Below are 57671 nucleotides of genomic sequence, written 5' to 3'. Positions count from 1 at the left end.
CGCCATACTCGCGCAGCGGCGGCGGAATAATCCCCTTGCCCACCTGCAGCGCCGCATGTTCCAGCTCCACCAGCGGGCGGTTTTGAATGCGGATAAACAGCCAGGCGCCGCCGATCGCCAGCAGCATGATCGCCAGCGTATAGCGGAACAGCGGAGAGAAGTCGCCCTGGTGGATTTCCGTCAGCGGCACGCGCACCCAGATATCGGGCTGCAGCCAGGTTTTCAGCCACACCACCGGGGAGTTCTTGTTCACCTCCACCCGCACATCGGTCGGCCCGCCGAGCTGCTGCGCCATCTGCTGGCTGAGGAACTGGTAGTGCTGCGCCCAGCGCAGGCCGCTCTCCTCCGCCGCCGAGTTGGTGTAGAGAGAGATGCCCAGTTCGCGGTAGATCTCGCGGCGGAACGCCGGCGGCACTTCCAGCAGCGTGCCGTCCTCCAGCTGCAGCCGATCGGTCATCAGCATACGCACTTCGTAGGCCAATACCTTGTTGAACTGCTGCAGGCTGGGCAGGATGGCGAAGTTCAGCACCACCAGATAGGTCGTCACCAGGCTGACGAACAGCAGGGTGACGATCAACAACAGGGTTCGGGCAAACGAGCTACGCGGTGAAAAGCGCAATCGCCTCATGCCTTGCTGCCGTCCGGGACGAACACGTAGCCGAGACCCCAAACGGTCTGGATATAACGCGGATGCGCCGGATCTTCTTCCACCATGCGGCGCAGGCGAGAGATCTGCACGTCGATGGAGCGCTCCATGGCGCTGTATTCGCGGCCACGCGCCAGGTTCATCAGCTTATCGCGCGACAGCGGTTCACGCGGGTGGCTGACCAGCGCCTTCAGTACCGCGAACTCGCCGCTGGTCAACGGCATCGGTTCGTCTTCGCGGAACATCTCGCGGGTGCCGAGGTTCAGTTTGAATTTGCCGAACGCGATCACCGCTTCTTCCTGCGAAGGCGCGCCCGGCAGCTCGTTAGCCTGGCGGCGCAGCACTGCACGAATGCGAGCCAACAGCTCACGCGGGTTAAACGGTTTAGGAATGTAGTCGTCGGCGCCGATTTCCAGCCCGACGATGCGATCAACCTCTTCACCTTTGGCGGTGACCATAATGATCGGCATCGGGTTGCTCTGGCTGCGCAGGCGGCGGCAGATGGACAGGCCGTCTTCGCCCGGCAACATCAGATCGAGCACCATCAAATGGAAGGATTCACGGGTCAGCAAGCGATCCATTTGCTCAGCGTTGGCAACGCTGCGAACCTGGAAGCCCTGCTCGGTTAAATAACGTTCCAAAAGTGCGCGCAGGCGCATGTCATCATCGACAACCAGGATCTTATGATTCTCTTGCATGGTATTACTCCCAAAGGCTTTATTGCCTGACTCGAATATTGTTAGAAAACCTTGCCATTTGAGACAGCGTTTAATGGTATGTATTCTAGACGAAATTGTTACAAAGCTTATTCTTTTCCCCATTTATCAACAATTTTCAGTGAATGTCGACGGGGGTTCGTCAAAATATCGCCCTTTATCAGCGCAATGTGGGGCCGCGGCCCAATTTTACGCAATTTCGCCACCGGCAAACCGCACGGTGGCGTTTTGACGGCGAGTCAGGAAGTCTGCAGGAAACGCGCCAACTGCCGGCGCAGCTGCCGGTTCTCTTGCTGCAGCGCCTCAACCCGATCGAGCAACGTCAGCGCCATGGCGATCCCCGGCCAATCCAGATCCAGCTCGGCCCGCAGCCTGCGCGCACGCTGCAGATGGCTCAGCGCCGGGTAGTCGAACTCCCAGCTCGGCTGCGCCGGCTCCAGCGGCACGATCACGCCCAGGCCAACGATCTCGACCAGCTCATCCTCTGAAATCTCCACCCGTTGGCACAGTTCCACCACGGTGAAAGTGATCTCTTTCTTCATCATGTGCTTTACTCCCATTCCGCGCGCGGGTTGAACGCCGCCTGTTCAGCCAGTTCTCGCCACAGGGCGCTGGCCTTCTCGTTCGGCTTCGGCGGCATCACCACCTTGAGAATGACATACAGGTCACCGGGCTCTTTCTTGCCCGCCAGCCCCTTGCCCTTGACCCGCAGCCGTTTGCCGCTCTGGCTACCGGCCGGCACGGTCAACGCGATTTTTCCGGTCAGCGTCGGCACCTCAATGCTGGCGCCGAGCGCCGCCTCCCAAGGGGCGAGAGGTGCCACGATGCTCAGGTTGTGGCCGTCGATCTCAAACAGCGGGTGCGGCGCGAGGCGGATGACCAGATACAGATCGCCGTTCTGGCCGCCGCCCACGCCGGCCACGCCCTGCCCCTTGAGGCGAATGCGCTCGCCGTCGCCCACCCCGGCCGGGATTTTCACGTTCAGCGTTTTGCTGGCTTCGCTCACCTGCCGCCCCAGCTCGTCGTACACCGGCAGCTTGTAGGAGATCTCGCGGCTTTGGCCATGCAGCGTTTCCTCGAGGAACAGCGGCACCTCCATCTCCAGATCCTGGCCGCGGAAGCCATGCCCGCCGTGCGAGTGCGAAGCGGAGCGATGCCCGCCCGCCGCACGCCCGCCGAACATGCTTTCGAAGAAATCGGAGAAGTCTTGCGCGTCGGCACCGCCGCCGTGCCATGAAGCGCTCTGCTGATAGCCGCCGCGATCGCCGCGCGCCTGGCGGCCAAAGTTCGGATCGTTGCGGTGCAGCCGGATCTGATCGTACTCGGCGCGGCGCTCTTCGTCCTTCAGCACCTCATAGGCTTCGGCCAGCTCCTTGAATTTGCTCTCGGCGTCTTCTTCGGTGCTCACGTCAGGGTGATATTTACGCGCCAGCCGGCGGTAGGCCGTTTTGATGGTTTTCAGATCGGCGTTGGGCTCAACGCCCATCGTTGCGTAGTAATCTTTAAATTCCATGCGGTAATACCTTCAATGTGTTGGGTTGTGCGCCAAAATTCCTTGTCTCTCTCGCCAGATATCCTCCTTTCGTCACATTCCTTTTCCGCTATCGCTAAGCATACTCCCGATTGTTAAAAGCTGCGCAAACTGAATAACAACCGTGCGGCAACGCGCAGGCCCGCGCGCCATTTCTAAAGCCCCCCGCATTCACGTACACTGTGGCGGTGGCCCCATAAAGATAAATCACCATGAGAACTCAACTGATAACCCGTGAAGGGTATGACAAGCTCAAACAAGAGCTGGATTACCTCTGGCGCGAAGAACGCCCCGAGGTGACCAAGAAAGTGACTTGGGCCGCCAGCCTGGGCGACAGAAGCGAAAACGCCGACTACCAGTACAACAAGAAGCGGCTGCGCGAGATCGACCGCCGCGTCCGCTATCTGACCAAATGCCTGGAGCAATTGAAGATCGTCGATTACTCCCCGCAGCAGGAAGGCAAGGTGTTCTTCGGCGCCTGGGTGGAGGTGGAGAACGACGACGGCGAGACCAAACGCTTTCGCATCGTCGGTTACGACGAGATCTTCGGCCGCAAGGATTACATCTCCATCGACGCGCCGATGGCGCGCGCCCTGCTGAAAAAAGAGGTCGGCGACGTCGCCACCGTCAATACGCCGCTGGGCGAGGCGCAGTGGTACGTTAACGAGATAGACTACCCGAAGTAAGCTTTCAGCTTTTTCCGAACCGCCGCCAACGCCGCCGCCTGCGCAGTTCTCCACGTGGCGGCCGCGCGGCGGCGGCCCGCTCCACTGGCATTTTCCCCGATCAATCCGTATAACTGTCCCCTGTTTATTCACCGTTCTCAATACAGATACCAGACCTATGAATGACCCACTGAGCCGCATTATTGCAACAGAACTGCAGGCCCGGCCGGAGCAAGTCGACTCCGCCATCCGTCTGCTGGATGAAGGTAATACCGTGCCCTTTATTGCACGCTATCGTAAGGAAGTCACCGGGGGCCTGGACGACACCCAACTGCGCCAGCTGGAAACCCGCCTGGGTTATCTGCGTGAACTGGAAGATCGTCGTCAGACCATCCTGAAGTCGATCGATGAACAGGGCAAACTGACCGAACAACTGGCGGGGGCGATCAACGCCACGCTGAGCAAGACCGAACTCGAAGACCTCTATCTGCCGTACAAACCGAAGCGCCGCACCCGCGGCCAGATCGCCATCGAGGCCGGTCTGGAACCGCTGGCGGACGCACTGTGGCAGGATCCGCAACAGCAGCCGGAACAGCTGGCTGAACGCTACGTCGACGCCGACAAGGGCGTGGCGGACGTCAAAGCCGCCCTCGACGGCGCGCGCTATATCCTGATGGAGCGCTTCGCCGAAGATGCCTCGCTGCTGGCCAAGGTGCGCGACTACCTGTGGAAAAACGCCCATCTGGTGTCCAAAGTGGTCGAGGGCAAGGAAGAAGAAGGCGCCAAGTTCCGCGACTATTTCGATCACCACGAACCGATTTCCCAGGTGCCTTCGCACCGCGCGCTGGCGATGTTCCGCGGCCGCAACGAAGGTGTGCTGCAGCTGGCGCTGAACGCCGATCCGCAGTTTGAGGAAGCGCCGCGCGAAAGCCAGGCGGAGCTGATCATCATCAATCACCTCAACCTGCGCCTGAACAACGCCCCGGCCGACGCCTGGCGCAAGGCGGTGGTCAACTGGACCTGGCGCATCAAGGTGTTGCTGCACCTGGAAACCGAGCTGATGGGCACGGTGCGCGAGCGCGCGGAAGATGAAGCGATCAACGTTTTCGCCCGCAACATGCACGATCTGCTGATGGCCGCGCCGGCCGGCATGCGCGCCACCATGGGCCTCGATCCGGGCCTGCGCACCGGGGTGAAAGTCGCCGTGGTCGACGCGACTGGCAAGCTGGTCGCCACCGACACCGTCTACCCGCACACCGGGCAAGCGGCCAAAGCCGCCGCCATCGTCGCGGCGCTGTGCATCAAACATAACGTGGAGCTGGTGGCCATCGGCAACGGCACCGCTTCGCGTGAAACCGAGCGTTTCTATCTCGACCTGCAAAAGCAATTCGGCGAGGTCCGGGCGCAGAAAGTGATCGTCAGCGAAGCGGGCGCGTCGGTGTATTCCGCGTCAGAACTGGCGGCGCAGGAGTTCCCGGATCTCGACGTGTCGCTGCGCGGTGCGGTGTCCATCGCCCGTCGTCTGCAGGATCCGCTGGCGGAGCTGGTGAAAATCGACCCGAAATCCATCGGCGTCGGCCAGTATCAGCACGACGTCAGCCAGAGCCAGCTGGCGAAGAAGCTGGACTCGGTGGTGGAAGACTGCGTGAACGCCGTCGGCGTCGATCTGAACACCGCGTCGGTGCCGTTGCTGACCCGCGTGGCCGGCCTGACGCGCATGATGGCGCAGAACATCGTCAACTGGCGCGACGAGAACGGCCGCTTCAGCAACCGTGAACAGCTGCTGAAAGTCAGCCGCCTGGGGCCGAAGGCCTTCGAACAGTGCGCCGGCTTCCTGCGCATCAACCACGGCGACAACCCGCTGGATGCTTCCACCGTTCACCCGGAAGCCTACCCGGTGGTGCAGCGCATTCTGGCCGCCACCGAGCAGGCGCTGCAGGACCTGATGGGCAACGCCTCGGCGGTGCGCAGCCTGAAAGCGGTCGACTTCACCGACGACAAGTTCGGCGTGCCGACGGTCACCGACATCCTGAAAGAGCTGGAGAAGCCGGGCCGCGATCCACGTCCGGAGTTCAAAACCGCCACCTTCGCCGAAGGCGTGGAAACCCTCAACGATCTGCAGGTGGGCATGATCCTGGAAGGCTCGGTGACCAACGTCACCAACTTCGGCGCCTTCGTGGATATCGGCGTGCATCAGGATGGCCTGGTGCACATCTCCTCGCTGGCGGACAAGTTCGTTGAAGATCCGCACACCGTGGTGAAGGCCGGCGACATCGTCAAAGTGAAGGTGATGGAAGTCGATCTGCAGCGTAAACGCATCGCGCTGAGCATGCGCCTGGATGAGCAGCCGGGCGAAGGTTCACCGCGCCGCGGCGGCAACGCGCCTGCACAGACGCGCGACCACGCCAACCGTTCGGCGGGCGGCAACAAGGCCAAACCGCGCAACGCGGCGCCGGCCGGCAACAGCGCCATGGGCGACGCGCTGGCGGCGGCATTCGGCAAGAAACGCTAAGTCAGATCCAACAGGGGGCGGAGCCTGCTCCGCCCCTTTCTGATGAATAAAACTTGCGGCATTTCTTGACCCGCCTCAATAAACCGTCATCTTTTTATTTCCTGCGCCTGCGTGACCACCCTCCCATTATTCAGGCAACAACAATCCCTTCTGCAGCCATTTATTAACAACTTCGTTAACACGCATTTTTCATCTCGCGAATTGTGAGAGAAACACAAATGGTTACCGCTCGCATTACGGCGGAATAATGTTATTGAATTGCCTTTCGGTGGAAATAAATAAAGGGAAAAAACCATCTATATTTGCAAACAAGAAAACTCGGCTACAAATACGTAACTGATTTAACTCGCCATTCTCATTTGTTCCCCAGCGCAACCGGTGGTAAAACGTCGTTAATCAAGACAACGCCATCAAAAACTGTCGACGCCATAATAATTGGTTACAATACCCTTACTTTTTGTATTGAACGCGATAATGATAATTACTATTATTTGCGCTCACTTTATTGCATGACCTTATGGATGAATACCGCCGACGGCGTGGCATTTTCGCCGGCAACGTCCAATTATCATCAGCCCGATGCTCATCGGCACCCGGAAGGTTAATCACATGCAGCTCCAACCTAAACGCACGTATAAGATTGTCGGCTTTTCCGGTGAAATTGCGCCGGCCTACCGCCAGAAACTGTTATCGCTCGGCATGCTGCCCGGCTCTTCGTTCGACGTGGTGCGCGTCGCACCGCTGGGCGATCCGATAGAAATTAAAACTCGCCGCGTCAGCCTGGTGCTGCGCAGGAAGGATCTGGCGCTGCTGCAGCTCGACGGCCAGCCCTGAGCCGACGCGCTCTCCGTTTGCCGACGCGCCTTTGCGCCGGCGCTGTTCTCCTTGAAGACGACACGCTGAACTATGAAAAAACTCACCATCGGCTTAATCGGTAACCCGAACTCCGGCAAAACCACGCTGTTCAACCAGCTGACCGGCGCACGCCAACGGGTCGGCAACTGGGCGGGCGTGACGGTCGAACGCAAAGAAGGCCATTTCACCACCCCGCAGTCCGACGTACGGCTGGTCGATTTGCCCGGCACCTACTCCCTGACCACCATTTCAGAGCAAACCTCGCTCGACGAGCAGATCGCCTGCCACTACATTTTGAGCGGCGACGCCGATCTGCTGATCAACGTGGTCGACGCCTCCAACCTGGAGCGCAACCTCTACCTGACGCTGCAGCTGCTGGAGCTGGGCATTCCCTGCATCGTGGCGCTGAACATGCTCGACATCGCCAAAAGTCAGCATATCGATATCGACGTCGCCGCGCTGTCGGCGCGCCTCGGCTGCCCGGTAGTGCCGATGGTCTCCACCCGCGCCGACGGCATCGGCGTGCTGAAACAGATGATCGACAATCATCACATCAACGAACAGCAGGCGCTGGTGAACTACCCACCGCTGTTGCTGAAAGCGGTCGCCACGCTGAGCGACGCCATGCCGCAAACGCTGCCGGCGGTGCAGCGCCGCTGGCTGGCATTGCAAATGCTGGAAGGCGACATCTACAGTCACCGGCTGGCCGGCCCCGCCGTCGCGCTGTTGCCTGCGGCTGCCCAGGCGTTGCAACAGCAGCAGCAGGAAGACCCGGCGCTGGTGATCGCCGACGCGCGCTACCAGTCCATCGCCGCCCTGTGCGATGAGGTCAGCAACTCGCAGCAGGCGATGCCCAACCGCCTGACCGAGCTGCTGGATAAAGTGATCCTCAACCGCTGGCTGGGCGTGCCGATCTTCCTGCTGGTGATGTACCTGATGTTCCTGCTGGCGATCAACATCGGCGGCGCGCTGCAGCCGATCTTCGATATCGGCTCGGCGGCGATCTTCATTCAGGGCATTCAGTGGCTCGGCTACACCCTGCACTTCCCCGACTGGCTGACCGTTTTCCTGGCGCAGGGCGTCGGCGGCGGCATCAATACCGTGCTGCCGCTGGTGCCGCAGATCGGCATGATGTACCTGTTTCTGTCGTTCCTGGAGGATTCCGGCTACATGGCGCGCGCGGCGTTCGTGATGGATCGCCTGATGCAGGCGCTCGGGCTGCCGGGCAAATCCTTCGTGCCGCTGATCGTCGGCTTCGGCTGCAATGTGCCGTCCATCATGGGCGCCCGGACGCTGGATGCCCAGCGCGAGCGCCTGATCACCATCATGATGGCGCCGTTCATGTCCTGCGGCGCCCGTCTGGCGATCTTCGCGGTGTTCGCCGCCGCCTTCTTCGGCCAGGACGGCGCCGGGGTGGTGTTCTCGCTGTACATGCTCGGCATTGCGGTGGCGATCCTCACCGGCCTGGTGCTCAAATACACCCTCATGCGCGGCGAAGCCTCGCCGTTCGTGATGGAGCTGCCGGTCTACCATGTGCCGCACCTGAAAAGCCTGCTGCTGCAAACCTGGCAGCGGCTGAAAGGCTTCGTGCTGCGCGCCGGCAAGGTGATCGTGGTGGCCAGCATATTCATCGGCGGCCTGAACAGCTTCTCGTTCAGCGGCAAGACGGTCGACAACATCAACGACTCCGCGCTGGCCTCGGTCTCCAGGGTGCTGACGCCGCTGCTGCAGCCGATGGGCGTCCACAGCGATAACTGGCAGGCCACCGTCGGGCTGGTGACCGGCGCGATGGCGAAAGAAGTGGTGGTCGGCACGCTGAATACGCTGTACACCGCCGAGCGCATCAACAAAGAAGCGTTCGACGCCGCCAACTTCAACCTGCTCGATGAACTGGGCGGCGCGCTGCACGAAACCTGGGACGGCCTGAAAAATACCTTCAGCCTGAGCGTGCTCTCCAACCCGATCGAAGCCAGCAAGGGCGACGGCGAGATGGGCGTCGGCTCGATGGGCGTGATGAGCAGCAAATTCGGCTCCGGCATCTCCGCCTACAGCTATCTGATCTTCGTGCTGCTGTATGTGCCTTGCGTCTCGGTGATGGGCGCCATCGCCCGTGAATCGAGCCGCGGCTGGATGACCTTCTCTATTCTGTGGGGGCTGAACGTGGCCTACTCGCTGGCGACGCTGTTCTATCAGGCGGCCACCTTCAATCAACACCCGCAGTACAGCCTGACGGCGATCCTGGCGGTGGTGCTGGTGAATCTGCTGGTGCTGTTCGGCCTGCGCCGGGCGCGCAGCCGCGTCACGGTGCGCCTGGGCAACGCCACGCCGGCGGCCTGTTGCCAGAGCGCCAAAGGGAGCTGTCACTGATGGCCGGGCTGCTGCAGGTACGCGATGCGCTGGCGCTGCGCGGCAGCGCCCAGGCGCAGCAGCTCAGCCACTCGCTGGCGACGCCGCTGCCGCTGGTGCAAGCGATGCTGGACCGTTTGACGGCGATGGGGAAAGTGGAACGCATCGAACAGGATGACGGCGCCTGTCTGAGCGGCAGTTGCAAACGCTGCCCGCAGGGCCAGGGGTGCAGCACGGTGTTCTACCGGCTGAAGGCCTGACGATCAGGGGCGCCATGACGGGCGCCCCTTTGCCGTTCAAGGCTTATTGCTTGTCTTTGTAAACTTCGGCGATGGCGCTGAATTTACCGTGTTCACGGCCTGCCAGGATCACGTAGTATTGACCGCCCTTTTCGTCCGCCAGTTTGGACAGCTCTTCCTTGGCATCCATCGGTGACGTGGTTTCCGCCGTCGTGGTGACGGTGCCGATCTTCTCGTATTTACCCGGGTTCTTATCCAGATCTTCCTTGGTCAGCAGGGTTGCCGCCATGGAGCCGAAAGACACCGAACCCAGCACTGCCGCTGCAATAATCATCTTCAATGATTTCATGACACTAACCTCTCAATGGATAATTTATCTGTTATGAAAGCCGTCAAGAATCCATGCGTAGTACCGCAGGCTGCCGCGACATCCTCAGGCCTCGTTGCTTTCCCTGACGGGGCCTGTTTCCCAGAGACGAAACGCCAAAATGAAAAGCGCCGCACGCGGTCTTTTCATTTTGCAGCCAACGCATTGACTCACTAAGTATCGAACAGCTTTGTCTTTTATCCACCCGGCAGCGTTTTTTTTAGCGCCCTATCGTGCGATTTCCCACCGGATTCAATGTGCTGCAATAAACGCTTCGATCATCGTCACAAATTCATCGGGATGAGAGATAAACGGCGCATGGGCGGCTTTGGCCACGATCTGCGACGCAGAATGCGGCCAGGCGGCATCGAGCAGCTCGGCGACCTTGCGCGGCACCAGCCCGTCCAGATAGCCGTAGATCCGCAGCAGCGGCAGATTCAACTCCGCCAGCGGTACGCGCAGATCGGCGGTGCGCAGGATCTCCAGCCCGCCGTTCAACACCTCGACGCTCGGGGTCGGTTGGCTGAGCACCACCGCCTTCAGCTGGCGCGCATCCTGACGCGCGCTCTCGGTGCCCAGCGTCTGCAACGCCAGAAAACGCTCGACGGTGCGCTGGAAATCCAGGCTCAGCTGATGCTGGAAACCGCTCAGCACGTCCGGGCGGATCCCCGGCCACTCATCGCGGGCGGCAAAGCACGGCGAGGAGGCTACGGTGATCAGCCCCTTGACCCGCTCGGGCTGCATCAGCGCCGCCTGGCTGGCCACCAGTCCGCCGAGCGACCAGCCTAGCCACCAGGCCTGCGGCGGGGCGGCCGCCAGCACGATTTCCGTCATCTGCGCCAGCGACAACGCGCCGAACCCCTGGCTGCGGCCATAACCCGGCAGATCGACCAGGTGCAGGCGAAAATGCGGCACCAGTCGCGCCTGAATGCAACTCCACACTTCGGCGTTCAAGCCCCAGCCGTGCAGCAGCACAAGATCGCGTTCGCCCTCACCTATTGTTTGCCAGTACAGCGCTGTCATTGGTTATTGTCCTTTCATGCTTATCCGTCTCGGAGGCTCTATGCTATCAATCCGCAGCCGCTGTTGGCTATGCCGACAGCCGTTGAGCCTGATGCGTCATGGCATCTGCAGCTGCTGCCTGCGCCATCTGCCGGCCCACCCACCGTGTTGCCCGTGCTGCGGATTGCCCGCCGGGGAAACGCAAATGCCCTGCGGCCGCTGCCTGCAACGGCCGCCGCCCTGGCAGCGGCTGGTGTTCGTCGGCGACTACGTTGCGCCCCTCAGCCGACTGATAAAGAGGTTCAAGTTTCACCGCGCGCCCGAGCTGGCACCGACGCTGGCACGCCTGATGCTGTTGCGGTGGCAGCAGGCGCGCAGAGAGCAGAATCTGAACAGACCCGACCTGATTTTAGCGGTACCCTTGCATGCAACGCGCTGTTGGCACCGTGGTTATAACCAGAGCGATCTGCTGGCCCGGCCGCTGGCGCGCTGGCTGGGCTGTGCCTATCGGCCCGCCGCTTTGCGCCGGGTGCGCAAGACAGCCCTGCAACAGCGGCTGAGCGCCGGAGCGCGCAGGCGCAATTTGCAGCGCGCTTTCACCTGCACGGTGCCGGTCGCCGGCCGGCATATCGCCCTGGTGGATGACGTGGTGACCACCGGCAGCACCGTCGCGGAGATCGCGGCGCTGTTGCGGCGGCAAGGCGCCGCCTCGGTGCAGATATGGTGCGTTTGCCGCACGTTGTAGTGCCACGGCAATGGGCGTATTATAACCGACTATAGAAGTCAACTATTGAGCTAATGCTATGATCCGTATAACAGATGCTGCACAGGAACACTTTGCCAAACTGCTGGCAAATCAAGAAGAAGGCACCCAAATCCGCGTATTCGTGATCAACCCGGGCACGCCGACGGCCGAATGCGGTGTCTCTTATTGCCCGCCGGACGCGGTAGAAGCGACGGATACCGAACTGAAGTTCGACAAACTGTCCGCCTATGTCGATGAGCTGAGCGCGCCGTATCTGGAAGACGCCGAAATCGACTTCGTGACCGACCAGCTGGGTTCTCAACTGACGCTGAAAGCGCCAAACGCCAAGATGCGCAAGGTCGATGACGACGCGCCGCTGATGGAGCGCGTGGAATACGTGCTGCAGTCGCAGATCAACCCACAGCTGGCGGGCCACGGCGGCCGCGTGACGCTGATGGAGATCACCGACGACAACATGGCGATCCTGCAGTTCGGCGGCGGCTGTAACGGCTGTTCGATGGTCGACGTCACGCTGAAAGAAGGCATCGAGAAAGAGCTGCTGCAGAAATTCCCGGAGCTGAAAGGCGTGCGCGATTTGACCGAGCACCAGCGCGGCGAGCACTCCTATTACTGATCCCCGGCGCTCGCGCCGCGGTGGATAACACAATGCCGGAAGGGGGGAACCCGTTCCGGCATTGTTGTTTTCAGCCCACCGACACCTTGCGCCGCCGTTTGTCCAAATCCTTCAGCAACCGGTTTATCCGCGGATCGGCGAACATCTCCTCCAGCGTTTCGGTCAGCTTGCGCCGCCAGTTAGGGTATTGATCGCTGGTGCCGGGAATATTGACCGGATCGGCCATGTCCAGCCAGTCTTCCGGCTGCAGGCCGAGCAGGGCGCTGGCGCTGTCGGCGACATAGCGCTGCAGGCCGCGGTTAAGCAGCGGGCTCATGCCGAGCAGCGCCGCCTTCTTGCCCACCTTCTGCGGCACGCAGCCATAGCGATGCAACCCGTCCAGCAGCCCCTGCTTGGCGCGTTCCCGATCGGCGAACAGCGCCCGCAGGATCTCCGCATCCGGGTAAAGGCCCAGCCGGTTGCCGAGCGTGAGATCGTCGCTTTGCCAGTAGCCGCGCAGCGTCGGCAGATCGTGGGTGGTGATGGTCGCCATCGCCTGCACCGGATAGGCCTGCGGCGCGCGGAAATGGTGTTCGCCGTCGCTTTCGAAATACAGCACTTTGTAGGAATAGACGCCGCTGTCGCGCAGCTTGCCGACGATCTCCACCGGCACCGTGCCGAGATCCTCGCCGATCACCATGCAGCGGTGGCGCTGGCTTTCCAGCGCCAGCACCGCCAGCAGATCGTCCACCGGGTATTTGACGTAGGCGCCGCGATCGGCGGTTTCGCCATACGGGATCCACCACAGCCGCAGCAGCGCCATGACGTGATCGATGCGCAGCGCGCCGCAGCTGGTCATGTTGGCGCGCAAAAGATCGATGAACGGCTGATAACCGCGCGCCGCCATCACGTGCGGATCCATCGGCGGCAACCCCCAGTTTTGCCCCAGCGGCCCCAGGATGTCCGGCGGCGCGCCGACCGACGCTTTCAGGCAGTACAGTTCGCGGTCACACCAGGTTTCCGCCCCGCCTTCCGCCACCCCGACCGCCAGATCGCGATACAGGCCAATCGGCATCTGCTGCTGCCGGCTCTGTTCGAAACACTGCGCGAACTGCGTGGCCGCCAGCCACTGCAGCCACAGGTAAAAGCGGACCGCGTCCTGATGCTCATCGCAGAACTGCCGCACCGCTTCGCTCTGCCCACGCCGATAGCGCTCGGGCCAGGCCGGCCACCCCCACTGGCTGGCGTCTTTGGCCGCCAGGTGGGCATGCAGCGCATCGAACGCCGCCTGCTGATACAGGCTTTCGCCGCCCTCAGTCACGAACCGTTCGAACGCCTGACGCTGCGCGTCGTTCGGCTTGCGCGCCTGAAACAGCGGGAACGCCAGCTTCAGCGCCGCCAGCTTCAGCTGCATCACGGCGGTGTAATCCACCCACTCCGCGGCGCGCGCCTTGGCCAGCTGCTTCTGCGTCGCCGGCTTCTGCCACCAGCGCTGAGCCGCGTCGCTGCGTTGGAAATCCTCCACCGCGTTGACGTCGATATACGCCAGATTCAGCCAGCGGCGCGACGAGGGGCTGTAGGGGCTGGCGCTCTCCGGGTTGGCCGGATACAGCGCATGGATCGGATTGAGGCCGACGAAAGCGCCGCCGCGTTCCCCCACCTGCTCCACCATCAGGCGCAGATCGCCGAAATCGCCGATGCCCCAGTTGCGATCGGAACGCAGCGTATACAGCTGAACGCAGGCGCCCCACAGCTTCTTGCCGGTCAGCAAGGCGTTCGGCTCGAAGCAGCGCCTCGGCGCGACGATCACTCGGCATGACCACTGCCGCGTGCCCTGGCTCAGCGTCAATTGGTGATAGCCCGCCGGCAGATCGCCCGGCAGCGTCAGGGTCTTGCGCGCGCCGACGCGCCCCTGCAGGCATTCGCCGTCTTCACGCTGCAGCGCCCACAGGTACTCGCCTTCGCCCGCCGGGGTCAACGCCAACGGCGCGCCCTGATAGAACACCTTGACCGCCGGTAACGGCGACGCCGCCCCTTCCTGCGCGGCTTCGGCCCGATTCATGGCCGCCAGCAGCTTGCGCTTGGTCTCCGGTTCAATCGCCTGCCGCTTGCCGTGGGCATTGATGAAATCGGCGGCGATCCCCGCCTGTGCCGCCGCCTGATCGATACGCTTGCGATCCATTCGTTCTCCTTAACGTTTGGCTTGCCAGATGCGCTGCTGGTAATCGCGGATCGAACGATCCGAGCTGAACATGCCGACGCGCGCGGTGTTAAGGATAGTCCGCCGCGTCCATTCGTCCCGATCGCGGTACAGTTCATCGACCCGGCTTTGCGCCTGGCAATACGAGGCGAAGTCCGCCAACACCAGATAGGGATCGCCGCCCTCCAGCAGGCTGTGCAGCATCATGTCGAACGCGTGCTTGTCGCCGTGGCTGAACGCGCCGCTCGCCAGCTCGTCCAAAATCGCCTTCAGGTGCTTGTCTTTCTTGCGGTAGCTGAGCGGATCGTAGCCCTTCGCCAGTATCGCCTTCACCTGCTCCACGGTATTGCCGAAGATAAAGATATTGTCTTCGCCCACCTGCTCGGCGATTTCGACGTTGGCGCCGTCCAGCGTGCCGACCGTCAGCGCGCCGTTCAGCGCCAGCTTCATATTGCCGGTGCCGGAGGCCTCTTTGCCGGCGGTGGAGATCTGCTCGGAGATATCCGCCGCCGGGATCATCAGTTCGGCCACCGACACGCGGTAGTCGGGAATGAACGCCACTTTCAGGCGATCTTTCACCAGCGGATCGTTATTGATCTTCTCGGCCGCCTGGTTGATCGCGTAAATGATGTTCTTCGCCAGGTAGTAGCCCGGCGCCGCCTTGGCGCCGAACAGGAAGACGCGCGGCACGATGTCCAGATTCGGGTTGTCGCGCAGCTGGCGATACAGCGACAGGATGTGCAGCAGGTTCAGGTGCTGGCGTTTGTACTCGTGCAGACGCTTGATCTGCACGTCGAAAATCGCGTCCGGGTCGAGCGTCAACCCCATCACACCGTGCACGTAATGGGCCAGCGCCACCTTGTTGTCGCGTTTGATCTGCTGATAACGCTGGCGGAACGCCGCGTCGTCGGCGAATTTTTCCAGCCCGCGCAACGCGTCGAGATCGTTCGCCCATTCCACCTTCAGCGTCTCGTCGATCAGGCCCGACAGCGCCGGGTTGCACTGTTTCAGCCAGCGGCGCGGCGTGATGCCGTTGGTGACGTTATGGAATTTGTTCGGCCACAGCTGGTGATATTCCGGGAACAGATCCTTCACCACCAGATCCGAGTGCAGCTGCGCCACGCCGTTGACCGCAAAGCCGCTGACCACGCACAGGTTGGCCATGCGCACCTGCTTGTTGTGGTGAACCGCCAGTTTGGCCCACACCGCCTCGTCGCCCGGCCAGTGCTTATCCACCAGCTTTTTGAACCTGACGTTGATCTGTTTGATGATGGAGAAATGGCGCGGCAGCAGGCTGCGCACCAGTTTTTCATCCCAGCACTCCAGCGCTTCCGGCATCAGGGTGTGGTTGGTATAGGCGAAAGTGTTGCTGGTGATCGCCCAGGCCGCCTCCCACTCCAGCTGGTGTTCGTCCAGCAGAATGCGCAGCATTTCCGGAATGGCGATGGTCGGGTGGGTGTCGTTCAGCTGGATCACTTCGTACTTCGGCAGCTCTTCAATCTTGCGGCCGGCCTGATGGTGCTTGCGCAAAATGTCCGCCACCGAGCAGGCGCACTGGAAATACTGCTGCATCAGGCGCAGGCGCTTGCCGGCCTGATGGTTGTCGTTCGGGTAGAGCACCTTGGTCAGCTTGTCGGCTTCTACGCCCTGCTTCTCCGCCTGCAGGAATTTGCCGTCGTTGAAATCGCTCAGGTTGAACGGATGCTGATGGGTCGCCTGCCACAGGCGCAGCGGCTGCGCCACGCCGTTGCGATACCCCAGCACCGGCAGATCCCAGGCTTCGCCGCGCAGGGTGAAGGCCGGGCGCCACAGTTCGCGGCCGTCGGCCTGCTTTTCCAGCTTGCCGCCGATGCCCACGTCCACCGCCAGCGCGGCGTTGTGGCGGAACCACGGGTAGCTCTCGCGCTGCCAGTTATCCGGCGCCTCTTGCTGCTGCCCCCCCTGGAACGACTGGCGGAACAGCCCGTACTGGTAGTTCAGCCCATACCCGGTGGCCGGTTGCTCCACCGTCGCCATCGAGTCAAGGAAACAGGCCGCCAGCCGCCCCAGCCCGCCGTTGCCCAGCGCCGGATCGGTTTCCTGCTCCAGCAGATCCGCCAGCTTGACGTTCTGCTCCGCCAGCGCCTGCTCGACGGTGTCGTACCAGCCCAGGTTGATCAGGTTGTTCGCCGTCAGCCGGCCGATCAGAAACTCCATCGAGATGTAGTTCACGTGGCGCAGCGGTTTGGCGCTTTTGCGCGGCGCCGGCTGTGCGGCCAACTGCTCGGCCAGCGCCGCACTGACGGCTTCCCACCATTGATGTTGCGTCATCTGCTGTGCGGAACTGAGGCCGAACCGTTGCCACTGACGGGCAAGCGCCGCCAGAAAAGCATCCTTCTTGAGCGTAGGCTGTGACATAAGGAAAACTCTCTATCCAGTAAGTGGGTCAAATTGCCGCTATCGTGCCGGTGAGAAAGCCTGACGGCATCATCCCGCCTGGGGATTAGCTGGGGAGGAGGATTGGGGCGTAGCTGGAATTGTGATCTCAGGCACTGTTTGACTCCCTTGCAACGATGCAAAAAAGCCCGCCAACGCGTGCGGCGAGCACTGAGAACGTTAGCCATGACGTTAGCACAAGTATTCGCACTGCTGAAGTTTTGTGCATGGCCGGAAATGCGATCTGCAACCGCATCGCCGCGCGCCGACGCCAAACGTAAAAAAGTGTGATCGATAGCAACTTAACTCCAAGCCGATGCGGAAGCTTGTTGCAATACGTTTAGGGTTGGCAGAAGTTAGGGGGAGCTATTAATTACGAACCATAAAATAATTAGCGCCACTCCAATCCCGGCGGGAACCGCGATTTATACCCTGGAATACTATGCTGATCCCATCAAAACTGAGCCGCCCGGTACGGCTGCAAAATACCGTGATCCGCGATCGCCTGCTGGCCAAACTGGCCAGCGCGGGCAACTATCGCCTGACACTGGTCAATTGCCCGGCGGGATACGGAAAAACCACGCTGATCGCCCAATGGGCGGCCGGCAAGGCCGATCTGGGCTGGTATTCGCTGGACGAGAGCGACAACCAACCGGAGCGCTTCGCCAGCTACCTGATCGCCGCGCTGCAGCAGGCCAGCGGCGGCCGCTGCGTCAAGAGCGAGGCGCTGAGCCAGAAACACCAGTACGCCAGCCTGTCGGCGCTGTTCGCCCAGCTGTTTATCGAGCTGGCCGACTGGCACCAGCCGCTGTACCTGGTGATCGACGACTACCATCTGATCACCAACGACGCCATTCACGAAGCCATGCGCTTCTTCCTGCGCCATCAGCCGGAAAACCTGACGCTGATCCTGCTCTCGCGCACCCTGCCGCCGCTCGGCATCGCCAATCTGCGGGTGCGCGATCAGCTGCTGGAAATGGGCACGCAGCAGCTAGCGTTTACCCATCAGGAAGCCAAACAATTCTTCGACTGCCGCCTGGCGGCGCCGATGGAACAGCAGGACAGCAGCCGCCTGTGCGACGAAGTCGAAGGCTGGGCCACCGCGCTGCAGCTGATCGCGCTGTCGGCCCGCCAGTCTGCCTCGTCGGCTCAGCTGTCGGCCAAGCGGCTGGCGGGGCTGAACGCCAGCCACCTGTCCGACTATCTGGTGGACGAAGTGCTGGATCACGTCGATGCCGAGGCGCGCGCCTTCCTGCTGCGCTGTTCGGTGCTGCGCTCGATGAACGACGCGCTGATCGTGCGGCTGACCGGCGAAGACAACGGCCAGCAGCGGCTGGAGGAGCTGGAGCGCCAGGGGCTGTTTATCCATCGCATGGACGACACCGGCGAATGGTTCAACTTCCATCCGCTGTTCGCTTCTTTCCTGCGCCAGCGTTGCCAGTGGGAGCTGGCGCTGGAGCTGCCGGGGTTGCACCGCGCCGCCGCCGAGGGCTGGCTGGCGCTGGGGTATCCGGCGGAGGCCATTCACCATGCGCTGGCGGCCAGCGACGTCAGCATGCTGCGCGATATCCTGCTGCAACACGCCTGGTCGCTGTTCCACCACAGCGAACTGGCCTTGCTGGAGGAGTGCCTCAACGCGCTGCCTTATGAGCGCCTGATCCAAAATCCCAAGCTGGCGCTGCTGCAGGCCTGGCTGGCGCAGAGCCAGCACCGCTACGGCGAGGTCAACACCCTGCTGGAGCGCGCCGAGCGCAACATGCGCGAGCAGAAAATCGAGATAGACCAAACGCTGCACGCCGAGTTCGACGCCTTGCGCGCCCAGGTGGCGATCAACGCCGGTAAACCGGAAGAGGCCGAGCGGCTGGCGACCGAAGCGTTGAAATTCCTGCCGCTGTCCAGCTATTACAGCCGCATCGTCGCCACCTCGGTGACCGGCGAAGTGCACCACTGCAAGGGCGAACTGGCGCGCGCGCTGCCGATGATGCAGCAAACCGAGCAGATGGCGCGTCGTCATCAGGCCAACCATTACGCGCTCTGGGCGCTGCTGCAGCAGAGCGAAATCCTCATCGCCCAGGGCTTCCTGCAGGCCGCTTACGAAACCCAGGACAAGGCGTTCGAACTGATCCGCGAGCAACACCTGGAACAGCTGCCGATGCACGAGTTCCTGCTGCGTATTCGCGCGCAGATCCTGTGGTCGTGGTCGCGGCTGGACGAGGCGGAAGACGCGGCGCGCACCGGGCTGAAAATCCTGGCGAACTACCAGCCGCAGCAACAGTTGCAGTGCATCGCCATGCTGGCCAAATGCTCGCTGGCGCGCGGCGATCTGGACAACGCCAATACCCATCTGCAGCGCTGCGAAACCCTGCTGCACGGCGCCCACTACCATCGCGACTGGCTGACCAACACCGACAAGTCGCGGGTGATCCACTGGCAGATGACCGGCGACACCGCCGCCGCGGCCCAATGGCTGCGCCACACCGAAAAGCCCGGCATGGCGGACAACCACTTCACGCAGGGCCAGTGGCGCAACATCGCGCGGGTGCAGATCCTGCTCGGCCAGTATGAAGAGGCCGGCGTGGTGCTGGATGAGCTGAACGAAAACGCCCGCCGCCTGCGGCTGGTGAGCGATCTCAACCGCAACCTGCTGCTCAGCAACCAGCTCTACTGGCTGCAAGAGCGCAAGGGCGAAGCGCAGCAGGCGCTGATCGAAGCGCTGTCGCTGGCCAACCGCACCGGCTTTATCAGCCACTTCGTCATCGAGGGCGAAGCGATGGCGCAGCAGCTGCGCCAGCTGATCCAGCTCAACACGCTGCCGGAGCTGGAACAGCATCGCGCCCAGCGCATCCTGCGCGACATCAACCAGCATCATCGGCACAAGTTCGCGCATTTTGACGAGAACTTCGTCGATAAGCTGCTGACCCATCCGCAGGTGCCGGAGCTGATCCGCACCAGCCCGCTCACCCAGCGCGAATGGCAGGTGCTGGGGCTGATCTATTCCGGCTACAGCAACGACCAGATCGCCGGCGAGTTGGACGTGGCGGCCACCACCATCAAGACGCACATCCGCAACCTGTATCAGAAACTGGGCGTGGCCCATCGCCAGGAAGCGGTGCAGCAAGCGCAGCAGCTGTTGAAGATGATGGGGTACGGCGCCTGAGAGTCAGCGCTGGCCGTAATAGGCGCCGGCGCCATGTTTGCGGCTGAAATGCTTTTCCAGCAGATAGTCATCGATCCGTTTCAGGCCGGGGTTAATATCCCGGCTGATCCACGCCATTTTCGCCACCTCCTCCAACACCACGGCGTTATGCACCGCCTCATCCGGCGTCCTTCCCCAACTGAACGGGCCATGCTGATACGCCAGGATGCCGGGAATGTGCAGCGGTTCACGCCCTTTCAGGGTTTCGATAATCACCCGACCGGTGTTCAGCTCATATTCCCGCGCCACCTCTTCCGCCGTCAGCCCACGGGTACAAGGAATGTCGCCGGAAAAATAGTCGGCGTGGGTGGTGCCGAGCGCCGGTATCGCTTCACCCGCCTGCGCCCAGGCGGTGGCATGGGTAGAGTGCGTATGCACCACACCGCCGAGTTGGGGGAACGCCCGATACAGCGCCAAATGTGTCGGCGTATCGGACGAAGGCCGCAGTTGCCCCTCGACAACCTCACCTCGCGCATTCACCACCACCATATCCTCAGCCCGCATCGTTTCATAAGGTACGCCGCTGGGTTTGATCACCACCAGCCCACTGGCCCGATCGATGCCGCTGACATTGCCCCAGGTATAGGTCACCAGCCCGTGCTCAGGCAACGCCATATTGGCTCGGTACACCTGACTTTTCAGTTGATCCAGCATGCTCCCCCCTTATTTCCAACCCGGCCTCGACCATGCGTTCAACCACCCAGGCTCGCGCCTCCCGCACCGCCCGCAGCGGATCGTCCGCTTTCTCGCTCCACATCTCGAGCAGATAGGGGCCGCGATAGCCGCTCTGCAACAGCGTTTCGAAACAGCGCACGAAATCGACCACGCCCTCGCCGAACGGCACATTCTTAAACTCCCCCGGCCGCGTATCCTTAACGTGTACCGCCACGATATGTCCGCGCCCGGCCATGAGCTCCATCGGCACATCGTTGTCCCAGGCAGACAAGTTGCCGATGTCCGGGTACAGCTGAAACCACGGGTTATTCAGGTAGTGGGCATAGCCCAGCGCCTTGCTGATCGAGTTCATCAGCGGATAGTCCATGATTTCCATCGCCAGCATGACCTGCGCACGGCTGGCCATCTCCACCGCCTGCGCCAATCCGGCACGGAACCGGGCGCGGGTCTGTGCAGTTGACTGCTGGTAATAAACGTCATACCCGGCCAGTTGGATCACCCGGATGCCGGTATCCTGCGCCAGCCGAATAGCTTTTCGCACGATCTCCAGTCCCCGGTCGCGCGTGGTGTCGTCTGCACTGCCCAACGGAAAACGCCGGTGGGCGCTGAGGCATAAAGAAGGGACGCGCACACCGCTCGCCGCAACGGCGCTAACCAAGGCGAGCCGCTGTTCAGTGCTCCAGTCCAATCGCGCCAGGCGGCCGTCACTTTCATCGATCGACATTTCAACGAAATCGAATCCCAACTCACCCGCCAGTTGCAGGCGCGTCAGCCAGTCCTCGCCCGGCGGCAACGCTTTCTCATAGATGCCCAACGGCACGGATTTGTGCAACATAACCGCTCCTCAGCCCCACAGCTGGGCAATGACGGATTTAAATTCCCGCGCCGCCGCGACCGGATCGGCGGCATCGCGAATGCTGCGTCCGGCGATAAAGACATGGATGGGAATGCCCTGGAACAGAGGCAAATCCTCCAGCGCCAGTCCGCCGGTGACCGTCACCTTAAAACCCATCTCGCTCAGGCGACGCACCGCGCGGATATCGTCTTCGCTCCATGCGACCCCTGCGGCCTGCGCATCGCGGCTGCGGTGGTACACCACCTGACCCATTCCCGCTTCACGCCACGCCTGCGCCTGTTCCCAGGTCCAGAACCCCGTCAGTTCGATCTGCACGTCGCCACCGAACTCATGCGCTACCTGCAGGGCGCCCTTGACCGTATTGATGTCGGCACAGCAGATCACCGTGATCCAATCGGCATGCGCCTCGAAGCACATTCGCGCCAAAATCTGACCCGCATCGGCGATTTTTGCGTCCGCCAACACGATGCGATCCGGATACAGCGCTTTCAGATCGCGTACGGCGCGCACGCCTTCCGCCACGCACAAAATAGTGCCGACTTCGATGATGTCGACTTCGGCCGCGATCAGGCGAGTCGTATCGTAAGCCGCGGCCATGGACAGGTTATCCAGCGCCACCTGCAACATCGGTAACTGCGTGTTCATTGTTTGTCTCCTTCAATCAATTCGCCGCCGTAGACGTTTTGTCGATCAACGCCAATACCTCGCTCGCGTGGCGACAGGCCCGCAAGCGATCGAAGTTCGCCTCATCTTCAAACAGATTCACCACTTGCATGATCCCCACCTCCTGATGCGTTTTGGCGTCCACCGCCGCCAGGGTGATCAAGATGTCTATCGGATCGTTGTCCTCATCGCCGAAACACACCGGCGTTTTCAAGGTGACCAAGGCGAAGCCGGTTTTCAGCACCCCTTCCTCCGGCCGGCCGTGCGGCATCGCCAGGCCCGGCGCCAGCACGAAGTAAGGGCCGTGCCGGTCGACGCCGGCCAAAATGGCGTCGAAATAGCGCGGTTCCACCACCCCGGCAGCCACCAGCAAATCGACGCCCAACCGCACCGCCTGCCGCCAGTCAGCAGCCTCCGCCTGCAGTTGGATGGCGTTGTTTTGCGCCAACGAATCGCTCAGCTTCATCACTCGCTCCTTACTGCTTCAAATCTTGCGGAAAATGCGTGCCGATAACTTCCATCAGCTTCGGGCCGAAGTCCGCCGCCGAGAGCATATTGCGCACCCCAACCACATATTTGTTGCCGCTCACGACGATTTCGTCGGCGACATGGGTGGAAGCAATGATGATGTCGGCCCCGTTCAACTCGGATTTGTATTCCCCCACCGCACAGCTGTTGACCGAATGATTCACACCTTGCTGCGTTAAAAATTGGTCGACTTTCATTTTCATGATCATGGAACTGCCTTGCCCGCAACCGCATACCGCCAGGATTCGTACCGTCATAATCTGCACTCCTATTAACGTGACGCTGGTTCAACCGATTGTTTTTCAGCATCTTCTTCCGCACGCAGGGTGCGTCCGGCGAAGAACATGTACAGCAGGGCGATAACGATCACCACACCCATAAACCACAGGCCCAGACTCAGCCCCTGCATCAGCGGCGGCGCCAGAATCGACCAGTCCGCCATGCCCATCCAGGCGCTTAGCCCGGTCAGTTTGATGGCCCACACGCAGCCGAAGATCTCTATCATTCCCATCACCAGACAGATCTTCATCGCCGCGCGCCAGCCGCCGAAGTGGTTAGCGAATACGCCGATGGTGGCGTTAGAAAAGAACATGGGAATGAAACCGGGAATGATCATGATGGAAGAGCCGAGCGCCAACAGTATGCCGACGGCGATCAGTTGGCCGATGGTGCCCCACATAAAACCCCACACCACGGCGTTGGGCGCGAAGCTATAAATGGCGGCGCAGTCGATGGCCAGTACCGCGCCGGGGATCAGACGTTGGGATATGCCGTTAAAGGCCTCGGTCAATTCGGCGACGAACATGCGCACGCCCTGCACGATGATGAAAATCGCCACCGCGAACATCAGCCCGGTTTGCAGGATATAAATGCTCCAGTGGGTTTTACCGGCCATCGCCTGCAGAGTGTCCAAGCCGAACGAGCACAGAATGATGCCGAAAAACAGCGTCATCACGATGGCGGTGGACACGATGTTGTCATGGAAAATGTTCAGCCACCCGGGCAGCTTCAGATCTTCCACGCTGTCCTCTTTTTTACCGAGATACGGTGCGGCCTTGTAGGCCAGCCACGAAGCGAACTGCTGTTGATGCCCGATCGAGAAACCGCTGTTTTCCGTTACCGCCTGCGTCGGTTTGAACATCATGTTGGAGGTGATGCCCCAGTACAGTGAAGCCAATAGCGCGCTGCACAATACCGTCGTCCACATGCCGTAACCCAGAATATAGAAAAATACCGCGATCAGCCCGACCTGCTGAAACATGATGTGGCCGGTGAGCATGATGGTACGAATCCCGGTAATACGCCGCAGCAGTACGTAGAGAATGTTCAGCGCCAATGCCAGCAATACCGCGTAGCCGACCCAGCTGTAGGCATCCCCCATACGTTCGATGGTGGCCATCATCGAAGCATAGGTGTCCGAAATCGCCCCGTTGATGCCGTATACCTCGGACAACTTCGCCACGACCGGTTTGAACGTGCCGGTCAGAATGCCGGAACCGGCCTGCAATAACATGAAACCGATAATGGTCTTGATGGTGCCTTTGATGATGACCGCCGCGCTTTTGCGCAGCAACGTGTAACCCAGCAGTGTAACCAGCCCCAGCAGCAGCGGCGCATTGGTCATCACCTGGTTAAAAAAGACGGTGAAGATGGTGTAAAGGGTTTCCATACGGCTCTCCCGGAAAGGTTGGCGTGCAGGTAACGCTTTCACCATATCAATCACCAACAATCACAAAAAGATCATAAATGATTATTTGTGAACAACCTCGCAAGATAAAAATCAATTCCACTAACATTCAATGAATTAGGCAACACTCATTTTATTAACCATTGAATTTAATAGCAGTAACCAGGAGAAACATAAGCGCCATGGGCAGTGTCGCACGCGAATAAGGCGGCGTTAACGGGAGTTAAGATCGTTGTCAGGTGAAAAAAACGATGCTAGATTCAATCAAAACAAGTCACATAAAATCCTAATGTGATTACTTATGATTTTATCATCACCGACAATGAGGAAAAACCCATGAGTAAAGTCAACGACATCACCCGCGAGTCCTGGATATTGAACACCTTTCCCGAATGGGGCACTTGGCTGAACGAAGAGATAGAGCAGGAGAAAGTCGCGCCCGGCACCTTCGCCATGTGGTGGCTGGGCTGCACCGGCATCTGGCTCAAGTCTGAAGAAGGCGCCAACCTGTGCGTCGATTTTTGGTGCGGCACCGGCAAGCAGAGCCACGCCAACCCGCTGATGAAAACCGGCCACCAAATGCAGCGCATGGCCGGGGTGCGGAAACTGCAGCCGAACCTGCGCACCACCCCATTCGTACTCGACCCGTTCGCCATCACCCAGCTCGACGCCGTGCTGGCCACGCACGATCACAACGACCATATCGATGTGAACGTCGCGGCGGCCGTGTTGCAGAACTGTCCCGAATCCGTCCCGTTTATCGGGCCGAAAAGCTGCGTGGATATCTGGATCGGCTGGGGCGTGCCGCCGGCGCGCTGCATCACCGTCAAACCTGGCGACGTGATAAAAATCAAAGACGTCGAAATTCATGCGCTGGATGCTTTCGATCGCACGGCGCTGATCACATTACCGGTGGAACAAAAGGCCGCGGGCGTACTGCCGGACGGCATGGATCTGCGTGCGGTCAACTACCTGTTCAAAACGCCGGGCGGCAACCTTTATCACAGCGGCGATTCTCACTACTCCAACTATTACGCCAAGCACGGCAACGATCACCACATTGATGTCGCCCTCGGCTCCTATGGCGAGAACCCACGCGGCATTACCGACAAGATGACCAGCGCCGACATCTTGCGCATGGCGGAATCGTTGAACGCCAAGGTCGTGATCCCCTTCCACCACGATATTTGGTCGAATTTCCAGGCAGACCCGCAGGAGATCCGCGTGTTGTGGGACATGAAAAAAGATCGGCTCAAGTACGGTTTCAAACCCTTTATCTGGCAGGTTGGCGGCAAGTTCATCTGGCCGCAGGACAAAGACAATCTGGAATATCACTATCCGCGCGGGTTCGATGATTGTTTCACCCAGGAACCCGACCTGCCCTTCAAGTCTTTCTTGTAATCAACCGGTGTTGCATACTGATGCGCGCTTTTGAACGGCAATGATTCAAATCGTCAAACGGCGCGCATATAATCGAAGGCAACGACGTTCTTCTCACCCTGATGGAGCCCGCATGACAGAGTCCCAACGCCACAATGCCATTCTCGATCTCTTGCATCGCAAGGGGCAAATCTCCGTGGCGGACGTGATCGCGGCGTTTGACATCTCTCCGGCCACCGCGCGCCGGGACATCAACAAACTGAATGAAATTGGCAAATTGCGCAAAGTGCGCAACGGCGCCGAAGCCACGCAAACCCCGCGCCCGGCCTGGACGCCGCTCAACATCCACCAAACCCAGCATCTCGACGAAAAAATGCGCATCGCGGCAGCAGCGGCGCAACTCTGTCAGCCGGGCGAAAGCGTGGTGATCAACTGCGGTTCCACCGCATTTCTGCTGGGGCGTGAAATTTGCGGCAAGCCGGTTCAGGTGATTACCAACTACCTGCCGCTGGCCAACTACCTGATCGAACAGGACCATGACAGCGTGGTAATCATGGGTGGCCAGTACAACAAGACTCAGTCGATTACCCTGGCGCCTCAGGACGGCGACGCGACGCTGTACGCCGGGCACTGGATGTTCACCAGCGGTATCGGCCTTACCGCCGAGGGTTTGTATAAAACGGATATGCTGACCGCCATGGCGGAGCAAAAGATGCTCAACTACGTCGGTAAACTGGTGGTGCTGGTCGACAGCAGCAAAGTCGGCCAACGCGCCGGCATGCTGTTCAGCCGCACCGAGCAAATCGCCATGGTGATCACCGGCCGCGCCGCCAATCCGGCGATCGTTGAACAACTGCGTCAACAGGGCGTTGAAGTGCTGCTGGTGTGACAAAACCACACCCTTGCTCTGGTCTTAAACGCCGCAGAGTTGGTTACAATAGCGGCGTCCCCCAATTACGAGGCAGTCAGCAGTATGGAACAGTTCGAAGCGATCAACGTTGAGCAAGCGTACGCCCGCTGGAAAGAGGGCAGCGCCGCCCTGGTCGACATCCGCGATCCGCAAAGTTTTGAAGCCGGGCATACGCCGGGCGCCTTTCACCTCACCAACGCCACCCTGTCGGCCTTTATGCAGCAAAACGACTTCGAGCGGCCGGTAATGGTGATGTGCTACCACGGCAACAGCAGCCGCAGCGCGGCGCAGTATCTGCTGCACCAGGGGTTCGACGCGGTCTACAGCATCGACGGCGGCTTCGAGGCCTGGGCCCGCCAGTATCCGCAAGACGTGGAAACCTCTGCCTGATCCCCGCCGCCCGCCGTGCGTCGGCGGGCTTCCCCTTCGATTTTGTGCGCGTTTTCGCGGGTTTTTCGCAGATCCGTTTGCCAGCGCTCAGGATTTCGACGTTATAATCGGCCGTCAGGGTCGCCGGCGGGCAAGCCGCGGCCAAAATCATTCACTTACGACGGAAGAGCAATGGTTAGAGTAATCGCCGTATCCAACCCGCGCCTGGCGCTGGCCTTTGTCGACTATATGGCGACCCAGGGCATCCGGCTTGAGCTGCGCAACAGCGGCGAGGCGGCGGAAATCTGGCTGGCCGACGACGTTCACCTCGAGCAGGTGCAACACGAGCTGCAGCAGTTTCTGACCGATCCGCTCAACCGCCGTTATCAGGCCGCCAGTTGGCAGACCGGCCATACCGACGCCGGCCTGCACTATCAGAGCGAATCCTATCTGCACACCCTGCGCAGCAAGGCCGGGCCGCTGACGCTCGGCGTGATGGTGCTGTGCATCGCGGTCTATATTCTGATGCAGGCGCTGGGCGACGACACCGTGATGTACTGGCTCTCCTGGCCGCAAAACAGCAGCCAATACACGCAGCTGTGGCGCTGGGTCAGCCATGCGTTCCTGCACTTCTCCCTGCTGCATATTCTGTTTAACCTGATGTGGTGGTGGTATCTCGGCGGCCAGATGGAAAAACGCCTCGGCGCCGGCAAGCTTTTCGTGCTGGCGGTGGTGTCGGCCTTCTTCAGCGGCTGGGCGCAATCGCTGTTCAGCGGCGCGCTGTTCGGCGGGCTGTCGGGCGTGGTTTATGCGCTGATGGGCTATGTGTGGCTAACGGGTGAACGGGCGCCGGAGCGCGGCCTGATGCTGCCGCGCGGCCTGATGGCGTTCTCGGTGCTGTGGCTGGTGGCCGGATATTTCGATATTTTAGGAATGTCGATCGCCAACGCGGCACACGTAGCCGGTTTAGTGTTAGGGTTATTGATGGCATTTTGGGATACGCGCCATCGCGCACACAACGAACAATAACAGCCGGGAGCTGTGCCCAGCGGGCATAGCGGGCGTTTTAGGGGATTATCGTGAAGCAAACACAGCGTCATGACGCAATTATCGAGCTGGTGCGCCTGCAGGGTTACGTCAGCACGGAAGAGCTGGTGGAACATTTTGACGTCAGCCCGCAAACGATTCGCCGCGATTTGAATGACCTGGCCGACCAGAACAAGATCCAGCGTCACCACGGCGGCGCGGCGCTGCCTTCCAGCTCGGTCAACGCTGCCTATAACGATCGCAAGGTGATGTGGTCGGAAGAGAAGGCCCGCATCGCGCAGCGCGTCGCCAGCCAGATCCCGGACGGCGCCACGCTGTTCATCGATATCGGCACCACGCCGGAAGCGGTGGCCCATGCGCTGATGAACCACAAGAACCTGCGCGTGGTCACCAACAACCTCAACGTCGCCACCCTGCTGACCGCCAAGGAAGACTTCCGTCTGATCCTGGCCGGCGGCGAAGTGCGCACCCGCGACGGCGGCATCATGGGCGAAGCCACCCTGGACTTTATCTCCCAATTCCGCCTCGATTACGGCATTCTCGGCATCAGCGGCATCGATATGGACGGTTCGCTGCTCGAATTCGACTATCACGAAGTGCGCACCAAACGCGCGATTATCGAAAATTCCCGCTGCGTGATGCTGGTCACCGACCACTCCAAATTCGGCCGCAACGCCATGGTCAACCTGGGCAACATGAATCTGATCGACTACCTGTTTACCGACCAGCTGCCGCCGCCGAGCGTGATGAAAATCATCGAGCAGTACGACGTGCAGCTGGAGCTGTGCTGATCCGCCGTTAACCCGCGGGGCGCGCCGCCGCCCCATTTCCCCCCCGACGCCCCCTTTTCGACAGCCGTTTGCCCGCCCGATCCATATCCTTATCATTTATGCGCCTATCATCACCAAACTGTTACCTTTATCACGCCTAAATGTTTTTGTTTGGTTAAGTCTTGGCTTGCTTGTTGGTTTTTGATTACAATCATGAGCGAAAACGAACATGAAAGAGCTATTTCGAACATCTGGAGGAAGATGACGTGGAAACCAAAGACTTGATCGTTATCGGTGGCGGCATCAACGGTGCCGGCATCGCGGCGGATGCTGCCGGGCGCGGGCTGTCGGTACTGCTACTGGAAGCGCAAGACTTGGCCTGTGCTACGTCTTCCGCCAGTTCCAAACTGATCCACGGTGGCCTGCGCTACCTGGAACACTACGAATTCCGTTTGGTGAGCGAAGCGCTGGCCGAACGTGAAGTGCTGCTGAAGCTGGCGCCGCACATCGCGTTCCCAATGCGTTTCCGCCTGCCGCACCAGCCGCACCTGCGCCCGGCCTGGATGATCCGTATCGGCCTGTTCCTGTACGATCACCTGGGCAAACGCACCAGCCTGCCGGGCAGCAAGGGCTTGCGCTTTGGACCAGAGTCGGTGCTGAAGCCTGAATTGAAGCGCGGTTTCGAATATTCCGACTGCTGGGTCGACGATGCTCGCCTGGTGGTGCTGAACGCGCAGGAAGTGGAAAAACGCGGCGGCGAAGTGCGCACCCGCACCAAAGTGACCCGCGCATGGCGTGAAAACGGCATGTGGATGGTGGAAGCGGTCGATATCGACAGCGGCAAAACCTTCACCTGGCGCGCCAAAGGCCTGGTGAACGCCACCGGCCCGTGGGTGAAAAACTTCTTCGACGACGGCCTGAAGCTGAAATCGCCTTACGGCATCCGCCTGATCAAAGGCAGCCACATCGTGGTGCCGCGCGTGCACGATCAGCCGCAGTCTTACATTCTGCAGAACGAAGACCACCGCATCGTGTTCGTGATCCCGTGGAATGACGAGTTCTCCATCATCGGCACCACCGACGTGGAGTACAAAGGCGATCCGAAGGACGTGAAGATCGACGAGAACGAAATCGCTTATCTGCTGAAAGTGTACAACGATCACTTCAAGAAGCAGCTGGGCCGCGACGACATCGTCTGGACATACTCCGGCGTGCGTCCGCTGTGCGACGACGAATCCGATTCGCCGCAGGCGATCACCCGCGATTACACGCTGGACGTGCACGACGAGCAAGGCAAGGCGCCGCTGCTGTCGGTCTTCGGCGGCAAGTTGACCACCTACCGCAAGCTGGCCGAGCACGCGATGGAAAAACTGGCCCACTACTACCCAGGCTGCGGCCCGGCGTGGACCAAAAACGCCACGCTGCCGGGCGGTGACATCGGCGGCGATCGCGACGGCTACGCGGCCAAACTGCGCCGTGCACACGGCTGGCTGCCGGAAGCGCTGGCGCGCCGCTATGCCCGCACCTACGGCAGCCAGAGCGAGCTGATCCTGGCCGGCGCCAACGGCCTCGCCGATCTGGGCGAAGATTTCGGCCACGGTCTGTATGAAGCCGAACTGCGCTACCTGACCGAGAAAGAGTGGGTCGTAGAGCTGGACGACGCCATCTGGCGCCGCACCAAGCTGGGCATGTGGCTGGACGAAGCGCAGCAGGCGCGAGTGAAAGCCTGGCTGGCGGAACACGCGAAAACGAAAGCGCTGTCGCTGGCTTCCTGAGCCGCAGCGTAACGAAGAAAGGGCCGGTTATCCGGCCCTTTTCTTTGCTCTTCCTCGCACGCTTTACAGCTTCACCGGCTGAATGTGCCAGATTTCATCCGCATATTCCTGAATGGTGCGATCGGAGGAGAAGTAGCCCATGTTGGCGATATTCAGCACCGCGCGCCGCGTCCACTCGTCCTGATTGAGATACACCTCGTCCACCTTGTCCTGCGTATCCACGTAGCTGCGGTAATCCGCCAGCAGCTGATAGTGATCGCCGAGGTTGACCAGCGAGTCGAACAAATTGCCATAGCGTTTCGGCTCTTCCGGGCTGAACACGCCGGTGGCGATCTGCGTCAGCGCCTGATGCAGCTCCGGGTCTTGCTCATAGTACTGCCGCGGGTTGTAACCGTTGCGGCGCAGTTCCTCGACCTGCTCGGCGGTATTGCCGAAGATAAAGATATTCTCCTCCCCCACGTGCTCGCGCATCTCGACGTTGGCACCGTCCAGCGTACCGATGGTCAGCGCGCCGTTCAGCGCGAATTTCATGTTGCTGGTGCCCGAGGCCTCGGTGCCCGCCAGCGAGATCTGTTCGGACAGATCCGCCGCCGGGATAATGATCTGCGCCAGGCTGACGCCGTAGTTCGGAATGAACACCACCTTCAGCTGGGTATGCACGCGCGGATCGTTATTGATCACTTTGGCCACGTCGTTGATCAAGCGGATGATCTGTTTGGCGGCATAGTAGGCCGAGGCCGCCTTGCCGGCGAAGATCACCACCCGCGGCACGCGATCGATCTCCGGATCGTCCAGCAGACGGTTATACAGCGTGATGACGTGCAGCACGTTGAGCAGCTGCCGTTTGTACTCGTGGATGCGCTTGATCTGCACGTCGAACAGCGCATCCGGGTTGACCACCACGTTGAGCGTTTTGGCGATGTACAGCGCCAGCCGCTCCTTGTTCTGCCGCTTGGCGCGCTGCACCGCCTGCAGGAAACTCGGGTAATCGACGTTGGCTTTGATCTCGCTCAGCTGGCTGAGATCGGTGCGCCAGGTTTGGCCGATGCAGTCGTCCAACACCGCCGCCAGCGGCGGGTTGGCCAGCGCCAGCCAACGGCGCGGCGTCACCCCGTTGGTTTTGTTGCAGAAACGATTGGGGAACAGCCGGGCGAAGTCGGCGAACAGCGACTGCACCATCAGTTCGGAATGCAGGGCGGAAACGCCGTTGACCTTGTGGCTGGCCACCACCGCCAGCCACGCCATGCGCACCCGGCGGCCGTTGGTTTCGTCGATGATCGAGACCCGCGCCAGCAGGTCGTTGTCGCCCGGCGCCACTTCCTGCACCATCTTGAGGAAGTGATCGTTGATTTCGAAAATCAGCTGCAGATGGCGCGGCAAGATGCGGCCAATCATGTCCAGCGGCCAGGTCTCCAGCGCCTCGCTCATCAGCGTGTGGTTGGTGTAAGAAAACACCTGCTCCACCACTTCCCAGGCGTCGAGCCACTTGAATTTGTGCTCGTCGATCAGCCGGTGCATCAGCTCGGGAATCGACAAGACCGGGTGAGTGTCATTGAGGTGAATGGCGATCTTGTCCGCCAGGTTGTCGAAGGTTTTGTGCATCAGCCAATGGCGGTTGAGGATGTCCTGCACCGTCGCCGACACCAGGAAATACTCCTGTCGCAGCCGCAGCTCGCGCCCGGAGGAGGTCGAGTCGTCCGGATACAGCACGCGCGACACGTTCTCCGAGTGGTTTTTATCCTCCACCGCGGCGAAATAATCGCCCTGGTTGAACTTGCCGAGGTTGATCTCGTTACTGGCCTGCGCGCCCCACAGCCGCAGGGTGTTGGTGGCATCGGTGTCGAAACCGGGGATCACCTGATCGTAGGCGATGGCCACGACCTCTTCGGTCTCCAGCCAGCGCGCCTTGGCGCCCTCCTGCTGCACGCGGCCGCCGAAGCGCACCTTGTAGCGGGTGTTGTGGCGCGGAAACTCCCACGGATTACCGTACTCCAGCCAGTAGTCCGGCGACTCCATCTGTTGGCCGTTGACGATGTTCTGCTTGAACATGCCGTACTCGTAGCGAATGCCGTAGCCGCGCCCCGGCAGCGCCAGCGTCGCCAGCGAATCGAGGAAGCAGGCCGCCAGGCGGCCCAGACCGCCGTTGCCGAGGCCAGGGTCGTTCTCTTCTTCCAGCAGTTCACCCAGGCTCAACCCCATTTCGTTCAGCGCGTTGTCGATATCCTGATAGATGCCCATCGACAGCAGCGCGTTCGACAGGGTGCGGCCGATCAGAAACTCCATCGACAGGTAATACACCTGCCGCACGTCTTGAGACAGCTGGGCGCGGTTGGAACGCAGCCAGCGTTCAACCATGCGATCGCGCACCGCGAACAGCACGGCGTTCAGCCAGTCGTGCCGGTTGGCGATGGCCGGATCCTTGCCGACGATAAACATCAGCTTATAGGCGATGGAGTGTTTCAGCGCTTCCACACTGACCGTAGGTGAGGTGTAACTAAACGGTGAAGTCATGGCTTTTTAATCCCTTGTAGGGAGCCCAGCCATTCGCCGCGGAATAGCGGGCTCCGCTGAACATGGACGCGGCACGCCGCGCCCCGACAATCAACCCAAACGGCTGCCCGCCGCGCGTCAACCCGAGACGCGAAACGCGGGCTACAAACGTTGATAAAGCGATAAATACTCTTTCGCCGCCACCGGCCAGCCGAAGTCCACGCTCATGGCGTGGCGCTGAACGTGGCGCCAGTGTTTCGGCCGGCTCCACAACACCATGGCGCGGCGGATGGCGTTGCCCAGCGCGACGGCGTCGCAATCGTCGAACACGAAGCCGCTGGCGGTGCCGTCGGCCAGGTTCTCCAGCGCGCAGTCCACCACCGTGTCCGCCAGCCCGCCGGTGCGGCGCACCAGCGGCAGCGTGCCGTATTTCAGGCCGTAGAGCTGCGTCAGGCCGCAGGGCTCGAAGCGGCTCGGCACCAGAATCACGTCGGCGCCGCCGATGATGCGGTGGGAGAAGGATTCGTGATAGCCGATCTGCACCCCAACCTGCTCGGGATAATCGGCGGCGGCGGCCAGAAACGCCTGTTGCAGCACCGCATCGCCGGCGCCCAGCAGCGCCAGCTGCCCGCCCTGCGCCAGCAGCTCAGGCAGTGCCTGCAGCACCAGATCCAGGCCTTTTTGGCTGGTCAATCGGCTCACCACCGCGAACACCGGCAGCGATTCATCCACCTTCAGCCCCATGGCCTTTTGCAGATGCAGCTTGTTTTTGACCTTGCTTTTCAGATCGTCGGCGTCGTAGCGGGCGCTCAGCCGCGGGTCGCGGGCCGGATCCCAAATGTTGTCGTCCACCCCGTTGAGGATGCCGCTCAGCCTGCCCTGCCGCTGCCGCTCCTGCAGCAGCCCCTCCATGCCGTAGCCGAACTCCGGCCGGGTGATCTCGCGCGCATAGGTCGGGCTGACGGCGGTCACATGGTCGGCATAAAACAGCCCGGCCTTGAGGAACGACATCTGGCCGTAGAACTCCAGGCCATAAACATCGTAAAACGACGTCGGCAGCCACAGCTCGGTCACGTGATGGGCGGAGAACAGCCCTTGATAGGCCAGGTTGTGCACCGTAAACACCGAGCGCGCCGGGTGGCCGTTGGCGGCCAGATAGGCGCAGCTCAGGCCGGCGTGCCAGTCGTGGGCATGCACCAGCTGCGGCCGCCAGTAGCGATCCAGCCCCTTGGCCAGCTCGCAGGCCATCCAGCCCAGCAGCGCAAAGCGGCGGTGGTTGTCGGGATAGGCGTACATGGACTGATCGTGGTACGGGCTACCCGGCCGGTCATACAGCCAGGGCGCATCGATGAGATAGATGCCCACGCCATGGTAAGTGCCGTAACGCAGGCCGACCCGGCCGGCGAACGAGTCGATTTCCGCCACCAGCGAGGTGTCGGGGATGCCGTTGCGTACGTCAGGGAAAGCGGGCAATAGCACCCGAACATCGGCGCCTTCGGCGATTTGCGCCGCCGGCAGCGCGCCAACCACGTCTGCGAGTCCGCCCGTTTTCAGCAGGGGGAACATTTCAGAACATACGTGTAAGACCTGCATTATCACTCCTGAAAGTCGGCCGAAGGCCTCTGGATAAGAAATAAAGCAGGCTTGCCGCTGTTATGCGTGCCGCGTTGCGCAAGCCATCGAACCGTTCATCAGGCGGCAGGCTATCGTTCTGCCGCCCACGTTAACTCACAATTTTGACAACATTTCGCGCGTCACCAGCACGATGCCACCTTCCGAGCGATAAAAACGCTTGCTGTCCTCATCGGCGTTTTCCCCGATCACCATGCCTTCCGGAATGTGGCAGGCGCGGTCGATGATGCAGCGCCGCAGGCGGCAGGAACGGCCGACGTTCACGTCCGGCAACAATACGGTAGAGTCGATGGTGCAGAACGAGTTCACTCGCACGCGCGGGAACAGCACCGAATGCACCACCACCGAGCCCGAGACGATACAGCCGCCGGACACCAGCGAGTTCATGGTCATGCCGTGGCTGCCGGAGCGATCCTGCACGAACTTGGCCGGCGGCAGCGGTTCCATGTGGGTGCGGATCGGCCAGGCGCGGTCGTACATGTCCAGCTCCGGCGTCACCGACGCCAGATCGAGGTTGGCGCGCCAGTAGGCGTCCAGCGTGCCCACGTCGCGCCAGTACGGCGGCAGATCGGGGTTGGAGGTCACGCAGGACAAGGTAAACGGATGCGCCCACGCCGCCTGCTGCGCGGTGATTTTCGGGATCAGATCCTTGCCGAAATCGTGGCTGGAGCCGGGGGTCGACATATCCTCTTCCAGCAGCTGAAACAGGTAGGCGGCATTAAAAATATAGATGCCCATGCTGGCCAGCGACATATCCGGGTTGCCCGGCATCGCCGGCGGATCGGCGGGCTTTTCCAGAAACTCGATGATGCGGTCGCTTTCATCCACCTTCATCACGCCGAATTCGCCGGCTTCGCTGCGCGGCACCGGCAGGCAGGCCACGGTGCACTGGGCGCCCTTCTCGACGTGGTCTATCAGCATGCGCGAGTAATCCATCTTGTAGATGTGGTCGCCCGCCAGGATCACCACGTATTCGGCCTCATAGCGGCGGATGATGTCCAGGTTCTGATACACCGCGTCGGCGGTGCCTTTGTACCAATGCTCGGTGCTGAGGCGCTGCTGGGCCGGCAGCAGATCGACGAACTCGTTCATTTCCTCGTTGAGAAACGACCAGCCGCGCTGAATGTGCTGCACCAGCGTGTGCGACTGGTATTGGGTGATCACGCCGATGCGGCGAATGCCGGAGTTCAGGCAGTTCGACAGGGCGAAATCGATGATGCGGAACTTGCCGCCAAAGTGGACGGCGGGCTTGGCGCGGGTGGAGGTCAAATCTTTCAGGCGCGAGCCGCGGCCGCCGGCCAGGATCAGCGCTACGGATTTAATCGGCAGCTGGCGCGCCAACATCAGGGGGTCTTTATTTTCAAACCTAACCATAGCGGACTCCTTTTATTATTTCCGTACCAGAACGCAAAGCGAGCGCGCGGCCTGGTGCCAGGCGGGTAACACCGCCCGTGAGTCTTCCTGAGTGAACGGGGCGACAACCTGCCAATCGCCTTCCGGCAACCTCATCTCCACCGTTTGCGGCGTGGCGTTGACCAGCAGCAGCCAGCGCTGCGACAGCAGGATCTGCATGAGCAGATCGCCCTGCTCCCACTGCTGCGCGTCGAGCGGCTGCCCTTGCGCGTTCAGCCACTGCACGCTGCCGTCGTCCTGCTGCCACCAGCGGTCCTGTTGCAACGCGGGGATCTGGCGGCGCAGCGCGATCAGCGCCGCGACGTAATCGGTCAGCGCGTCATCCGCCGTGGCCCAATCGAGCCAGGTGGTGGCGTTGTCCTGACAATAGGCGTTGTTGTTCCCCTGCTGGCTGTGTCCCTGTTCATCGCCGGCCAGCAGCATCGGCGTTCCCTGGGACAGCAACAGCGTGGCGAGCATCGCCCGCTGGCTGGCCCTGCGGCGTTGCACAATGGCGTCGTCGGCGACCAGGCCTTCCACGCCGTGGTTGTTGCTGAAATTGCGATCGCTGCCGTCACGGTTGCCTTCGCCGTTCGGCTGGTTGTGTTTCTCGTTGAAGCTGACCACGTCCTGCAGGGTAAAACCGTCATGGGCGGTCAGCATGTTGACGGTGGCGTAAGGCGCCCGCCCGCGCTGGTTGTACAGATCGCTGGAGGCGGCGAAACGCCGGGCGAACTGGCCGAGCGACACGCCACTCTGCAGCCAGAAACGGCGCATGTCGTCGCGGTAATGGTCGTTCCATTCGGCGAAGCGGCCGGGGAACGCCCCCACCTGATAGCCGCCGGGGCCAACGTCCCAGGGTTCGGCGATCAGCTTGCAGCGCGACAGCACATCGTCCGCCAACATCGCCTGGAACAGCGGCGCATCGCGATCGAACCCCGGCGTGCGGCCGAGCACGCTGCCCAGATCGAAGCGGAAACCGTCGACGTGGCACTCCCGTACCCAAAAACGCAGGCAATCCATCACCCAGGCCACGCCCTGCGGCTGATCCAATCGCAGGGTATTGCCGCAGCCGGTGTCGTTAACGTAGTCACCCTCCGGCGTCAGCCAGTAGTAGCTCTGGTTGTCGATGCCGCTCAGCGACAGCATCGGCCCGTCCCTGTCCAGCTCGGCGCTGTGGTTGAACACCACGTCGAGGATCACCTCGATGCCGGCTTGGTGCAGCGCCTTGACCGCATCGCGAAATTCGTTCAACGGCGTGCCGTCGGTGCTCAGGCTGGCGTAGCGGTTGTCCGGCGCATAGGGCGCCAGCACGTTATAGCCCCAGTAGTTGATCAGCCCCAGCCGCTGCAGGCGCGGTTCGGAGGTATGTTGCTGCACCGGCAACAGTTCCAGCGCGGTGATGCCGAGGCGTTTGAAGTGGGCGATCATCACCGGGTGCCCCAGCGCGGCGAAACTGCCGCGCAGCGCCGGCGGGATCTTCGGGTGCAGCAGCGTCAGGCCGCGCACGTGCGCTTCGTAAATCACCGTCTGCCCCCAGGGCGTGGCGGGCGGGCGATCGTCCTGCCAGTCGTACTGTTCGTCCACCACCACGCATTTCGGCATCAGCTCGGCGCTGTCGTGCGGATCAGGCTGTTCGTAACCGCCGTGCAGGTGCGGGTGATCCGCCACCGGCCCCTCCACCGCGCGCGCGGCCGGATCGAGCGCCAGCTTGTTGGGGTTGAAACGCTGCCCGTTCGCCGGGTCGAACGGGCCGTAGACCCGGTAACCGTAACGTTGCCCCGGCCTGCCGCCCGGCAAATAGCCATGCCAGATATCGCCGCTGCGCGCCGGCAGCGGCAGGCGCACTTCGCGTTGCTGGCCGTCGAACAGGCACAGCTCCACCCGCTCGGCGTGCGCCGAGTACAGGGTAAAGTTGATGCCCTCGCCGTCGTAATGCGCGCCCAGCGGCGCGGCGAGGCCGGCCGTCAGCTCCGTCATGGCGCCTCCCGCAGCAGATAAATGGTCGCCAGCGGCGGCAGCGTCACGCAGATGGAAAAGTCGCGGCCGTGGCTGCCGACCGCTTCGGAAGAGACCCGCCCCTGATTGCCGGCGTTGCTGCCGTGATAGTGGTGCGAATCGGTATTGAGGATCTCGCGATAGTCGCCGGCGCGTGAGAGGCCGATGCGGTAGCGGTAGCGCGGCACCGGGGTAAAGTTGCTGATGGCGATCAGCTCATTGCCCTGCGAATCGTAGCGCGCGAACGCGAACACCGAGTTGTCGTGATCGTCGACCACCAGCCACTCGAAGCCGTCCGGGCGGTAGTCACGCTCGTACAGCGGCGCCTGCTGCCGGTAGCAGTGGTTCAGATCGCGCACCAGCCGCTGCACGCCGTTGTGCCAGTTATCCAGCCCTTCCAGCAAATGCCAATCGAGGCTGGTATCGAAATTCCACTCGCGCCCCTGCGCGAACTCGCAGCCCATAAACAGCAGCTTTTTGCCCGGATGCGCCCACATAAACCCATAGTAGGCGCGCAGGTTGGCGAACTTTTGCCAGGCGTCGCCCGGCATGCGGTCGAGGATCGATTTTTTGCCGTGCACCACTTCATCGTGCGAGATAGGCAACACGAAGTTCTCGGTGTAGGCGTACAGCATGCCGAAGGTCATCTGGTTGTGGTGATACTTGCGGTGCACCGGATCGCACTTCATGTAATTGAGCGTGTCGTGCATCCAGCCGAGGTTCCACTTGTAGTGGAATCCCAGGCCGTTGGCGTCCGGCGGCAGGGTGACGCCGGGATAGTCGGTGGACTCCTCCGCCAATGTCACCGCGCCCGGCTGCGCCTGGCCGATAGTCTGGTTGGTATAACGCAGGAAGGCGATCGCCTCCAGGTTCTCGTTGCCGCCGTAGTAATTCGGCACCCACTCGCCGTCGGCGCGGCTGTAGTCGCGATAGATCATCGACGCCACCGCATCGACCCGCAGCGCGTCGATACCGAAACGCTCCAGCCAATACAGCGCGTTGCCCGCCAGGTAGTTGCGCACCTCGTGGCGACCGTAGTTGTAGATCAGCGTATTCCAGTCCTGGTGGTAGCCTTCGCGCGGATCGGCGTATTCATACAGCGCGGTGCCGTCAAAATTCGCCAGGCCGTAGGCGTCGCTCGGGAAATGCCCCGGCACCCAGTCGAGGATCACGTTGATGCCCGCCTCATGCGCCGCCGCCACGAACGCCCGGAAATCGGCCGGCGTGCCGAAGCGCCGGGTCGGCGCATACAGCCCCAGCGGCTGGTAGCCCCAGCTGCCGTCGAACGGGTGCTCGTTGATCGGCAGCAGCTCGATATGGGTAAATCCCATGTCCTTCACATAGTCGATAAGCTGCACCGCCAGCTCGCCGTAGCTGAGCCAGAAATGGTTGTCGGTGTGGCGGCGCCATGAGCCGAGATGCACCTCGTAGATGGCGATCGGCTGGTCAAAATCGTTGGCGCGGCGGCGCGCCTGCGTCGACGGCACCACCTCCGGCAGCGGTGCCACCAGCGAGGCGGTGTCCGGGCGCATCTGCGCCTCGAAGGCGTAAGGATCGGCTTTCAACTGGGTATTGCCGTAGCAATCGACGATTTCATATTTATACAGCTGGCCGGCCCGCACGCCGGGCAGGAACAGCTCCCAGATGCCGTTTTCACGCCGCAGACGCATCGGATGGCGGCGGCCGTCCCAGAAGTTGAACTCCCCCACCACCGAGACGCGCTGGGCGTTGGGCGCCCAAACGGCAAAGCTGACGCCGTCGACGTCATCCAGCGTGGCGAGGTGAGCCCCCAGGCGTTCATAGGGGCGCAGGTGCGTGCCCTCGGCCAGCAGCCAGCTGTCGATGTCCTGCAGCAGCGGGCCGAACCGGTAAGGATCGTCGATGGTCTGTTGATGATCGCGCCAGCTGACCTGCAGCTGATAGCGGAAAGGATTTTTGCGCCGCGGCACCACGGCGCTGAAGAAGCCGCGCGGATCGTCGCAGTTCAACTGCACCAGCCGCCGGCCGGTTTGCTGCTCAATCAGCCAAACTTCGGTGGTGTCCGGCAGCAGCGCACGCACCTGCAGACCGTTATCGGTCGCATGCATGCCAAGCAGAGCAAAGGGGTCGGCGTAATGGCCGGAGATGATCTGATCAATCACGTCACGATCGGGAAGTACAGGCATAGTCTTCTTCCTTAGATTAACAGCATGATCTAAGCACGGCTTGTTGGTTATTCCTTGGCCGTTTTGGTCATCATGCAATGCATTCGGTATCCAAAGCGTGATTGCGGTCGGTTATTGACCAATCTTTACTCTGCCGACCTGAATTTCGCTCTTTATGCTTATTTTTAGAAATATTTCAGTCATGGTGAAAAATTGTTCGCCCATGCGTTAAGCATAGCCAATGTCTGTTAAAAACTGCTCAGCATTGCTCAGGAAAATTCTTCATTAAGAAAACTGCCAGCCTGGCGGCGCCGGCATGCGGCGGCCGACGAGGAGATATGCGGGGTACAGCTCATTGAAGCAGGGCTTGCGATGACGTTGCCCGACGCGGACGCGGCGAACAAAAAAGCGGAAAATAAGGCTTTAGGGGGCTGAAAGCAGCCAGCCCCCAGGAAGTGCGGGTTTACAGCAGAATACGCAGCATGCGGCGCAGCGGCTCGGCCGCGCCCCACAGCAGCTGGTCGCCCACGGTGAACGCCGACAGGTACTCCGGCCCCATATTCAGCTTGCGCAGACGGCCGACCGGCGTATTCAGCGTGCCGGTCACCGCCGCCGGCGTCAGTTCGCGCATGGTCAGCTCACGGTCGTTCGGGATCACGCGCACCCAGTCGTTGTGCGTCGCCAGCATCTGCTCGATTTCCGGCAGCGACACGTCTTTTTTCAGCTTCAGGGTGAACGCCTGGCTGTGGCAGCGCAGCGCGCCGACGCGCACGCACAGGCCATCGACCGGGATCACGCTGCCGGTGTTCAGAATCTTGTTGGTTTCCGCCTGGCCTTTCCACTCTTCGCGGCTCTGGCCGTTGTCGAGCTGCTTGTCGATCCACGGGATCAGGCTGCCGGCCAGCGGCACGCCGAAGTTATCGGTCGGCAGTTTGCCGCTGCGGGTGGCCTCGGTCACCTTGCGCTCGATATCCAGAATGGCGGAAGCCGGATCCTGCAGCTCTTTCGCCACGTCGGCATGCAGCATGCCCATCTGGGTCAGCAGTTCGCGCATGTGGCGCGCGCCGCCGCCGGAGGCCGCCTGGTAGGTGGCGACCGACGCCCACTCCACCAGATCGTTGGCGAACAGGCCGCCGAGCGACATCAGCATCAGGCTGACGGTGCAGTTGCCGCCGACGAAGGTTTTGATGCCGTTATCCAGGCCCTGCTGAATCACCGCGTGGTTGACCGGATCCAGGATGATGATGGCGTCGTCCTGCATGCGCAGCGAAGAGGCCGCGTCGATCCAGTACCCCTGCCAACCGCTGGCGCGCAGCTTAGGATAAACTTCGTTGGTATAATCGCCGCCCTGACAGGTAATAATGATATCGAGCGCGCTCAGCGCGTCGATGTCATACGCATCCTGCAGCGTGCCCTGCTGGCCGCCGAAGGCCGGCGCGGCGGAACCGTGCTGCGAGGTGGAGAAAAAGACCGGGCGAATGGCGTCGAAATCGCGCTCTTCCGTCATGCGTTGCATGAGAACCGAGCCGACCATTCCGCGCCAACCGATGAAACCAACGTTTTTCATAATATCTGTGTCCCGCCCGGATAAGGGCTTATGTAGGTGATAACGAGTTGTGTGCAATATCTCCTCACCTTACAAAATGTCGGCGCGGGCGCAAAGTGAATTTATTCGATGGCTGGGGATTTCTCAGCAATCCTTCTTATAGGCAAGGACGCGGCCGGAAAGGCCGAGGCGTTTTCCCGATCACGAGGTCACCATGACAGAGATGATTTCCGCTACGGTATTGCTGTTTTTAATTATGGATCCGCTGGGCAACCTGCCGATTTTCATGTCGGTGCTCAAGCATCTGGAACCGCGCCGCCGCCGGGTAGTGCTGATCCGCGAGCTGCTGATCGCCCTGCTGCTGATGCTGATCTTCCTGTTCGCCGGCGAGAAAATTCTGGCGTTCCTCAACCTGCGCACCGAAACCGTCTCCATTTCCGGCGGCATCATTCTGTTTCTGATCGCCATCAAGATGATTTTCCCCACGCAGGAGGGCAACAGCTCCGGGCTGTCCGCCGGCGAAGAGCCGTTCCTGGTGCCGCTGGCGATCCCGCTGGTGGCCGGGCCGTCGATTCTGGCGGCGCTGATGCTGCTGTCGCACCAGTATCCGCATCAGCTGCCCCATCTGGTGGCGGCGCTGTTGATCGCCTGGGGCCTCTCTGCGGCCATTTTGCTGATGTCGAACCTGTTCCTGCGCCTGCTGGGCAGCAAAGGCGTCAGCGCGCTGGAACGGTTGATGGGGCTGATTCTGGTGATGCTGTCGACCCAGATGTTCCTGGACGGCGTGAGGGCTTACATGAAGCTGTAGGCGCCTGGCGACGCCGACGACAACCCGCGCTCAGCGGGCGGTGATGCGATTGATGCAGGCGAGCGTGTCGGCGACCACGCCGTCCAGCGGCTGGTTGATGTCGATCGCCTGCACATCCGGCTCCTGCTCGCCCGGCTCTTCCAGCGTGGCGAACTGCGAAACCAGCATCTGCGGTTTGAAGAAGTGGCCCTTGCGCTGTTTCAGGCGCTCCTCAATCACCGTCTTGTCCCCTTTCAGGTAGAGGAAATGCAGGTTGCGATTGCCTTCGCGCAGGCGGTCGCGATAGCTTTTTTTCAGCGCCGAACACACCAGCAGCGACACCGGATTGGTGCGTTGCATGGCGAAGATGGCGTCGTTCAAGGCCGCCAGCCACGGGGCGCGATCGTTGTCGTCCAGCGCGTGCCCGGCGGCCATTTTGTTGATGTTGGCGCGCGGATGCAGGTAATCGCCGTCCAGCATGGCGGCATCGGCCTCGCGGGCGACGGCGCTGGCTACGGCGGATTTGCCGCTGCCGGATACGCCCATCAGGATAAATACGTGATTCTGCGGATTACTCATTGTGTCATGCCCTTATGGGAACTGGCGCGAGCGCGCCAAATGCGTCCCGACTGATAAAGATACTCTGGAACGCCGACGCCCCGCAGGGCGCCGGATAAAGATTATACGACCGTCGCCAGCAGCAGGCAGCCCACCAGGCCGCACACCGAGATGATGGTTTCCAGCACCGACCAGGATTTGATAGTTTCCATGATGCTCAGGTTGAAGTACTCCTTGAACAGCCAGAAGCCCGGATCATTAACGTGCGAGAAGATAACGCTGCCGGAACCGACCGCAATCACCATCAGCTCAGGGCTGACGCCGGTGGTGGCGATCAGCGGGGCGACGATGCCGCCGGCGGTGATCGCCGCCACGGTGGCGGAACCCAGCGCCAGACGCAGCGCGGCGGCGATCGACCAGGCCATCAGAATCGGCGAAACGTTGCTGCCTTCCATCAGGCCGGCGATGTACTGCTCGACGCCGCTGTCCACCAGCACCTGCTTGAAGGCGCCGCCGCCGCCGATGATCAACAGCATCATGGCGATGATTTTAATCGAATCGGTGATGGTGCCCATCACTTCATCCATGGTGCGGCCGCGGTTCAGGCCGAAGGTGAAGATAGCGATCAGCACGGCGATCAGGGTCGCCATCACCGGGTCGCCGAAGAACTCGGCGAAGCGCAGCAGGCTGTGGCCCTTCGGCAACACCATTTCAGCGACCGCGCGCAGTGCCATCAGGATCACCGGCACCAGCGACGTGGCGACGCTGACGCCAAAGCTCGGCATCTCCGCTTCTGTAAAGGTTTTCGGGTTGTACAGGCCTTCCGGCACCGGCTTGTCGATGCCTTTCAGGAAGCGGGCATAAACCGGGCCGGCCAGGATCACCGTCGGGATCGCCAGCAGCGTGCCGTACAGCAGGGTTTTACCCATATCGGCATGGAAGATGGTGGCGATGGCGGTCGGGCCCGGGTGCGGCGGCAGGAAGCCGTGGGTCACCGACAGCGCGGCGGCCATCGGCACGCCGACGTACAGCAGCGGGATGCGTGCGGAAGCGGCGATGGTGAACACCAGCGGCAGCAGCAGCACGAAGCCCACTTCGTAGAACAGCGCGAAGCCGACGGTGAAGCCGGTCAGCACCACCGCCCATTGAATGTGTTTTCTGCCGAACTTGTCGATCAGCGTGGTGGCGATGCGCTGCGCGCCGCCGCAGTCCGCCAGCAGCTTGCCGAGCATGGCGCCGAAGCCCATGATCAGCGCCAGGCTGCCCAACGTGCCGCCCACGCCGGCCTTGATGGAGCCGATGACTTTATCGACCGGCATGCCCTGTGCGATCCCGACCGCCAGGGCAACCAGCACCAGAGAGATAAAGCCGTTCAGCTTGAAGCGGATCATCAGCAGCAGCAGCAGCGCTACGCCGCCTGCAACAATCACTAATGGCATAATTTTTCTCCAACCTTTTATCGCGACTCTCTTTACGATAGGCGTAAAGCGTGCGGTTGTTTTATTTTTAGGCTCTTTCCCGGTGTTTAAGAAGAGCTGTAGGTGTTGTTGAGTCAGAGGTTCAGTCTTGCAGCAAGATGACCGCACACTCGTTGTTACCGGTATCATGATACCGGTAACAACATGAGCGCCGGAACCGGGTAAGCGGCTAAAATTCGCGTTCTGGGACAGAGATCAAACTTATGCCGGCAACGAGCGGCGGGCTTACAGGCGGGATAACCCGCGCGCCTCAGGGCGCGCTGCAAAGAGAAAGGGTGTTAAAACAGAACGTTAAAATGGCTCAGATACTGCCGCCGGGGATCACGGTGAAACCGACGTCCACCATGCGCGGGCACACCGTTTCGCCGCGCAGCCGGGCCAGCAAGCGCTCGGCGCCGATCTGCCCCATGCGTTCGCGCGGCGTCAGCACGCTGGCTAACTTCGGCACCATCACCTGGCCGATATCATGGCCGTGGAAACCGGCGATCGCCATGTCCTGCGGGATCGACAGCCCCTGACGCTGGCACTCGAAGGCCGCGCCGATCGCCAGGTCATCGTTGGTGCAGAAGATACTGTCGATCTGCGGGTAGTCGCGCTGCGCCTGGCGCAGCAGCTCACCGCCGGCGGAATAGGAGGAAGAGCGTGCGGTCATGATGCTGTACGGCTCCAGGCCGGATTCGCGCATCGCCTGCTCATACCCCTGCTGTTTGATGATGGTACGTTCATCCTGTCGGGCGCCGAAATAGACCACGTGACGGTGGCCGTGCGCGATGATCTGCTGGGTCATCTGGCGCGCCGCCTCGAAGTTGTTGAAGCCCACCGCCAGATCGATGCACGGCGAGACGCAGTCCATCAGCTCCACCACCGGAATGCCCGCCACCTCGATCATTTTCAGGGTGCGTGGCGTGTGATGGCGCTCAGACAGGATCAGGCCGTCGATATTGTAAGAAAGCAGCGAGGTCAGACGCTCTTCTTCACGCTCCGGCAGGTAGCCATAGTGCGCCAGCATGGTCTGGTAGTTGTGCGCGTCGGTGACGCTTTCGATGCCGCGCAGCACTTCGGCGAACACCTGGTTGGTCAGCGACGGCAACAGCACGCCAATCGCCCGGCTGGTGGCGTTGGAGAGGATGTCCGGCGCGCGGTTGGGGATGTAACCCAGCTCATCCAGCGCGACGGCGATTTTTTGCTGCAGGGCGGCAGAAACCTGGTCGGGATTGCGCAGATAACGGCTCACCGTCATCTTGGTCACGCCCACCTTGTCCGCCACATCCTGGAGTACCGGCCGTTTTTTCTTCATTATCAATGAACTGACTAACCGTGAATGGGCAGTCATTTTAGCAAAAAAAACGGCGGGCCGATATTGTCGGTTATGCGACGGCCAACGCAAAAAGGGCTCACAGCGTGAGCCCTTCATACGGTGACAAAGGGGAAAAAGCGTGGTTTTTCCCCTTTGTGATTGTCAGCCGAAAATCAATAAATTGATTTTCCTTGTTTTTATATGCTGCCGGCTTTCAGTCGGGCAACGTCATCAGGCTTGTCGTTAACCTCAAGGGCTCACATCGTGAGCCCTTGAAATTTACCGCCTAATCACACCGGCGGCAGATCGAACAGCAGGATTTCGCTCTCTTCGTCGGCCTGAATCGTCAGACCCGATTCATCCCACACCGCAAACGCGTCGCTGATGCCGGCGGCCTGGCCGTTGACCGAGACCTTGCCGCGCACCACCTGGATCCAAATGCGACGGCCGGCGGCGATTGGGTACTCACCCTGCTCGCCTTTATTCAGCGCCCAACGCGACAACGTCATATCCTGGAACACCTTCAGCGAACCGTCGCGCGCATCCGGCGACAGCACCAGCTGACGGCCCTGCGGCGCGTCGAACATACGCTGCTCGTAGCGCGGCTCCAGCCCGACCTGATCCGGAATGATCCAAATCTGGTACAGGTGCAGCGGACGATCCTGATTGGCGTTGTACTCGGAGTGACGTACCCCGGTGCCCGCGCTCATGATCTGGAATTCGCCGGCCTGGATCTGCTCCTTGTTGCCCATGCTGTCCTGATGCTCCACCGTGCCGCTCAGCACATAGGTCAGGATTTCCATGTCCTTATGCGGGTGGGTGCCGAAACCCTGCCCGGCGTCGATCACATCTTCGTTGATCACACGCAGCGCCGAGAACCCCATAAAGTTCGGATCGTAGTAGTCGGCAAATGAGAAGGTGTGCCAGCTATCCAGCCAGCCATGATTGGCGTGGCCGCGATCTTCCGCTTTGCGTACATAAATCATATTCAACTCTCCTCAATGTTTTTTTACAGTCTAGTCCTGCGGGCAGAATAAGAAAGCGTAAAAAACTCATGCCTCTGTTCAAAAATTTCGATGGAATGAAACGGCGGATTGGCAACGGATTTGTTGAAGGCGGAAGCGGTTGAAAAAGGGCAAAAAAAAAGCCAGCACCCGAGCTGGCTAAGTAAACACTGGAAGCAATGTGAGCAATGTCGTGCCTTCGCAGCGAGAGTATCAAGGGTTGATGCCCTCCCCGGAACGCATCGCAATAATAATCATTATCATTCGCACCTGTAAAGCGTTTTTTTTGACCCGTTGAAATAATATTGACTCAAGGCAGTAAACCGATAAATTCAGAGGTTATTCAACCGGTAAGCAACAGGAGCAGCGAGATGAGCGAGATCGTGATACGCCACGTGGAAACAACGGATGCGCAGGCTCTGCATCATCTTTATTCTCTGGCGCCCGTCTACCGCGATACGCTGCAGCTACCGCTACCGTCCGTTGAGTCCTGGCAGAAGCGCCTCGCCAATCCCGAACCGGGCACGTATAACCTGGCGGCCGTTATCGACGGGCAGCTTGCCGGCCAGTTGGTTGTGATGCTGAATCAGCGAGTGCGCCGCCGCCACGTGGCTACCTTCGGCATCGGCGTCGATCCGCACTACCACGGTAAAGGCGTCGGCAGCCGCCTGATGCAGGCGATGATCGACCTGTGCGACAACTGGGCGGCCATCGAGCGCATCGAACTGGAGGTATTCACCGACAACCCGGCAGCCATCGCGCTATACCGCAAATTCGGTTTCGAGATAGAAGGCACCAGTCGCGCCTATGCCATGCGCGACGGCGTACTGGTCGATGCCTACCATATGGCGCGTTTTCGCTCCGGGCAGCCGCGCGGCGATGCGTAATCTTCCCCACCCGCAGGGGCCGCTGCGCCGGCCCCTGAACATCAACCGCCGAACCTTTTTACAAGCGCTGGCCGGCCTGACCGCCGCCGTCGGCATATTCTCTCCTCTCACCCCATTAGGTGCCGCTATGCCAACTTCCGCCGCCGGACGCCCAGGCGCCCGCAACCTGATTACCGATGTGCCGGGCCTGAAGGTCGGCGTGGCGCAGGACAGCCGGGTGCGCACCGGCGCGACGGTTATCCTGCCGGACAGCCCGGCGATCGCCGCCGTGGACGTGCGCGGCGGCGGCCCCGCCACCCGGGAAACCGACGCGCTGGGCGAAGACAATTTGGTGCAGACCGTCGATGCGCTGACGTTCAGCGGCGGCTCGGTTTACGGTCTGGCGGCAGCGGACGGCGTCGCTGCCTGGCTGGGGCAACAGGGTAAAGGCTACGCGCTGCGCCCGGCGCCCGGCGTGCCGGTCTCCCCGATCGTGCCCACCGCCTGCCTGTACGATCTGGCCAACGGCGGCGACAAAAACTGGCAGCTCACGCCGCCGTATCGCCAGTTGGGCATCGATGCGGTCGGCAAGGCCGGGCTGGATTTTCCGCTCGGCACCGTCGGCGCCGGCTATGGCGCCATGACCGGCATGGGCAAGCTGAAAGGCGGCCTCGGCTCGGCATCTATCATTGCCGCCAACGGCGCTACCGTCGGCGCGCTGGTGGCGGTCAACAGTTTGGGTGCGGTGGTAGCGCCCGGCACCCGCGCCTTCTGGGCGACGCCCTATGAAATTGACGGTGAATTCGGCAACGGCGGCGCGGCGGCGCTGGCGCAACTGCGCGCCCAGGGCGAAGATTGGATGGAACAAGAGCCGCAGGGCGGCAGAAAGAACACCACCCTGGCCTGCATCGCCACCGATCTGGCGCTGACGCGAGTGGAGTTGAAACGGGTGGCCATCATGGCGCAAGACGGCATGGCGCGCGCTATTCGCCCGCTGCACAGCCCGTTTGACGGCGACGTGGTGTTCGCCCTGTCCACCGGGCAGCGCGAGGTTCAGGGCAGCCGCGAACTGGCGGTGCTGCAAATCGGCGCGCTGGCGGCGGACACCCTGGCCCGGGCGATCGCCCGTGGCGTGCATGCCGCCACGCCGTGGCCAGGCAGCCAGGTTGCAACCTGGCAAACGCTCGGCGGTTAACACGCCGCCATCAAAAAAGGGGCGCCGGCGGCTCCCCTCGAGCTTTATTGACCCTCGCCGCTTAAATGCCGGCGGTTTCCCGAATATAACGGCGCGCTTTCACCGCATACTCGAACGGGTTGGCCAGCGCCGGATCCTGCTCGGCCTCCACCACCATCCACCCTTTGTAACCGCGCTCGTCCAGCAGCTTGAACACCGGCCTGAAGTCGATCACGCCATCACCCGGCACGGTGAAAGTGCCCTTCTTCACGCCATCGAGGAAGCTCAGCTTGTTGGCCTTCACTTCCGCCACCACCTCATCGCGCACGTCCTTCAGGTGGACGTGGTTGATGCGCGGCAGATACTTCTCCAGGATCGCCATCATCGCCTGCTGGCTGCCTTCCGAATAGTAGGCGTGGCCGGTATCGAACAGCAGGTAGACGTCGTCGTTGACCATGCTCATGTAGCGATCGATTTCGGCCGTGGTTTGAATGCCGGTGCCCATGTGGTGGTGCAGACACACCTGCATGCCTTTACCGGCAGCGATCTTCGCCAGCTCGTTGTAACCGTCGGCCACCCGCTGCCACTCTTCATCGCTGAAGTACGGTTTCTCTTCGAACACGCCTTTGGTGGTGCCCTGAATGCTCTTGCTCTGCTCGGAGCAGCCGATCACCCTGGCGCCCATGGCATGCAGGAAATTCATGTGGTTGATAAATTCATCGATGGTTTTGTCTTTCTGGCCGTCGGCGAAAAAGGTGCTGAACCAGGCGTTGCAGATCTGGATACCGCGAATGTCCAGCATCGGTTTCAGCACCGCCGGATCGCGCGGGTATTTGCTGCCCACTTCGCTGCCGGTGAAGCCGGCCAGCGCCATTTCGCTGACGCACTGCTGGAAGGTATTTTCCTTGCCCAGATCGGGCATGTCGTCGTTGGTCCAGCCGATCGGCGCAATGGCCAATTTCACGTTGTCTTTATTCATGGTCTGCCTCGGTGCTTGGAGGGCCGCCGGCGCAAACGCCGCCGGCGAGCCGAATAAGATTATTTGCCCAACAGCTCTCTTTCGATGCGCTCTCTGGTCGCCACCGCCTGGCTCGGCATCTTTTCCGGGTAGCCGAACAGCGAAGTGCAGATGATCGATTCGCCGCCGACCTTGAAGCTGCGGTTGGCAAACTCCATGTCGCGCAGCGTCTGGAACAGGGCGTCGAAATTCACCTCGCCTTCGCCGATGCCGACGTGCTGGTGCACCGCTGCGTCTACCCCCGGCGGGTTGACGATATAACGGCAATGCTTGGTGTGGTTCATGGTGTCGGCAATCAGCACGTGGGAAAGATCGTCCCCGGCGTACTGCAGCATGCCGGCCACGTCGCCCTGCCCCTTGTCGTAGTAGAAGGTGTGCGGCACGCTGTAGAGGTATTTGACGTGATCGCTGCGCAGCGATTTCACCAGATCGGCGGTTTCGTTGCTCAGCTCACAGAAGTCCCACGGGTGCGACTGGATCTCCATACGAATGCCCTCGCGCTCGACGATCGGCAGCAGCTCCTCCATCGAGCGATACCACAGCTCCTCGCAGATCTCCGGTTCGTTGGGGTTGCCCGCCAGTTCGGTGTTGATCACCTGCACGCCCATTTCCACCGCGATTTCGATCATCCGCCGCCAGTTTTTGACCGCCGCCAGGCGGCGATCCTCCCCCGGCCCGGACCAGCGGTACACCACGATAAATGAGGAGATCTCCACGCCGGTCGCTTTCAGGGCGTTTTTATACTCCGCCATGATTTCGCGGCTGGCCTTCGGATGCTTGTAAAACGGGTTGATCTGCGGGTGCGGCGACTGCTCGATGTATTTGTAGCCCCAGTCCGCCACCTGTTGAACCATTTTGGTGATGCCCAAATCCCGGATAACGTCGACATCAAAAGCGATCTTCATGGTCACTCCTCTGCAATCGTGGGTAGGTGGTGCAAGCCGGCTATTTGTTGTAAAACGCCGGGCGCGCCGGCAGGGTCACCGGCACGATTTCGCCGCTGAGCTGGGCCGCCACGCAGGCGTCGGCGGTCACCGCGGCGGCGTAGCCGTCCCAGGCGGAAGGCCCGGTCAACTTGCCAGCGGCCACGTCGTTGATGAAGCCCTGTAGCTCAACGTCATAGGCGTCGATAAAACGATCCTTCCAGTCGGTCAGGATTTCGGTCGACAGGCGGGCGCCGCTGCGCATCTGCACCGAAGACGGCTCCGGCAGTTTGGCGATGCCGGTTTCCCCTACCACTTCACACTGAATGTCGTAGCCGTACTGGCAGTTGACGAAGATTTCGACGTCAATGCGCGTGCCTTTGGCGGTTTCGAACAGCACAATCTGCGGATCTTTTAGGTGTGGGAACGCCTTCGGGCTCTTGCGCGGGAACACCACCTGCACCGACACATAGTCGTCGTCGAGCAGCCAGCGCAGCACGTCGATTTCGTGGATCAGGGTGTCGGTGATCGCCATATCGGTGGTGTAGGCTTCGCCGACCGTCGGGTTGCGGTGCGCGCAGTGCAGCATCAGCGGCTCGCCGATCTGGCCGCTGGTCAGCACCTGTTTCAGCGCGCGATAGCCCTGGTCATAGGGGCGCATAAAGCCGACCTGCACCAGCCGTTTGCCGTGCTTCGCTTCGGCATCGACGATGTTTTTGCAGCCCTGCGCGGTCACCGCCAGCGGCTTCTCGCAGAACACCGGTTTGCCGGCGGCGATGGCCGCCAGCACGAACTCTTCGTGGCTCGGCCCCCAGGAAGTCACCAGCACCGCCTGTACGTCGGCGGCCTTGATCAGATCGTGGCCGTTGTCATACACCCGCGCATCCAGCTGCAGATCGCTCACCACCTTGGCGGCGTTGTCGCGGTTGATGTCATTCACCGCCACCACCCGTGCGCCCTGCAACACTTTGCTGCAGCGACGGATATGATCGCGGCCGATGGCGCCGGTGCCGATAACCCCAATGTTCAATGTCATTTTCGCTACCCTCGAGATTTATGTATGAAAACGAATCAGTAATCGCGCGCCTTATCGATGTTTTCCTGCAGCTTGCGCGCCACTGCGACGATTTTCTCGCTGTCGGCCACCTGAGCGCCGCCCACGCGCCACCAGCTGAGATACTTGTGCACCATGGTCTTCGGCAGCACCTTGATGTCCAGCAGCGTGGACACGGTCTGCCTGCGGGCGTCGGCCAGCGCATCGAGCAGCTGCTGCTCGGTGGTGACGCGATAGGTTTTGCAACCGTAAGCCGCCGCCAGCATGGCGAAATCGACCGGCACCAGTTTGCCGTCGAGCTTGCCGCCCTGTGGATTACGGAAGCGGAATTCGGTGGTGTAGCTGTCCATGCCGTGTTCCATCTGCAGGTTGTTGATGCAGCCGTTGGTCATGTTGTCGAACAGCATCACATTGATCTTGCAGCCTTCCTGAATCGAAGTGACCAGTTCGGAATGCAGCATCATGAAGGCGCCGTCGCCCACCATCGCGTACACCTCGCGCTGCGGCTCGGCCAGCTTGACCCCCAATGCGGCGTTCACCTCATACCCCATGCAGGAGTAACCGTACTCCACGTGATAACCGTGCTCGCCGCGGTTGTGCCACACCCGCTGCAAATCGCCCGGCAGGCTGCCGGCGGCGGCGACGATCACGCTGTCCGCCGGCAGCTCGCGGTTCAGCACCCCCAGCACCCGGCTCTGGGTCAGCGCGGAATCGGTCTGGGCGATAAATTCGGCGAACACCCGCTCGCGATCGAGGTGATCGTCTATCTCCGGCACAAAGCCTACGCCGCCGTATTCCACCGCGTAAACGCGCTCGGTCTCTTCACGCTGGGCGCTGCGCGCCGCGGCGATGGCGTCGCCCCAGCCGGCGCGGTACTCGGCCTGCGCCAGCAGCGCGCCCAGTTCGCTCAGGGCCTCGCGGGCGTCCGCCAGCACCTGCACGCCGTCGAGCTTGCCGGCGTCAAAGGCGCTGACGTTGATATTGAGGAAGCTGACGTCCGGATTTTGGAACAGCCATTTGGACGAGGTGGTGAAATCGGTGTAACGGGTGCCGACGCCGATCACCAGATCGGCCTGACGAGCCAGCGTATTGGCCGCCAGGCAGCCGGTTTCGCCAATGCCGCCGAGGTTGAATTCATGGTCGCTCGGCACCGTGCCTTTGCCGGCCTGGGTTTCGGCGAACGGAATGCCGAAGCGCTCGGCGAATTCGCGCAGCGCCCGCCCGGCCTGCGAGTATTTCACGCCGCCGCCGCACACCAGCAGCGGTTTGCGTTTGGCCGCCAGCAGCGCCAACGCGTCCGCCAACATGCCGTCGGTCGCCGGGCGGCGATCGAGCCGATGCACGCGTTTTTGGAAGAAATAGTCGGGATAGTCGTAGGCTTCACCCTGCACGTCCTGCGGCAGACACAGCGTCACCGCGCCGGTTTCCGCCGGATCGGTCAGCACGCGCATCGCGTTGATGCAGGCGCTCATCAGCTGTTCCGGCCGCACGATGCGGTCCCAGTATTTGCTCACCGCGCGGAACGCGTCGTTGGTGCTGATGCTGAGATCGTAAGACTGTTCGATTTGCTGCAGCACCGGATCCGGCTGGCGGGATGCGTAAACGTCGCCCGGCAGCAGTAATAAAGGAATGCGGTTGGCGGTGGCGGTGGCCGCGGCGGTGATCATATTGGCGGCGCCGGGGCCGACCGATGAGGTGCAGGCGTAGATCTGCCGGCGCAGCTTCTGTTTGGCGAAGCCGATCGCCGCATGGGCCATCCCCTGCTCGTTTCGGCCCTGATGCACCCGCAGATCGCCGCTATCCTGCTCCAGCGCTTGCCCCAGCCCCAGCACGTTGCCGTGGCCGAAAATCGCAAAAATGCCCGCGACGAATTTGGTTTCCACGCCGTCGGCCAGCAGATACTGGTTATCGAGGAATCTGACGAGCGCCTGCGCCATGGTTAGCCTGATCTTGCCCATTTACTCACCCTTTAGATTGAGGGCCGCCCCGGAAAGGGCTCGCGCCGAGCCGACAATTCCGTGTTTGTGTTACGCGGCGGCAGCTATTATCTTGAGCAGGCGATGCCCGCTGCTCACGAAGTCGACAACCTGAAACGTGAAGCGATTATAAACAAATATATTTTTCATAAAATCACATTACAGAAGAAACATTTCATTTTGCGATAAAGATCGCATAATGCATGAAAAGCCCGTTTCATCTCGTGGGTCAGCCTTCACTGGCTTCGCGCCACGCACCGGCCAATAAAAGCCGTTGGCTCATGGGCTGACCGCCTTTTACCCTGTCATTTCCCCTCTTTTATGCGCGCCCCGGCCCCCCTCCCGTAGCCATTTCACCGCCTTTTCCCACGCCTCTGTCGATGTTTTAAACGCATCACATTTTTGGGGTGTAAATTTCATTCTATATTGAAATTGAAATTTTCATTCCCCATACTGTCCACATGCTTCCTGCAGGGCGCCACGCTCGGGCCGCCGCTGGAGTTTTGCTTAAACAGAAGGAAACGGGTATGGCTACACAAGAAAAACAGCTTGATGTCATTTGTCTCGGGCGCATCGCCGTCGATTTCTATGCTCAGCAGATCGGCGCGCGGCTGGAAGACGCCGGCACATTCGCCAAGTACCTCGGCGGTTCTTCCGGCAACGTGGCCTACGGCACCGCCATTCAGGGGTTAAAATCCGGCATGCTGGCGCGCGTCGGCGACGAACACATGGGCCGCTTTCTGCGCGAAGAGCTGCAGCGCGTCGGGGCCGATACCCGCTGCCTGATCACCGACAAACAGCGATTAACCGGCCTGGTGATCCTCGGCATCAAGGATCAGGAAACCTTCCCGCTGATCTTCTACCGCGAAAACTGCGCGGACATGGCGCTGACGCCGGACGACATCGATGAGGCCTACATCGCTTCCTCGCGCGCGCTGGCCATCACCGGCACGCACCTGTCGCACCCGAACACCCGCGCCGCGGTGCTGAAGGCGCTGGAATACGCGCGCCGCCACGGCCTGCGCACCGCGCTGGACATCGATTACCGCCCGGTGCTGTGGGGGCTGACGTCGCTGGGCGACGGCGAAACCCGCTTTGTGGAATCGGACCAGGTCACGCGCGAGCTGCAGGAGGTGCTGCACCATTTCGATCTGATCGTCGGCACCGAAGAAGAGTTTCATATCGCCGGCGGCAGCACCGACACGCTGACGGCGCTGAAAAACGTGCGCCGGGCCACGGCGGCCACGCTGGTGTGCAAGCGCGGCGCGCAGGGTTGCTCGGTGTTCGAGGGCGAAATCGCCGATGGCTGGGAACAGGTGAAACTGCACGCCGGCGTGCGGGTTGAGGTGCTGAACGTGCTGGGGGCCGGCGACGCCTTTATGTCCGGCCTGCTGCGTGGCTACCTGAACGATGAGGGCTGGGATCAGGCCTGCCGCTACGCCAACGCCTGCGGCGCGTTGGTGGTCTCGCGCCACGGCTGCGCGCCGGCGATGCCGACCAAACGGGAGCTGGACGACTACCTGCTGCGTGAACGGCAGGTCACGCGCCCGGACCGCGATGCGCGCCTGAACCACCTGCACCGGGTCACCACCCGCAAGCAACAGTGGCCGGAACTGTGCGTCTTCGCCTTCGATCACCGCAAGCAGCTGGCGGACATGGCACGCGAAGCCGGCGTCGGCGAGGAGCGCATTCCGCGCCTGAAAACCCTGCTGCTGACCGCGGCGCAACAGGCCGCCGCGCAGGCCGGCCTGAACGGCAACAGCGGCATTCTGGCCGACACCACCTACGGGCAGGCGGCGCTGAACGAGATCACCGGCCAGGGATGGTGGATCGGCCGGCCGGTAGAGCTGCCCAGTTCGCGCCCGCTGCGCCTGGAGCACGGCAATATCGGCTCGCAATTGATCGACTGGCCGCAGGAGCACGTGGTGAAGTGCCTGGTGTTTTATCACCCGCACGACGCGGCGGAACTGCGTCGCGAGCAGGATGAGCTGATCGCCGACGTCTACCGCGGCTGCTGTAAGTCCGGCCACGAGCTGCTGCTGGAAGTGATCCTGCCGGACAACAACCCCGACAAAGACGAACGTTATTACCTGGAGATGATTGAGCACTTCTACCAGTCGGGCATTCAGCCGGACTGGTGGAAACTGCCGCCGCTGAGCGCGGAAAACTGGCGGCGGGTCGGTGCGCTAATCGATACCTACGATCCCTACTGCCGCGGCGTGCTGATCCTGGGGCTCGACTCCCCGGAAGCGGTGCTGAAGGCGGGCTTTGCCGCCGCCGCGGATGCGCGCTGGGTGAAGGGTTTCGCCGTCGGCCGCACTATCTTCGGCCAACCTTCGCGCCGCTGGCTGCAGGGGGAAATCGACGACGCCGCCCTGATCGAGCAGGTGAAACAAAAATATCTGACGCTGATCGGTTTCTGGCGCCAGTACCGCCCGCAGGCGGGCGGCGCGCACTGACAGCGAGAGCAGGTTCACGTCCCCTTAAGGCCATTTCGCCGCTTTAAGGGGATTTTTTTGCCTATTTTCTGTGAAGTCGCGCAATGTGCGATCGAATAAATCGCTTTTTGAGGAAATGAAATTTCCGCTCCGTCTGTTAAAATACCCTGTCAATATTTCAGGCGTCAGGCCAATGCGCCTTCACCCCACTGCGAGCCGAATGGATGAACAACCCAACTCAACTTTCGCTGTTACAGGACGAGATCCGCCACCGTTATGAAACGCTGAGCAAGCGTTTGAAGCAGGTGGCGCGCTATATTTTGGATAACAGTAACAGCATCGCTTTCGATACCGTTGCCTCCATCGCCGCACAGGCCAGCGTGCCGCCTTCCACCCTGATCCGTTTCGCCAACGCCTTCGGCTTCAGCGGCTTCAACGAAATGAAGCAGGTGTTCCGTCAGCATCTGATGGAAGAGACGGTGAACTATACCGAGCGCGCGCGCCTGTTCCGCCAAACCTCCACCGACGACAACGTCGCGCCGGAGAAACCGGCGGAAATTCTCAACGTATTCACCATGGTCAACGCGCAGGCGCTGCAGCAGCTGGCGATGCAGATCGCCCCCGAGCAGCTGGATCGCGCCGTCGAACTGCTCAACAACGCCGAAAACATCTACGTGATCGGCCTGCGCCGTTCGTTCAGCGTCGCCTCCTATCTCACCTATGCGCTGCGCCATCTGGAGCGCCGCGCGTTTCTTATCGACGGCCTGGGCGGCATGTTCACCGAACAGCTGAGCATGGTGAAACCGAAGGACGTGGTGATCGCCATCAGCTATTCGCCGTACGCCCGCGAGGCGGTGGAACTGGTGGAATTGGGCGCCAAGCGCGGCGCGCAGCAGATCGCCATCACCGACAGCCAGGTCAGCCCATTGGCCGCCTTCAGCGACGTCTGTTTCGTGGTGCGCGAAGCGCAGGTGGACGGGTTCCGTTCGCAGGTGGCCTCGATGTGCCTGGCGCAGACGCTGGCGGTTTCGCTGGCGCTGAATAACGCCCGGGACGAGTAAGGCTGGGGTGAACGCGCCCGACAGGCTCGGGCGCGGCGGGGTTATTGCAGCAACAAATAGCGGTAGAGCGCGCTTTCCAGATCCTGCTTCATGCTGATGAAAAGCAGAATCTCCACCGTCTGGCCGT

At 61.3% G+C, this 57671-nt stretch carries 48 protein-coding genes (2 of these 48 running past the window's edge); 19 read left to right on the top strand and 29 right to left on the bottom strand.

The window, feature by feature from the left end:
- The 4 genes from envZ to cbpA all read right to left on the bottom strand — a co-directional run.
- Positions 1–628: the start of a two-component system sensor histidine kinase EnvZ gene (gene envZ, locus ACSBQQ_RS21480; RefSeq protein ID WP_033636312.1), read on the bottom strand. The gene continues 743 nt to the left of window position 1, outside the view; the window shows 628 of its 1371 coding nt (coding positions 1–628); the start codon lies at positions 626–628; its stop codon lies off the left edge, out of view.
- Positions 625–1344, bottom strand: a complete 720-nt coding sequence (gene ompR, locus ACSBQQ_RS21475; RefSeq protein ID WP_004709363.1) for an osmolarity response regulator transcription factor OmpR — start codon at positions 1342–1344, stop codon at positions 625–627. Before ompR ends, envZ begins: the two co-directional genes overlap by 4 nt.
- Before the next feature lie 257 nt (positions 1345–1601).
- The gene (locus tag ACSBQQ_RS21470; protein ID WP_033636313.1) at positions 1602–1907 is read right to left on the bottom strand and encodes a chaperone modulator CbpM; all 306 of its coding nucleotides are present in this window, start codon (positions 1905–1907) and stop codon (positions 1602–1604) included.
- Positions 1908–1912: 5 nt separating this feature from the next.
- Positions 1913–2875 carry a curved DNA-binding protein gene (gene cbpA / locus ACSBQQ_RS21465; protein WP_033636314.1) on the bottom strand — a complete coding sequence of 321 codons (963 nt, stop codon included), beginning with the start codon at positions 2873–2875 and terminating at the stop codon, positions 1913–1915.
- A gap of 230 nt (positions 2876–3105) precedes the next feature.
- On the opposite strand from cbpA, the gene greB reads away from it, so the two are divergent.
- The 5 genes from greB to ACSBQQ_RS21440 all read left to right on the top strand — a co-directional run bounded on the left by greB (position 3106) and on the right by ACSBQQ_RS21440 (position 9531).
- Entirely contained in the window at positions 3106–3579 is a 474-nt protein-coding gene (greB, locus tag ACSBQQ_RS21460) for a transcription elongation factor GreB (protein WP_033636315.1), read from the top strand.
- Positions 3580–3736: 157 nt separating this feature from the next.
- Positions 3737–6070: a Tex family protein gene (locus tag ACSBQQ_RS21455; protein WP_033649332.1), complete on the top strand. Its 2334-nt coding sequence runs from the start codon at positions 3737–3739 to the stop codon at positions 6068–6070.
- Positions 6071–6679: 609 nt separating this feature from the next.
- Positions 6680–6904, top strand: a complete 225-nt coding sequence (gene feoA / locus ACSBQQ_RS21450; protein WP_025304553.1) for a ferrous iron transporter A — start codon at positions 6680–6682, stop codon at positions 6902–6904.
- Between the two features lie 72 nt (positions 6905–6976).
- A complete protein-coding gene (feoB, locus tag ACSBQQ_RS21445; RefSeq protein WP_060429249.1) occupies positions 6977–9292 on the top strand; it encodes a Fe(2+) transporter permease subunit FeoB in 2316 nt (771 codons plus the stop codon).
- The gene (locus ACSBQQ_RS21440; RefSeq protein WP_033649334.1) at positions 9292–9531 is read left to right on the top strand and encodes a FeoC-like transcriptional regulator; all 240 of its coding nucleotides are present in this window, start codon (positions 9292–9294) and stop codon (positions 9529–9531) included. Before feoB ends, ACSBQQ_RS21440 begins: the two co-directional genes overlap by 1 nt.
- A gap of 43 nt (positions 9532–9574) precedes the next feature.
- Here ACSBQQ_RS21440 and ACSBQQ_RS21435 read toward each other — a convergent pair whose 3' ends face one another.
- Together ACSBQQ_RS21435 and bioH are read right to left on the bottom strand one after the other, a co-directional pair.
- A complete protein-coding gene (locus tag ACSBQQ_RS21435; protein ID WP_004930765.1) occupies positions 9575–9859 on the bottom strand; it encodes a YdgH/BhsA/McbA-like domain containing protein in 285 nt (94 codons plus the stop codon).
- A 270-nt stretch (positions 9860–10129) separates the two neighbouring features.
- Positions 10130–10900 carry a pimeloyl-ACP methyl ester esterase BioH gene (gene bioH, locus ACSBQQ_RS21430; RefSeq protein WP_060429250.1) on the bottom strand — a complete coding sequence of 257 codons (771 nt, stop codon included), beginning with the start codon at positions 10898–10900 and terminating at the stop codon, positions 10130–10132.
- Positions 10901–10940: 40 nt separating this feature from the next.
- Here bioH and gntX point away from each other — a divergent pair, with 40 nt between their 5' ends.
- Positions 10941–11624 carry a DNA utilization protein GntX gene (gene gntX / locus ACSBQQ_RS21425; RefSeq protein WP_060429251.1) on the top strand — a complete coding sequence of 228 codons (684 nt, stop codon included), beginning with the start codon at positions 10941–10943 and terminating at the stop codon, positions 11622–11624.
- A gap of 58 nt (positions 11625–11682) precedes the next feature.
- The gene (nfuA, locus tag ACSBQQ_RS21420; protein ID WP_004930777.1) at positions 11683–12258 is read left to right on the top strand and encodes a Fe-S biogenesis protein NfuA; all 576 of its coding nucleotides are present in this window, start codon (positions 11683–11685) and stop codon (positions 12256–12258) included.
- A gap of 70 nt (positions 12259–12328) precedes the next feature.
- Here the strand turns inward: nfuA and malQ are convergent, their stop codons facing one another.
- Both malQ and malP read right to left on the bottom strand, forming a co-directional pair.
- Positions 12329–14419 (bottom strand): 4-alpha-glucanotransferase, encoded by a 2091-nt coding sequence (malQ, locus tag ACSBQQ_RS21415; RefSeq protein ID WP_060429252.1) that lies wholly within the window; start codon positions 14417–14419, stop codon positions 12329–12331.
- A gap of 9 nt (positions 14420–14428) precedes the next feature.
- Positions 14429–16834: a maltodextrin phosphorylase gene (gene malP, locus ACSBQQ_RS21410; RefSeq protein ID WP_060429253.1), complete on the bottom strand. Its 2406-nt coding sequence runs from the start codon at positions 16832–16834 to the stop codon at positions 14429–14431.
- A gap of 460 nt (positions 16835–17294) precedes the next feature.
- On the opposite strand from malP, the gene malT reads away from it, so the two are divergent.
- Positions 17295–20009 carry an HTH-type transcriptional regulator MalT gene (gene malT / locus ACSBQQ_RS21405; protein ID WP_060429254.1) on the top strand — a complete coding sequence of 905 codons (2715 nt, stop codon included), beginning with the start codon at positions 17295–17297 and terminating at the stop codon, positions 20007–20009.
- A gap of 3 nt (positions 20010–20012) precedes the next feature.
- Here the strand turns inward: malT and ACSBQQ_RS21400 are convergent, their stop codons facing one another.
- The 6 genes from ACSBQQ_RS21400 to ulaA are packed head-to-tail and all read right to left on the bottom strand — an operon-like array spanning position 20013 to position 24439.
- Complete coding sequence (locus ACSBQQ_RS21400) at positions 20013–20699, bottom strand: L-ribulose-5-phosphate 4-epimerase (protein ID WP_033649394.1); 687 nt, start codon at positions 20697–20699, stop codon at positions 20013–20015.
- Positions 20650–21558: an L-ribulose-5-phosphate 3-epimerase gene (locus ACSBQQ_RS21395; protein ID WP_041037036.1), complete on the bottom strand. Its 909-nt coding sequence runs from the start codon at positions 21556–21558 to the stop codon at positions 20650–20652. The genes ACSBQQ_RS21400 and ACSBQQ_RS21395 overlap by 50 nt, the downstream gene beginning before the upstream one ends.
- Positions 21559–21567: 9 nt before the next feature.
- Positions 21568–22224: a 3-keto-L-gulonate-6-phosphate decarboxylase UlaD gene (locus ACSBQQ_RS21390; protein WP_033649343.1), complete on the bottom strand. Its 657-nt coding sequence runs from the start codon at positions 22222–22224 to the stop codon at positions 21568–21570.
- A 16-nt stretch (positions 22225–22240) separates the two neighbouring features.
- The gene (ulaC, locus tag ACSBQQ_RS21385) at positions 22241–22708 is read right to left on the bottom strand and encodes a PTS ascorbate transporter subunit IIA (RefSeq protein ID WP_033649344.1); all 468 of its coding nucleotides are present in this window, start codon (positions 22706–22708) and stop codon (positions 22241–22243) included.
- Between the two features lie 10 nt (positions 22709–22718).
- Positions 22719–23027 carry a PTS ascorbate transporter subunit IIB gene (gene ulaB, locus ACSBQQ_RS21380; RefSeq protein WP_033636327.1) on the bottom strand — a complete coding sequence of 103 codons (309 nt, stop codon included), beginning with the start codon at positions 23025–23027 and terminating at the stop codon, positions 22719–22721.
- Positions 23028–23041: 14 nt separating this feature from the next.
- Positions 23042–24439: a PTS ascorbate transporter subunit IIC gene (ulaA, locus tag ACSBQQ_RS21375; RefSeq protein WP_033636328.1), complete on the bottom strand. Its 1398-nt coding sequence runs from the start codon at positions 24437–24439 to the stop codon at positions 23042–23044.
- Positions 24440–24793: 354 nt separating this feature from the next.
- Here ulaA and ulaG point away from each other — a divergent pair, with 354 nt between their 5' ends.
- The 6 genes from ulaG to glpD all read left to right on the top strand — a co-directional run bounded on the left by ulaG (position 24794) and on the right by glpD (position 30708).
- Positions 24794–25858: an L-ascorbate 6-phosphate lactonase gene (ulaG, locus tag ACSBQQ_RS21370; RefSeq protein ID WP_039569257.1), complete on the top strand. Its 1065-nt coding sequence runs from the start codon at positions 24794–24796 to the stop codon at positions 25856–25858.
- 112 nt (positions 25859–25970) lie between these two features.
- Positions 25971–26726 (top strand): HTH-type transcriptional regulator UlaR, encoded by a 756-nt coding sequence (ulaR, locus tag ACSBQQ_RS21365; RefSeq protein WP_033636329.1) that lies wholly within the window; start codon positions 25971–25973, stop codon positions 26724–26726.
- Between the two features lie 84 nt (positions 26727–26810).
- Complete coding sequence (gene glpE, locus ACSBQQ_RS21360) at positions 26811–27137, top strand: thiosulfate sulfurtransferase GlpE (protein ID WP_019455180.1); 327 nt, start codon at positions 26811–26813, stop codon at positions 27135–27137.
- A gap of 171 nt (positions 27138–27308) precedes the next feature.
- A complete protein-coding gene (gene glpG / locus ACSBQQ_RS21355) occupies positions 27309–28145 on the top strand; it encodes a rhomboid family intramembrane serine protease GlpG (protein WP_039569119.1) in 837 nt (278 codons plus the stop codon).
- Positions 28146–28195: 50 nt separating this feature from the next.
- Positions 28196–28954 carry a DeoR/GlpR family transcriptional regulator gene (locus tag ACSBQQ_RS21350; RefSeq protein ID WP_004930797.1) on the top strand — a complete coding sequence of 253 codons (759 nt, stop codon included), beginning with the start codon at positions 28196–28198 and terminating at the stop codon, positions 28952–28954.
- 245 nt (positions 28955–29199) lie between these two features.
- Complete coding sequence (glpD, locus tag ACSBQQ_RS21345; RefSeq protein WP_060429255.1) at positions 29200–30708, top strand: glycerol-3-phosphate dehydrogenase; 1509 nt, start codon at positions 29200–29202, stop codon at positions 30706–30708.
- A gap of 63 nt (positions 30709–30771) precedes the next feature.
- On the opposite strand, the gene glgP is transcribed toward glpD, so the two are convergent.
- From glgP to asd, 6 genes are all read right to left on the bottom strand, one after another.
- Positions 30772–33219: a glycogen phosphorylase gene (glgP, locus tag ACSBQQ_RS21340; RefSeq protein WP_049235333.1), complete on the bottom strand. Its 2448-nt coding sequence runs from the start codon at positions 33217–33219 to the stop codon at positions 30772–30774.
- 141 nt (positions 33220–33360) lie between these two features.
- The gene (glgA, locus tag ACSBQQ_RS21335; protein WP_060429256.1) at positions 33361–34791 is read right to left on the bottom strand and encodes a glycogen synthase GlgA; all 1431 of its coding nucleotides are present in this window, start codon (positions 34789–34791) and stop codon (positions 33361–33363) included.
- Positions 34792–34926: 135 nt separating this feature from the next.
- Positions 34927–36204 carry a glucose-1-phosphate adenylyltransferase gene (gene glgC, locus ACSBQQ_RS21330; protein ID WP_004930810.1) on the bottom strand — a complete coding sequence of 426 codons (1278 nt, stop codon included), beginning with the start codon at positions 36202–36204 and terminating at the stop codon, positions 34927–34929.
- Between the two features lie 15 nt (positions 36205–36219).
- Positions 36220–38202, bottom strand: a complete 1983-nt coding sequence (gene glgX, locus ACSBQQ_RS21325) for a glycogen debranching protein GlgX (RefSeq protein ID WP_033649348.1) — start codon at positions 38200–38202, stop codon at positions 36220–36222.
- Positions 38199–40385 carry a 1,4-alpha-glucan branching protein GlgB gene (gene glgB / locus ACSBQQ_RS21320; RefSeq protein ID WP_060429257.1) on the bottom strand — a complete coding sequence of 729 codons (2187 nt, stop codon included), beginning with the start codon at positions 40383–40385 and terminating at the stop codon, positions 38199–38201. The genes glgX and glgB overlap by 4 nt, the downstream gene beginning before the upstream one ends.
- Before the next feature lie 442 nt (positions 40386–40827).
- Positions 40828–41931, bottom strand: coding sequence for an aspartate-semialdehyde dehydrogenase (gene asd, locus ACSBQQ_RS21315; protein ID WP_033636337.1), 1104 nt, complete (start codon positions 41929–41931; stop codon positions 40828–40830).
- A gap of 193 nt (positions 41932–42124) precedes the next feature.
- On the opposite strand from asd, the gene ACSBQQ_RS21310 reads away from it, so the two are divergent.
- The gene (locus ACSBQQ_RS21310) at positions 42125–42718 is read left to right on the top strand and encodes a YhgN family NAAT transporter (protein WP_004930825.1); all 594 of its coding nucleotides are present in this window, start codon (positions 42125–42127) and stop codon (positions 42716–42718) included.
- Positions 42719–42748: 30 nt separating this feature from the next.
- Here the strand turns inward: ACSBQQ_RS21310 and gntK are convergent, their stop codons facing one another.
- From gntK to ACSBQQ_RS21290, 4 genes are all read right to left on the bottom strand, one after another.
- Complete coding sequence (gene gntK, locus ACSBQQ_RS21305) at positions 42749–43276, bottom strand: gluconokinase (RefSeq protein WP_033649350.1); 528 nt, start codon at positions 43274–43276, stop codon at positions 42749–42751.
- 101 nt (positions 43277–43377) lie between these two features.
- Positions 43378–44694, bottom strand: coding sequence for a gluconate transporter (gene gntT, locus ACSBQQ_RS21300; protein ID WP_033636339.1), 1317 nt, complete (start codon positions 44692–44694; stop codon positions 43378–43380).
- 340 nt (positions 44695–45034) lie between these two features.
- Positions 45035–46030 carry a gluconate operon transcriptional repressor GntR gene (gene gntR, locus ACSBQQ_RS21295; protein WP_004930833.1) on the bottom strand — a complete coding sequence of 332 codons (996 nt, stop codon included), beginning with the start codon at positions 46028–46030 and terminating at the stop codon, positions 45035–45037.
- Positions 46031–46320: 290 nt separating this feature from the next.
- Positions 46321–47016: a pirin family protein gene (locus ACSBQQ_RS21290; protein ID WP_033636340.1), complete on the bottom strand. Its 696-nt coding sequence runs from the start codon at positions 47014–47016 to the stop codon at positions 46321–46323.
- 389 nt (positions 47017–47405) lie between these two features.
- Between ACSBQQ_RS21290 and ACSBQQ_RS21285 the strand changes: the two genes are divergently transcribed.
- Both ACSBQQ_RS21285 and ACSBQQ_RS21280 read left to right on the top strand, forming a co-directional pair.
- Positions 47406–47921, top strand: coding sequence for a GNAT family N-acetyltransferase (locus ACSBQQ_RS21285; RefSeq protein ID WP_039569096.1), 516 nt, complete (start codon positions 47406–47408; stop codon positions 47919–47921).
- Positions 47914–49095 carry a P1 family peptidase gene (locus tag ACSBQQ_RS21280; protein ID WP_033654460.1) on the top strand — a complete coding sequence of 394 codons (1182 nt, stop codon included), beginning with the start codon at positions 47914–47916 and terminating at the stop codon, positions 49093–49095. Before ACSBQQ_RS21285 ends, ACSBQQ_RS21280 begins: the two co-directional genes overlap by 8 nt.
- 61 nt (positions 49096–49156) lie before the next feature.
- Here ACSBQQ_RS21280 and iolE read toward each other — a convergent pair whose 3' ends face one another.
- Genes iolE through iolD form a run of 4 tightly spaced genes read right to left on the bottom strand, consistent with a single transcriptional unit; the run spans position 49157 to position 54027 of the window.
- Complete coding sequence (gene iolE, locus ACSBQQ_RS21275) at positions 49157–50053, bottom strand: myo-inosose-2 dehydratase (protein WP_019455194.1); 897 nt, start codon at positions 50051–50053, stop codon at positions 49157–49159.
- 59 nt (positions 50054–50112) lie between these two features.
- Entirely contained in the window at positions 50113–50997 is an 885-nt protein-coding gene (locus tag ACSBQQ_RS21270) for a sugar phosphate isomerase/epimerase family protein (RefSeq protein ID WP_049213037.1), read from the bottom strand.
- Between the two features lie 40 nt (positions 50998–51037).
- Positions 51038–52051 carry a Gfo/Idh/MocA family protein gene (locus ACSBQQ_RS21265; RefSeq protein ID WP_033649354.1) on the bottom strand — a complete coding sequence of 338 codons (1014 nt, stop codon included), beginning with the start codon at positions 52049–52051 and terminating at the stop codon, positions 51038–51040.
- 35 nt (positions 52052–52086) lie between these two features.
- The gene (gene iolD, locus ACSBQQ_RS21260) at positions 52087–54027 is read right to left on the bottom strand and encodes a 3D-(3,5/4)-trihydroxycyclohexane-1,2-dione acylhydrolase (decyclizing) (RefSeq protein ID WP_060429258.1); all 1941 of its coding nucleotides are present in this window, start codon (positions 54025–54027) and stop codon (positions 52087–52089) included.
- A 545-nt stretch (positions 54028–54572) separates the two neighbouring features.
- Between iolD and ACSBQQ_RS21255 the strand changes: the two genes are divergently transcribed.
- Together ACSBQQ_RS21255 and ACSBQQ_RS21250 are read left to right on the top strand one after the other, a co-directional pair.
- Complete coding sequence (locus ACSBQQ_RS21255) at positions 54573–56504, top strand: bifunctional 5-dehydro-2-deoxygluconokinase/5-dehydro-2-deoxyphosphogluconate aldolase (RefSeq protein ID WP_060429259.1); 1932 nt, start codon at positions 54573–54575, stop codon at positions 56502–56504.
- Between the two features lie 203 nt (positions 56505–56707).
- Positions 56708–57544 carry a MurR/RpiR family transcriptional regulator gene (locus ACSBQQ_RS21250; protein ID WP_004930856.1) on the top strand — a complete coding sequence of 279 codons (837 nt, stop codon included), beginning with the start codon at positions 56708–56710 and terminating at the stop codon, positions 57542–57544.
- Between the two features lie 41 nt (positions 57545–57585).
- Here ACSBQQ_RS21250 and ACSBQQ_RS21245 read toward each other — a convergent pair whose 3' ends face one another.
- Positions 57586–57671, bottom strand: partial view of a type II toxin-antitoxin system RelE/ParE family toxin gene (locus ACSBQQ_RS21245; RefSeq protein WP_060427179.1) — the final stretch only. 253 nt of this gene lie beyond the right edge of the window; the window shows 86 of its 339 coding nt (coding positions 254–339); its start codon lies beyond the right edge, outside the window; the stop codon is at positions 57586–57588.

This window comes from Serratia sp. G204Y (assembly GCF_051172435.1).
GTDB classification, from domain to species: Bacteria; Pseudomonadota; Gammaproteobacteria; order Enterobacterales; family Enterobacteriaceae; genus Serratia; species Serratia sarumanii.
This window is presented reverse-complemented; position numbering and strand designations above follow the sequence as displayed.

Excerpts from the sequence above, each read along its gene's own strand:
- iolE (WP_019455194.1), bottom strand. The coding sequence starts at position 50,053 with ATGAATAAAGACAACGTGAAATTGGCCATTGCGCCGATCGGCTGGACC.
- ACSBQQ_RS21280 (WP_033654460.1), top strand. The coding sequence starts at position 47,914 with ATGCGTAATCTTCCCCACCCGCAGGGGCCGCTGCGCCGGCCCCTGAAC.
- greB (WP_033636315.1), top strand. The coding sequence starts at position 3,106 with ATGAGAACTCAACTGATAACCCGTGAAGGGTATGACAAGCTCAAACAA.
- glgP (WP_049235333.1), bottom strand. The coding sequence starts at position 33,219 with ATGACTTCACCGTTTAGTTACACCTCACCTACGGTCAGTGTGGAAGCG.
- ulaG (WP_039569257.1), top strand. The coding sequence starts at position 24,794 with ATGAGTAAAGTCAACGACATCACCCGCGAGTCCTGGATATTGAACACC.
- ACSBQQ_RS21455 (WP_033649332.1), top strand. The coding sequence starts at position 3,737 with ATGAATGACCCACTGAGCCGCATTATTGCAACAGAACTGCAGGCCCGG.
- ACSBQQ_RS21255 (WP_060429259.1), top strand. The coding sequence starts at position 54,573 with ATGGCTACACAAGAAAAACAGCTTGATGTCATTTGTCTCGGGCGCATC.
- malQ (WP_060429252.1), bottom strand. The coding sequence starts at position 14,419 with ATGGATCGCAAGCGTATCGATCAGGCGGCGGCACAGGCGGGGATCGCC.
- ulaR (WP_033636329.1), top strand. The coding sequence starts at position 25,971 with ATGACAGAGTCCCAACGCCACAATGCCATTCTCGATCTCTTGCATCGC.
- ACSBQQ_RS21270 (WP_049213037.1), bottom strand. The coding sequence starts at position 50,997 with ATGAAGATCGCTTTTGATGTCGACGTTATCCGGGATTTGGGCATCACC.
- ACSBQQ_RS21250 (WP_004930856.1), top strand. The coding sequence starts at position 56,708 with ATGAACAACCCAACTCAACTTTCGCTGTTACAGGACGAGATCCGCCAC.
- ACSBQQ_RS21435 (WP_004930765.1), bottom strand. The coding sequence starts at position 9,859 with ATGAAATCATTGAAGATGATTATTGCAGCGGCAGTGCTGGGTTCGGTG.
- ulaB (WP_033636327.1), bottom strand. The coding sequence starts at position 23,027 with ATGACGGTACGAATCCTGGCGGTATGCGGTTGCGGGCAAGGCAGTTCC.
- ulaA (WP_033636328.1), bottom strand. The coding sequence starts at position 24,439 with ATGGAAACCCTTTACACCATCTTCACCGTCTTTTTTAACCAGGTGATG.
- glgX (WP_033649348.1), bottom strand. The coding sequence starts at position 38,202 with ATGACGGAGCTGACGGCCGGCCTCGCCGCGCCGCTGGGCGCGCATTAC.
- gntK (WP_033649350.1), bottom strand. The coding sequence starts at position 43,276 with ATGAGTAATCCGCAGAATCACGTATTTATCCTGATGGGCGTATCCGGC.
- glpG (WP_039569119.1), top strand. The coding sequence starts at position 27,309 with ATGGTTAGAGTAATCGCCGTATCCAACCCGCGCCTGGCGCTGGCCTTT.
- gntT (WP_033636339.1), bottom strand. The coding sequence starts at position 44,694 with ATGCCATTAGTGATTGTTGCAGGCGGCGTAGCGCTGCTGCTGCTGCTG.
- ACSBQQ_RS21395 (WP_041037036.1), bottom strand. The coding sequence starts at position 21,558 with ATGTTGCACAAATCCGTGCCGTTGGGCATCTATGAGAAAGCGTTGCCG.
- malT (WP_060429254.1), top strand. The coding sequence starts at position 17,295 with ATGCTGATCCCATCAAAACTGAGCCGCCCGGTACGGCTGCAAAATACC.
- ACSBQQ_RS21285 (WP_039569096.1), top strand. The coding sequence starts at position 47,406 with ATGAGCGAGATCGTGATACGCCACGTGGAAACAACGGATGCGCAGGCT.
- feoA (WP_025304553.1), top strand. The coding sequence starts at position 6,680 with ATGCAGCTCCAACCTAAACGCACGTATAAGATTGTCGGCTTTTCCGGT.
- malP (WP_060429253.1), bottom strand. The coding sequence starts at position 16,834 with ATGTCACAGCCTACGCTCAAGAAGGATGCTTTTCTGGCGGCGCTTGCC.
- ACSBQQ_RS21265 (WP_033649354.1), bottom strand. The coding sequence starts at position 52,051 with ATGACATTGAACATTGGGGTTATCGGCACCGGCGCCATCGGCCGCGAT.
- nfuA (WP_004930777.1), top strand. The coding sequence starts at position 11,683 with ATGATCCGTATAACAGATGCTGCACAGGAACACTTTGCCAAACTGCTG.
- bioH (WP_060429250.1), bottom strand. The coding sequence starts at position 10,900 with ATGACAGCGCTGTACTGGCAAACAATAGGTGAGGGCGAACGCGATCTT.
- glgB (WP_060429257.1), bottom strand. The coding sequence starts at position 40,385 with ATGCCTGTACTTCCCGATCGTGACGTGATTGATCAGATCATCTCCGGC.
- glgC (WP_004930810.1), bottom strand. The coding sequence starts at position 36,204 with ATGGTTAGGTTTGAAAATAAAGACCCCCTGATGTTGGCGCGCCAGCTG.
- ACSBQQ_RS21310 (WP_004930825.1), top strand. The coding sequence starts at position 42,125 with ATGACAGAGATGATTTCCGCTACGGTATTGCTGTTTTTAATTATGGAT.
- gntR (WP_004930833.1), bottom strand. The coding sequence starts at position 46,030 with ATGAAGAAAAAACGGCCGGTACTCCAGGATGTGGCGGACAAGGTGGGC.
- ACSBQQ_RS21390 (WP_033649343.1), bottom strand. The coding sequence starts at position 22,224 with ATGAACACGCAGTTACCGATGTTGCAGGTGGCGCTGGATAACCTGTCC.
- ACSBQQ_RS21440 (WP_033649334.1), top strand. The coding sequence starts at position 9,292 with ATGGCCGGGCTGCTGCAGGTACGCGATGCGCTGGCGCTGCGCGGCAGC.
- glgA (WP_060429256.1), bottom strand. The coding sequence starts at position 34,791 with ATGCAGGTCTTACACGTATGTTCTGAAATGTTCCCCCTGCTGAAAACG.
- asd (WP_033636337.1), bottom strand. The coding sequence starts at position 41,931 with ATGAAAAACGTTGGTTTCATCGGTTGGCGCGGAATGGTCGGCTCGGTT.
- ompR (WP_004709363.1), bottom strand. The coding sequence starts at position 1,344 with ATGCAAGAGAATCATAAGATCCTGGTTGTCGATGATGACATGCGCCTG.
- iolD (WP_060429258.1), bottom strand. The coding sequence starts at position 54,027 with ATGGGCAAGATCAGGCTAACCATGGCGCAGGCGCTCGTCAGATTCCTC.
- feoB (WP_060429249.1), top strand. The coding sequence starts at position 6,977 with ATGAAAAAACTCACCATCGGCTTAATCGGTAACCCGAACTCCGGCAAA.
- ACSBQQ_RS21290 (WP_033636340.1), bottom strand. The coding sequence starts at position 47,016 with ATGATTTATGTACGCAAAGCGGAAGATCGCGGCCACGCCAATCATGGC.
- ulaC (WP_033649344.1), bottom strand. The coding sequence starts at position 22,708 with ATGAAGCTGAGCGATTCGTTGGCGCAAAACAACGCCATCCAACTGCAG.
- gntX (WP_060429251.1), top strand. The coding sequence starts at position 10,941 with ATGCTATCAATCCGCAGCCGCTGTTGGCTATGCCGACAGCCGTTGAGC.
- glpE (WP_019455180.1), top strand. The coding sequence starts at position 26,811 with ATGGAACAGTTCGAAGCGATCAACGTTGAGCAAGCGTACGCCCGCTGG.
- ACSBQQ_RS21470 (WP_033636313.1), bottom strand. The coding sequence starts at position 1,907 with ATGATGAAGAAAGAGATCACTTTCACCGTGGTGGAACTGTGCCAACGG.
- cbpA (WP_033636314.1), bottom strand. The coding sequence starts at position 2,875 with ATGGAATTTAAAGATTACTACGCAACGATGGGCGTTGAGCCCAACGCC.